Origin of the sequence: Colwellia sp. 1_MG-2023 (genome assembly GCF_030546755.1) — a bacterium.
GTDB lineage: Bacteria > Pseudomonadota > Gammaproteobacteria > Enterobacterales > Alteromonadaceae > Thalassotalea_H.
In genome coordinates this window covers 57,672-115,342 of sequence record NZ_JAUOPE010000003.1, presented here as the reverse complement: position 1 = coordinate 115,342, position 57,671 = coordinate 57,672, and the positions used below count along the sequence as shown (strand labels likewise).

Sequence of the window (57,671 nt, the reverse complement as noted above, 5' to 3'; positions counted from 1 at the left end):
CGGTGATTGGCCTTGGATATGTGGGATTACCGTTAGCGGTTGAGTTTGGCAAAAAATTTCAAACAATTGGTTTTGATATAAACCAATCAAGAGTGGCGGAACTTAATGATGGTTTTGATCGAACTTTAGAAGTTGACGCCGCTGAATTAAAAGAAGCCACTCAATTGAGCTGCTCAAGCGAACCTGCTGATATTACTGGTTGTGATTACTATATTGTTACCGTTCCAACGCCTATTGATGAACATAAACAACCTGATTTAACCCCATTAAGAAAAGCGTCAGAATTACTCGGCAAAGTCATCACTAAAGATTCTATCGTCATTTACGAATCAACGGTCTACCCAGGCGCAACAGAAGAAGCATGTGTCCCTATTTTAGAACAAGTTTCTGGCCTTAAATTTAACCAAGATTTTTTCGTTGGTTATTCTCCTGAGCGTATTAACCCTGGTGATAAAACCCACCGTTTACCAACCATTTTAAAAGTCACTTCTGGCTCAACACCTGAAATTGCTGAAAAAGTAGATGCGCTATATCGTTCCATTATTACTGCTGGTACTTACAAAGCGTCTTCCATTAAAGTAGCAGAAGCAGCTAAAGTTATTGAAAATACTCAACGCGATGTCAATATTGCACTGATTAACGAGCTTTCTATTATCTTTAATCGCCTTAACATTGATACGATTGAAGTATTAGAAGCTGCTGGAACAAAATGGAATTTCTTACCATTTCGCCCTGGTTTAGTTGGCGGTCACTGTATTGGCGTTGACCCGTATTATTTAACGCATAAAGCCCAGTCTGTTGGGTATCACCCTGAAATGATTTTAGCTGGCCGTCGCTTAAATGATGGTATGGGACAATATGTTGTCTCACAACTGGTTAAAGGTATGTTGCAAAAACGCATTCAAGTTGATCAAGCAAATGTATTAGTGATGGGACTCACCTTTAAGGAAAACTGCCCTGATTTACGAAATACCAAAGTTATCGATATCGTGCATGAATTAAAAGAATATAATATTAACGTCGATATTGTTGACCCATTATGTGCAAGTGAAGAAGCCATGCATGAATATGGCGTTTCACTTATTGATGAGCCGAAAAACGATCATTACGATGCAATAATTTTAGCCGTTGCTCACGATCAATTTAAAGCCTTAGGCATTGATGCCATCAAAGGTTATGGTAAAAATAGCCATGTTTTATATGACTTAAAATGTGTGCTCGACAAAAACGATGTCGACATGCGTTTATAATTCAGCTAAATGAATAACGAATATACAGGAACAATTTCGTGTCAAAATTTGTACAAATAAAAGAAGAGTTAATCCATAGCCCTAAAACTTGGTTAGTAACAGGTGTTGCCGGTTTTATTGGCTCTAACCTATTAGAAATGTTATTGAAACTTAATCAAACCGTGGTTGGTTTAGATAACTTTGCTACTGGCTATCAAAAGAATCTTGATGAAGTAAAAAGCTTAGTCACCGCAGAACAATGGCAGGGCTTTACTTTTATAGAAGGTGATATTCGTGACGTAGATACTTGCTTAAAAGCTAGCAAAGGTGTTGACTATGTTTTACATCAAGCAGCATTAGGTTCAGTACCGCGTTCAATTGCAGATCCTATCACGACAAACTCAGCAAATATTACAGGCTTTTTAAACATGCTTGAAGCTGCGAAACAAAATAATGTCTCGAGTTTTGTTTATGCCGCTAGCAGTTCCACTTATGGTGATCATCCTGCATTGCCAAAAGTAGAAGAAAATATTGGTAATCCGTTATCGCCATACGCCGTAACAAAATATGTTAATGAATTATATGCTGATGTTTATTCAAGAACTTATGGCTTTAAGTGTATTGGACTTCGTTATTTTAATGTTTTCGGACGTCGCCAAGATCCTGATGGTGCTTACGCAGCAGTAATACCAAAATGGACAGCATCAATGATTAAAGGCGAACAAGTATTCATTAATGGTGATGGTTTAACGAGTCGAGACTTTTGCTATATCGAAAATACCGTACAAATGAATATTTTAGCAGCCACCGCTCAAGATGATGCAAAATCGCATGTGTATAATGTCGCAGTGGGCGATAGAACGACATTAAATGATTTATTTAACTCTATAAAATCAGCCTTAATTGCTAGCAATGTTGAGGTAGAGAAAAACGCAGAATACCGTGATTTTCGTGCCGGAGATGTTCGTCATTCACAAGCCGATGTTTCAAAAGCGATCAATAATTTAGGCTACGCACCAAGCCACCGTATTCAAGCAGGGATATTAGAAGCTATGCCTTGGTATTTGAAAAATGTTCAATAGCCAAGAAAAAAATAAGTTTCATTATAAATAAAAAATAATCTAGCCTATACTTTAACTACACAATATATTCTAGATTAATATTTCTTGTTTAGAATCATAGTAATATAGAATGGATTCATTAAAACTTAAGTGATTAATTAAAGAGTTATTAATATGGGCTGGACAAAGAAGTTATTGAATACCCCGGTAGTTGGCGATGTCACCAAGAAACTAGTGTCGATGAAAGTTAATCACGACGCTAAGAGTATTGCTGAACATTTCACAAAATTTTTACAGCCCGAATTTGCTAATACTCAAGCATTAAGAGATCAAGTATTTAAAATTCGTCACAATGTATATTGTGAAGAACTAGCTTTTGAAGAAATAAAAGAAGAAGGTAAAGAAAAAGACGAATTTGACGATCAATCAATCTTTACCATGATTAAACATAAGCCTTCTAATGTATACACAAGTTGTGTCAGGGTTGTTCGAACAATAAACCCAAACGAGTTACTTCCCTTAGAAAAATATTGTGAATACTCGATTCAAAATGAAGAGCTCCATCCTAAAAACTTTAAGCGCAATGAAATTTGTGAAATATCACGACTAGCAGTCAAAGCCGACTTCCGTCGTCGTGCTTCTGATAAATTTAAAGGCTCTGCAGTTGGTGCTATTTCAGAAAGTACTTATTCTGAAACTGAATTACGATGTTTTCCATTTATTGCGATAGGGCTGTATATGGCCGCAGCTACAATGGCGATAGAAACCGGCATTAATCATGTATATGTCATGATGGAACCGAGATTAGCACGAAGCATGAAGTTTGTTGGTATTCAATTCATTCAAATTGGTGAGGCTATCGAATACCATGGTAAAAGAGCACCTTATTATATTAATCCGCACATTTTTTTAGAAAATTTATCCCCAGGATTTATCTCTCTTTATCAGTCGATTAGAGAAGACATTACATCCCAGTTACCCGATAACAATAATTCGCATAAAGAATAGTTGTAGCTCACGCCAACTATTGCGATAATTCACCCTCTCCCCCTATCATCAAACGTATTTAAGCTTTATATCAATCACTTAACGATATTCGCTATCACGATCCTCATTTTAAACAATGGGATTGTCCTCGAGTTAATACACTTGAAGAAATGAATAAATGGGCTGATTACCAAGTGTTAATTACCGCTCACAACGAATATAAGAACATCCAACCACGCAACAAACTCTTCGACGCTTGTGGCTTATTAAAGTAACCCGAACAAATACCAAAAAGGTCAATAATATTTATTGACCTTTTTTATTTTTACAGCTTTATTTTCAAATAATTGCATTATACTTAACGCACTTATACCTAAATAAAAAACAAATGGCTCTTTCTCATGTTTGATTACGATATGGCATTCTCTCGAAATATTGGCTGGGTAACAAATGAAGAACAACAGGTTTTACGCAAAAAGCGTGTTGCTATTGCCGGTGCCGGAGGTGTTGGTGGAATACATTTATTAACACTTGCTCGTTTAGGGATTGAAAATTTTAATATTTCCGACTTTGATGACTTTGAAGTACATAACTTTAATCGCCAATCAGGCGCATTTATTTCGACGTTAGGTGAGCAAAAAGTCGATGTAATGGAGAGAATGGCCAGAGATATTAACCCTGAAGCCGATATTAAATCGTTTCCTGAAGGTATTTTTGCTCATAACGTCGATGAATTTCTCGACAATGTCGACTTATATGTGGATGCACTTGATTTTTTTGCACTAGAAGCACGTAAAACTGTTTTTAAAAAATGTTACGAGAAAAACATTCCTGTAATTACTGCCGCCCCTTTAGGTATGGGCTGTGCTTTATTATGTTTTATGCCGAATAAAATGTCTTACGAAGAATATTTTCGCTTTGAAGACAAAGAAACAGAACACGAACAACTAATCCAGTTTCTTATTGGTTTATCTCCTGCAATGTTACAACGACCATATTTAGTAGATGAGACACGCGTTAATTTTAAAGAAAAGCGAGGGCCTTCAACACCAATGGCAGTAAACCTGTGCGCAGGTATAGCTGAAACTTATGCATTAAAAATATTACTAAATAGAGGCGAGATACTCTGTGCTCCTTATGGACTGCACTTCGATGCATATAGAAATAAATTCGTTAAAACCTGGCGCCCTTTTGGTAATAAAGGCTTAATGCCTAGAATCATGTTTACAATAGCTAAGAAGGTCGTTGAAAGTTAAACTGAAAAAATAGTAAATGTTTAGAAAAAAGTAATGTCAGATTTTTTTACACTTTCCGTAGCGCCTCTAAACCCAAACAAGGTAAAGCACTGAAAATAAAAAGAAAAAAATAATTGGCACACTTGATGCTTTATTACGAGCAGAGATAAATTACTTATTTTAATATCAAGGAAAGTAAAGGTGAATAAAATGAACTTAATGAAAAAACTTTCAATCGGCTTATTAGCAACAACAATGTCTGTAGCTGCTAATGCTGGTTTTATGACAATTGGTGGTGCTGGTGGTTTTACTGCTGCAGAAACTGCCGGTGGCGACAATATTACAGTTGTAGATGGTGGATCGACTTCTACAATTTCTTGGGGAACGGATATAGGTTACGGTGTAAGTAGCCTAGAATTAGTAGATGAGCCTATGCAAAGCATTGATGTTTTAGGTCAAAACTACTTATTATCAACATTAACACATTATAATAATGCCATTGATGGTGGTGCTTCCACATACTTAGCTGCCGCAACAATTACTGGTGTGTTAAATATGACCGGTGATTTCTTAGATTCAGGATTTGATGTGCCAGCACCTTCAATTCCAACATTATTTGATATTAAATTCGAAGAAACAAGAAATTTAGTGGAATTAGAGCATTGTAATACTGGCGATAATGATGAAGATGGTATTGCTGGTGGACCTGTACATGATCATGGTACGAAGTGTGATGACAGATTTGATTATACGGTAGACGGTGGAAGCTTTCCATTCTATATCCCAGTATCAATTGCAGGTCTTGATTACTACTTAACTATTTTTGCAGCAACTGATGTTGCAGGTAATGACGTTATTACTTCAAACCGTTTTTGGACTGAAGAAGATCAAAATACTAGCGTTTATACATTTGCACGTTTAGCAAGAGTACCAGAGCCAGCATCTATTGCGATTTTAGGTTTAGGTCTTTTAGGCTTAGCTGCTTCAAGAAAAAAGCGTCAAGCTTAATTAAAAGCTAGATACTTATGTTAATACAACTTTTATAAGTGTATTAAATATAAAAAGCCAATTGTTCATTCAATTGGCTTTTTTGTATTTGTCGTTAAACACTTTTACTGTATTATCTTTTTAGCGTTCTTCTTAAACTTCCAACCTCTTAAAGGATTACAATGAGACTTATTAATTACAGATTGAGCATACTGATTCCGATAATATTTACGATTGGATGTGGAAAATTATCTATAGAAGAACAGATGAAGAATGCCGAAGCAGAATTTAATAACAATAATTACAATACTGTCATTATTCAAATGAAAAACATTATAAAAGAGCAACCTGAAAATAAAAATGCTCGTTTGTTACTCGCTCATAGTAACTATTCTGTTGGCTTATTTGTTGATGCTGAAAAAGAATATTTAAAAGCACAAAGCCTGGGTGTAGATTTAAATGAATTTGCAACAAACTACATGAATTCACTGTATGGCATTGATGATTTTATTGGCATTATTGACTTTTGGACACAGCACTCAACTGAGCTTACATTGCAAAGCAAAGCGGAAATAAGTCCTGTACTTTCTATTGCCTATTTAAATCAAAAAGATTTTCAAAAAAGTTTCGATACCGCAAATCAAGGTAAGCTATTTGCGAAAGAAACTAATAATAATAAACTGATAGAAGTGAATATGGCATATGCCAGTACATTTGATAAATCAACCGATCTAACAGATAAAATCAATCAATTATCGACTGTTTGTGACGCTTACCCACAAGAGTGGATTATGTGTAATTTACTTGCTAATTCACTTTATACAGAAAAACGTTTTTCAGAAGCCGCCATCGTTTATGAAACAATATTACAAAACAAGCCTAATTTTAATCAGTTAGTATTCAAACTAGCAGATAGTCATGTGCGTGCTAAAAATTATGACGACGCTGAACCATTTATTTCCTCTTTATTAAAAACATATCCGAAACAACCTTATGTAAACTTATTATCAGCAACCATAGCTATGAATAAAGGGAACTATTCTCGTGCGTTAGAGCACATCAATACTACCCTAAATCAAAATTATAAAAGCCCTCAAGCAAGATTAATTGCCGGCGTAATTCATTATCAATTAGAAAATTTTGAACAGGCAAACAGTCAATTGAGAGGGTTAATAAGTAACTATCAAAACAACCCTGTAGTGACAAAGCTATACATAGCAACACAATTAAAACTTGGCAATAGTGAGGCGATGTACTCCCTTATTGATCAAGTAGATACTTCAGAAGATAATTCAGAGTTATTTGTAAACCTAAGTTTAGAGCTTTTAAATTTGGGCGAAGAAGAAAAGTCTAAAAGTGTATTAAAAACAATTGATACAAGCCTCATTGAAAATCAACAAATATTACGTAATATCAGTTTAATGAAATTAAAGTCTGGTGATGCAAGCGGCATCAATGATTTAGAACAAGCTTTACAAAACGCTATCAATGCCCAAGCTTCCCCTAAAGAAATTAATAACAATAAATTATTATTAATCTCGTCTTTAATCGCTCTCAAAGATAATTTAAAAGCAGAGAAATATGTTGATGCTTGGATTAAAGATAGTCCCAATAATGTCGAAAACTATCAATTATTAGCTGAAATAGAAAAACAAAAAGAGCCGGTAAGTATCTCCAAACTCGACGAAATATACACCTTGATTCTGTCGAAAGACAAAAACAATACAAACGCTAATATATATTTTGGTGCAACAGCATTGCAGAATCAAAAATATGATTTAGCAAAGCAACATTATCAAACTGCATTTACGACAAGCCCGACTAACATCAGTGCACTTAAAGGATTCTATATAGCTAATAGCAATATAAATACGCCAGATGATATTGAAAAAATAGTTGCTTCAGCGTTAAGCGATTTTCAAAGCAATCATCAACAACGATTAGTGCTAGCTCAATTTTATTTATTATCAAGCAAACCTGAACAAGCTATTACACTTTTAGAAAACGCTAAACTTGATAATAAAATCAATAAAGACGAAGTCAACTTGATCATTGGTGAGGCATTGTTGCAGTCAAAACAATTTACCAAAGCGATACAGCTTTATAAAGAAATGTTAAATAATGACGTGACAAATATTGTTGCAATGGAAAAAATTCTATCGGCTTATAAAAAATCGAACGATCTAAATGGTGCGGTCGAAACTTTTGAAGCGCTTAATCAAAAATATCCAAACGATTTACAAGTGGGACTTTCATTAGCTAGTGTTTATATTTACACAAGCAAGAAAAATCGCTCACTAACCTTTATCAATTCACTATCACCAGAGCAGCAAACAAGTCCAATTGTTCGAGGTATAAAAGGTAAAGCTTTATATGCCATCAATCAATTTCAAGATGCGCTTGATGAGCTGTTGATCAGTTATGAGCAATTACCCGATAGTGCTACCATTCGATATATTTTTGATAGTTATATCAAATTAAATAACAGTCAAGATGCGATAAAGCACATGGGTGCTCATATAGAGAAATATCCTAATGATTTAGTAAATAGAGTCTATTTTGCAAATGAATTAGTCAAACAAAATAAAGAAAAAGCCATTGAACAGTACGAGTATATTCTAAATAAAGATATGAAAAACATAATTGTTTTAAATAATATTGCATGGTTATTATTTGAAAAAGGTAAACTACAAGAAGCTAAAAAGTATATTGATAAGGCTCTTCAATACTCGCCAGAGAATCCAGATATAATCGATACTTTTAATCAAATTAGCGAAGCGTTGAAAAATTAATTCAACTTAAGTGTATTCTATATTTTACTTTAAGGAAGTAAATGAGTGCTGAATAATCAATTAAGAACAAACTCTTTGACGATCGATGTTGAAGAGTATTTTCAAGTGGAAGCTTTTGCCAATGACGTTAAAAAGCAAGATTGGGAAACATTTGAAAGCAGAATAGTATATCAAATGGACCTACTTCTTGATTTGTTATCAGAAAAAAATGTCCATGCTACTTTTTTTGTCTTAGGTATCATTGCAGAAAAGCACCCTAACATTATTAAAAAGATTGTCAGCTGCGGTCATGAATTAGCAAGTCACGGTTATAATCATCAACATATATCCAAACAAAGCCGACAAACTTTTTCAGATGATATTAATCAAGCTAAACAGCTATTAGAAGACATAGCTTCCGTGCAAGTGACGGGTTATAGAGCGCCTTGTTTTTCCATAGCCCCTGATAATGAATGGGCACATAATGAAATCAAAGAAGCTGGCTATTTATATAGTTCAAGCACTTATCCAATTGCCCATGATTTTTATGGTGTACCAAAAGCACCAAGAACACCATATTATCTACAAAATGGCTTGTTAGAAATTCCTGTATCTACATGTAAGTTTCGCAATAAAACCTTGCCTGCTGGCGGCGGTGGTTTTTTTAGATTATTGCCTTATTTTATTTATAATAAAATGCTAAAGGCCTCATCAAAGCAGCTTGGATTTATCAACTTCTACACTCACCCTTGGGAATACGATCCACAGCAACCGAAAATAAAGAGTAACTTCAAATCAAATTTCAGGCACAATATCAATCAACATAGTGCATTAACAAAGCTTGGAAAACTTTGTGAACAATACAATTTTGATACTTTAGCAAATGTACATTTAAACAATACTTATCCTTCACTAGGGAATTGGCAAAGCATTGCATCAGGGAATAGTGATTAAGCATGAATTCATTTTTTTTATTCCAAACAAAATATCTTTATCCATTAATTGTATTGCTTATTGCATGTTCTTTTTCAATTTTTTTTCCTGATACGGTTAATTCTTACTTAGATAAGTGGAGTAAATTTGATGAGTCATTAGGCCATGGTTTTTTAATTGTTGGAATTGTTATATTTGAAACATTTCGCTCATTTAAAACTTATCAGCCAACCAAAGAAAAACATAACCATTTATTATTAGTTGTAATTTTACTAACAACACTATTTCATGAAGTAGCCACCTTCTGGGGAATTTTAATATTCCAACAATTTAGCTTATACGCGATTTGGGGCTTAGCAATTATTTATATTTTGGGTTATAAAAGCTTTAAACAAATGCTTTTCCCATTTCTTTTCTTTTTGTTTGCAGTTCCTTTTTGGGAGTTCTCAAACACTTTCTTTGTTGATTTAACCACTTTAGCCGTCACTATTTTCTTGAACTTCACTGACTTAACTGTCTTTATCTATGATAACTTCATAGAAACTCCTTTTGGCATTATTGAAGTCGCCGAAGGTTGCTCAGGGATTCGTTATTTTGAAATAGGTTTTGCACTTGCTGTGTACGCAGTTCATGGTGAAAGGCTTTCTTGGAAATTAAAGCTCCTAGTAATTCTTACAGGTATTATTTTAGGCATTATCACCAATTGGATCAGAGTATTAGGGTTAATTTATATTGGCTATTGGTCTGAAATGAAAAGCCCTTTAATGAGTGAACATGACAATTATGGGTTTTTATTATTTTTTATAGTTATCAGTGCCGTGATATTTCAGGTTAATTGGTTAAGCAAACGGTACACCCTTCCTAATACGAATGTAGACACTAAAGCTACATCGGAGACGGGTAGTTTAACTTCTCATAATATCGGCATTAAGTCGCTTACAACATTGGTTATAATAGCATCAACATCTTATTTTACTTTTCAGAATATCGAATCTACATTAAAGGTAGGTATTGAAAATAACATTAGTAACCAGTCACAGTTTAATGTGCTTTCAACGTTTGGCTCATTTACTGAAAACGAAAAGGACTTTAAGGTAAAAGCGCAAGAGTGTACTTTAATTACAAGAGATTATAGATTTATTTCACCTGGGGATAATGTTCTACCTTATGACATGGTGTATAACCAAGAACTCTATTCTCAATTAGAGTCAAACTCAACAACAATTAATTTTAACAACTCGAATGTTGCTGTTATGCATTTATCATTGATAAACAAGCTTAAAAGAAAAAAAACCGAGTTATATTTCTGGTATGAATATAATAATTTTTATACCACCAATAAATACATCGCCAAAATATTTGAAATTAGTTATTTATTAAAAACTGAGGCAACCATGAAATTGCGTGCAGTTCAATGTTCAGAATAAATAGTACAAGTATTATAGTTTTCTACAGTTCCACGATAGGGTCAAAATGAAGCATTTAATCAGCTTTTTAATAATTTTTCTATTCAGCTATATGGTTTCTGCCTGTGGCGACTCCTCTAGTGTAAATTCAACAAATATTCACCAAGTAAATCCCCCACCATCAACTACTGAAAATCTAGAAGATCCGATGGCTACTTGGTATCGACAATCACACCCCAGAACATTATTAGATAAAGAAAGATTAGAACTTGTTATCAACAGGATGTATGGCCCAAATCAAAGAGAGCCTTACTCACGATGGTTTAAATTAATTAAGGATTCAGAAGACAATATTAAGCCTGTCAGCCTAGTAGATTTATCGTTAATTTATAAAGCCACGAAAGATCCCATTTATAAAGAAAAGTTTATTAAGCGTATTCCAAGCACAGGAGTCCCTTCCTTGGGAGAGCTTTATGCTATCGATATTATGTTTGATGAACTAAGTGATGATATTAAAGCAAATGTCATGCAGCGAGTTGCTGAAAGCGAAAATCCTTGGTATTGGGGTTCGCTTAAACAATCTCAAGGTACCTTAAAAGCGACCTGGGGTTATCATGATGCTTACGGTGTGGCGCCTGCCTATGCATACAGTGCTATTTTTTCTGATATAGATTCAGAGATATATCCCTTTGATACCAATAATTTCCTTAAAGTGGTTGATGAGCAACTATCTGCTTCTGGGTATTTTTTTAACATAGAAAATAGAATTGCAGGCGATAGCACATATAATGATGCATTACCGGGTGACTTCGGCGGTATGTATGATAATTTTGGCTATGATGCCGGTGAAGAGTCCTATAGCCTATACCTTTTTTTACAGCACTTTAACTTAACGGGTGAAACAAATTATACCCAAGCCTTACATGATAAATATCGAGCACATTTTTATCAAAATATGAGTGTTCCACACAAAGTAAATAAATATACTAATCAGCAATGGTGTAGAAAGGCGAATACTGAGTCACATTTAATGGTAAATATTTGGGACACGCAAACCTCTTACACAAAGCAGCCTGCACACAATACTGTTACAGCAAATACTTTTTTATATAAAGACCCAAAAATGCAATATTATGCTAATAATGGTGTTCAAAGAGAATTTTGTGGTGCTCCTTATAGTGGCATGTATTGGGATTTGATTTATTATGATGACACGCTAGTAGTGTCACCGCCAAGTGAAAATGATACTGCCACCTATTTTAATGGCCCAGGCTTAGTGTCAATGCGCTCTGATTGGAGCGATGAGGCTAGCTTTGCTGTTTTTATGGCGGGTGAAGGCATAAGTAGGCGCTATGAAGATGCAAATTCTTTTCTTTTAAGTAGAAAAGTGGATGTAATTGTTAATGCTGGTGCTCGAATCAGGTTTAATGCCGATAATAATAAACATTTTTGGTATGCTATTCGCTCAGCATCAAAAAATACCATGAAGATCATGGATCCAGACGAAAGTTTTGATATTAACGCTGACGGAACTACGGGTGAGTTACACTCAGGCGTGACACTTGTTGACTCAGATAATCTAGGCGGTCAAATACATGAACTCCCCCCTTCTAATATCGATCAATGCTACAATACCTACCAATCTTGTGATTCAAATAAACAAAGAACTGGAACCGCATTCCCTCTAGGTATTTACGAAACAGCAAATATCATCAAGTATGAACATGTTCCAGATCAATACACCTACTCGGTAGGAGATGCAACTGCAGCCTATACGAAAAAAATTGACTTTTTTGAACGAGAATTTCTGTATATTAGGCCAGATGTATTTGTCATTTTTGATCGAGTTAAATCGGTAAACCCAAATTTTAAGAAAATTTGGACTATTCATACGGTTGACCAACCTGTTGTTGAAGCGGAGCCGTCTTTTCAATCATTAGGAATGAATACGTATAATAATCAGTACGAAACCTCAATAGAAAATCCTAAGAATAATACGTATATCGATACACTTTTACCGAAAAAAAATAACATTATTATTCGTGGTGGCGATACTGTTTTAGCCAATACAAATAATGTAGAAAATACTCCATTAATTACATTAGATATACCACGCTGGTTGGAAGTTTTTGTTACCGGTAACAACACAAAAGGTACATTAATTATTTCAGGTGAAACAAAAGATCAGTCTAATGATTCAGAAGAAATAGTTTTCGATGGTAGGTCCCAAGAGTTTTACAATGGAACCGCAGAAAAGATTTCCAAAGGGACTTTAACGGACAAAGAAGCAACATGGCAAATAGATCAATGGGTTGGCTATCAAGTGACCATCATAGATGGCAGTACAAAAGTCAATTACCCTATCGAAGGGAATATTGAAAACACCTTATTTGGAAACTTTCCCGAGTTAACCAATCGTCGATATATTATTAACAAAGCTATTGCTAATAGTTATAAACACTGGAAACAAATTAAATCTATCAAAAATGTTGATTTAGATATTGATAATATGACTATATCTGTACCACATTACTTTGATACTGTTGATGCACAAGGCAGGCTACATTCTTTCTCTCCCCATACTGATTTTAAAGACGATAATTATCATAACAGAAAAGATCTTGGACGATGGACGTTAGAAATTGAAGCAACAGAACCAAAGCTTTTAGATAATTTCCTTAATATCATTTCTTTAAGAGATCCGGGAACAAGCAAGCCGAAATCAAAACTAATTGAAAGCGAACAAGCTTACGGTGCTATTATTGACAATACCTTAGTAGTATTTGCTAAAGATCGTATTAATTTAACTTCCTTAAAGTTAGAAGGAGAAGGCAAAATTGAGGACGTTATCATGACTAATTTAAGAGCAAATACTGAGTATTATATTACCTATAAAGAAATCGGCTTAAATTGGTCAATAGACTTAGCACTATCAGGACACGAAAAAAATAAAGTAATAAGTAGTGCTATGGGGATTATAAACTTTAATAGTGCTGGTGCTAGCTTAAGTCGTACTAATAAACCTTATTAACCAATTTTACTTTTTGCTAATTTCAAAAGGTAAAAGCTTTAGTTTTTACCTTTTATTGTCACTTTAAAATATGTATTAAAGTTAGTTTATAAACTTATATAAAATAAGATGCTCATCACGATAAATCAAATCAAGATAATCAAACGTTTGTCCTTTTTCTAGAGGTTTATAGTAAGCGTGCTTAGTATCATTATCTACTATAGCAATATATTCAACGCCATATCTAATAGCAGTATTTTTAATTGTTTCGGGAACTTCAGAGTATGGCAATATTACCGATGGAATTTTAGTGTGAAAAACAAATTGCCATGGACTTGAAGTAAATACTTTCGCACCTTCAGGAAGTATATCTATTGCTTTGGCATAAGCAGGAGTAGACTTTTTCAAACCTGCATGGTTTATCAAGTAATCTCCCCCCGAATAGAGGCTAAAAATAAGCAATGATATAGTAACTAATTTAGGTACTTTTGTTGTCCCAACAACTGCTAATACAATTGATAATGGCACCATATAATTCCAATACCTTACTTCGAAACTTACATAGCTTCCTAAAACAAACCCTGAAATCAACATTAAAACGCAAAAAACTAAAAAAAGGTCAAATGGACGATTTGTAATAGATTCTTTTGATTTAAGTTTCAGCACAGCCTCTACAATCCCTAAAAGGACAAAAGGCATTAACCATAAAGGAATCAACATTCCCCATATAAATGATTTTTGAATAAACGTTTTTAATCTAATAACATATTTACTCAATTTTGAAACTAAAGTATCACTTGAAGCAGAATGCACAGGAATTGCATCAGGGTCATATAAAGCTGTTCTATGTGCATGATCCCACTTATTTTCACCGATTCTTTCGACATTATTATCTTTTTCAGCCTTTCTTATTGAATCACGTATCGTTAATGCTTTACTAACTAAATGGAGGCCTGGGGATAAGAAGGTATCAAAATTAGCCTTGTTGTATGTGAAATATGGTGTAAGACCAACCATCATTCCAAACAAAAAGATCACTAAATTTCGTAAGATTGCAATCCGATCATTGATGAAAACTAAGTAGACTGGCCAAATGCCTAGCAATAAAAGACCTGATGGTTTAATAGCAACAGCAATACCTGCAAAAACGCCTGCGATAAAAAATAACAACCATTTATTCATGGATATTGCATAAACTAACGCTAGCCCTGTTAGCAACATAAATAACGTTAAATAAATATCAGAAAAACCATTGATAGCATTAAGCATAGGAATTGAAAAGATAGATATAACAAACCCTAATATTACCGGGATTCTATTGGTAGGAGCGCTCTTAGCAACTATCCATGCGACTAATCCGGCAATAGCTATATTGATCAATAGAGCCGGTAAAATAAATACAAACCGTGATACACCAAATACTTTAAAAAATGGAGCGATTATAGCAGCAACATAAACAGACCAATATGGTTCCGCATGAGTAACACTATTACCAGGTAAACCACCATCGGTCATAAGCCAAACATTATCAACAACGGCGCCATTTCCTTCTGCAATATTACGCGCTAAATTCGCCATATTGCCTTGATCCGCATTGCCAATAATTAAATTGTCTTCTAGGTTGAGTTGTGCGACTAAATAAAAACTAAGAATAGAAGATATAAGAAACACTAAACACTCTAAGGGGCGAGCTTTAAAATAACTTACCAAGGATGTATAAGTTTTGTTTTTTAGATCTTTATTCATATAATTAAACACATCAACGAGCAATAAGCTTAAAAGAAACCCTAAACAACAATATCTACAAACGATCACATAAGTGATTGATGAATGACACTACATATACGCTCTATTTCTATATCACTTAAACATGGGTGCATTGGCAACCTCAACAAACAATCTGACACGTTTTCTGTAACAGGCAATGAGCATTCATAAAAACCATTTTCTTTAGCAAAAGGAGAGCTATGCAATGGTATATAGTGAAAAACAGCCTGAATGTTTGCTACATTCAATGCGTCTAATAGTGCGTTACGAAGCTCTGGTGTTTGGCAATATAAAGAAAACATATGATTATTTGACGTGCAGTCTGAAGGAATCATCGGCATCTTAAAGAAGCCATTGTCTTCTAGTGGTTGTAAGTTATCTCTGTATTTGTCAGCAATACTTTGTCTTTTGTCATTAATAATATCCATAGACTCTAATTGAGCGAGCAAAACAGCTGCTAGCATATCTGAAGGTACATAAGATGATCCCGTATCAACCCATGTATATTTATCTACTTGGCCTTTAATGAATTGACTACGATTAGTACCTTTTTCACGAATAATTTCCGCACGTTCAATCCACTCAGGATTATTTATTATTAATGCGCCACCTTCACCAGCAACGAAGTTTTTTGTATCGTGGAAACTAAATGCACCTGCATCTCCAATCGTCCCCATATATTTATTTTTATATTGAGTATCTACTGCTTGAGCTGCATCCTCAATAACATACAAACCATGATTTTTTGCAATTTTGTTAATTTGGTCCATTTCACAAGCAATACTTGCGTAATGAACAGGAACTATCGCTTTCGTTTTACTGGTAATAGCTTGTTCGATCAAATTCTCATCAATGTTAAACGTATCATTTCTTATATCAACAAACTTTATTTTTGCCCCTCGAAGTAGAAAAGCATTAGCCGTAGAAACGAAAGTAAAGCTAGGCATAATGACTTCATCACCTGGTTTTATATCGCATAAAAGCGCAGCCATTTCTAAAGCTGAAGTGCATGACGTAGTTAACAGCACTTTTTGAGCACCAAACCTTGATTCCATGAAAGATTGACATTTTTTCGAAAATGTCTTGTCACCAGATAACTGCCCAGAAGCTAAGGATTGTTTGACATATTCTAATTCTTGCCCTGATAGCCAAGGTTGGTTAAATTTAATTACTTCAGAAGTCACAAGTTATCCTAAAATTTAATAATCTCTATTAACAATATTGAGCAAATACATACCATAAGGTGATTTTTTCAAACGTTCACCTGCTTGTAATAACTCATCTTTTGATAGCCACCCTTTACGAAATGCTATTTCCTCAGGGCACGCTATTTTAAAGCCCTGTCGTTTCTCAACGGTTTGAACAAAATGACTTGCCTCTAATAAACTATCTTGCGTGCCGGTATCGAGCCAAGCAAAACCCCGTCCTAACAACCCTACATTCAAATCGCCTCGCTCTAGATAAGCTTTATTAACATCGGTAATTTCCAATTCACCACGGGCTGAAGGCTTAATATTTTTAGCAATTTCAACAACATCATTATCGTAAAAATAAAGTCCAGTAACTGCCCAATTTGACTTAGGGATTTCTGGCTTTTCTTCGATTGAAATGGCCTTTTTATGTTCATCAAATTCAACAACACCAAACCTTTCAGGGTCGCTAACATTGTAGCCAAATACGGTTGCTCCAGTTTTTACCTCAACCGCTTCTTTAAGCTTCTCTGAGAAGCCCTGACCATAATAAATATTGTCACCTAAAATTAAGCTTACCGAATCATCACCAATAAATTCTTCCGCTAAAATAAAAGCTTGGGCAATTCCCTCTGGTTTTTCTTGGAGCTGGTAACTAAACCTTACCCCCATATTATTTCCGTTGCCTAACATTTCTTTAAATCGAGGCAAATCTTGAGGCGTTGAAATAATAAGAATATCACGAATACCAGCAAGCATAAGTACAGACAATGGATAATAAATCATTGGCTTGTCATACACGGGCAACAGTTGTTTAGAAACTCCAACCGTTATTGGATATAACCTTGATCCAGTTCCACCTGCGAGAATAATCCCTTTCATTTTTGACCTCAATTTAATTTCAATTATAAAAATGTTTACTTAACTAATTTCAAAACTATTAAATATTACTACTTATAAAAAATAAAAATCATTTTGAATAATAGTTTAATGACCTAGTCTTTCTCTTTGATAACTACCGTCTTGAACTCTAATACACCAATCTTTATTATCTATATACCATTGAACCGTTTTTCTAATCCCTGAATCAAAAGATTCAATAGGCCGCCAATTAAGTTCTTTTTCAATTTTTCGAGCATCGATAGCATAACGCACATCATGACCTGGACGGTCTTTAACGAAAGTAACTAAATCTCTGTACGACTCAATTTTCCTAGGTTTATCTGGAACAAGTTCTTCTAATAAGTCACAAATGGCGTAAACAACATCAATATTAGCTTTCTCATTAAAACCTCCAATATTATATGTTTCGCCAACCTTGCCTTCTGAGACCACTTTAAATAAAGCCCGGGCATGATCTTCAACATATAACCAATCGCGTATTTGTTGCCCATTTCCATAAACCGGTAAAGGCTTACCTTCTAAGGCATTTAATATCACCAAAGGGATCAATTTTTCTGGGAAATGATAAGGGCCATAATTATTAGAACAGTTCGTTAATATGACTGGAAGTCCGTATGTTCGATGCCACGCTCTAACTAAATGATCCGATGATGCCTTGCTTGCTGAATAAGGAGAACTTGGCGCATAAGGAGTTTCTTCAGTAAATAAATCCGTTTCATTTAGATCACCATAAACCTCATCTGTAGAAATATGGTGAAACCTAAATGCATCTTTTTTAGTAACGGGTAAACCTTCCCAGTATTGGCGAGCGGCACTTAATAAAGTAAATGTTCCAACAATATTAGTTTGTATAAATTCAGCTGGCCCATCTATTGAACGATCAACATGACTTTCTGCTGCTAAATGCATGATCAGGTCTGGTTGATATTCATTGAGTACTTTATCTAAGCCTTGTTGATCACAAATATCTAATTGAATGAAACTATAACGATCAGATGAAGAAACTGAAGCTAACGACTCTAAATTGCCTGCATAAGTTAGTTTATCTAGGTTTAGAACATGATGATTGGTTTCATTAATTAAATAACGAATAAGTGCTGAACCAATAAACCCAGCCCCACCAGTAATAATAATTTTTTGCATATACCCTTTCCTTAAGCTAATTACGCTTTATAACCTTGACTTAAAACAACGATGCCAACAACAATACAAGCAGTTCCAATAAGTTTATGAGTATTTAAAACCTCTCCGAACAATAAAGCAGATAAAAACATAACAATAATAAATGCAGAGCTCATAAAAGGGTAAGCAAAGCTTAGAGAAAATTTAGTCATTGCTGCCATCCAAAAAAGAGAAGCAATAAAGGCAGCAACAAATCCACTTAATATAAAAGGATCAAATATAACAAGTTTAATTAGATGAATTATTTTTTCCGTGGTAGTTTCAGGCAAAGTCTCCTGCAGATTCATGCGCCACTTTAAAATCAATTGGCCATATACAGTAAACAAAACACAACCTGCTATATATAAGTAACCTATCACATACCCTCCATATTTATTTCTTTTTCAATAATATATAATGGACGAGATTTAGTTTCATCAAAAGTCTTTGCAACGTATACGCCTACAACACCAAGAATAGCAATAATGATTCCACTTAAAAGCCAGACCGATATAATTAAACTAGTCCAACCCTCAACGGTTACTCCGCCAAATAACCAGTTAGTCAAGGTGTATAAAGCATAGAAAAATGATAACGCAGATATAGAAAAACCAAATTTTATGACTAACCATAAAGGTTTTTCGCTAAAAGATAAGGCTATATCAATTGCCAATGCTAGTCTTTTTCTAAAAGTATATGAGGATACGCCTTCATCATGTCTTTCTTTATGTATTATTTCAATATGAGCATCATTAAACCCAACCCAGCGAGCATGAACTGGAAATAAACGGGCGGTTTCAGTTAATTGAGAAATTTCTTTAGTCACTGAACGGCTGTATATACCAAAATTTCCAATGGAGGCATCTTGCTGAGTATCCGTCATATAACTTAAAAATTTATAAAAAATCTTGGATGTGAACCTTTCTAAAAGAGAATGTTTGCGATTAATACGTTTAACAAAGACTTTATCAAATCCTTGCTTAATTTTTTTATACAATGCGGGGATATCTTCCGGATGATCTTGTAAGTCACAATCCATTACTACAACATAATCTGCATCCGTTTTTCTTAAACCAGCTAAAATGGCATAGTGCTGACCAAAGTTCTTAGAAAACTTAATTCCTTTAACTTCTTTATAGGTTAAGCATAAATTTTCAACTGCTTCCCAAGAGTTTTTAGGACAATGATCCTCAACAAGTATAACTTCATAATTTTTTGTCAACTCTCCTAATGTAGCAATTAAGCGCTCCACTAGTTCATTAAGGGAATTTGGGCTTCCATAAATAGGAATCACCACTGCAATTTTATCCATAAACCATCCATAAGGGTAATTACAATTCATATTGTACTTTATTCTACTGTAATTTTAAGTAAGAATTACATTTTCGTCCCTAAAAAAACTTAATAAGTCGTATTAACTTTAACCAAGCTAAAATTATTAGTTATGATTACTATATTATTACAAAAAATTTTAACTTATTAATAATCTTAAGGAAGCAAGTGAATAATTATTTTAAAAAAATATTAATTATCGATTTAGTTATTTTTATTTTATCGCTATTAATTTTCAGTTGGATTTCATTTAATGTGTCTACAGATATAAATTTACATGCTGAAATGATCCGTAAAATATCTGATAAGACAATCTTGCCTCCAGCTAATTTCCTATACTATTTAACCGTATATTTTTTTTCTTTTTTTGAAACAAATATAGATAATTTACTTTTTTCTTCTATTTTTACATTAACTATAGCTTTAACAGCAAAATTTATTCTAACTCGTAAAATATTCCAATATTACAATCAAAACAATAAAGAAATAAGAAAAAATTCATACGTATTTATACTCCTACCAAGCATCTTGTTACTTTTCGTTTTCAGTTTGCCCGCAAGCAATTATTACCTTGGTCAAATTCCACCTAATGTATGGCACAATTCAACAACAATACTGGTAATGCCTTTCTCATTAGCATTATTTTTCTTATCCTATTTACAGTTAATAAAACCATCAAATAAACGTATATCTACATTAGTGATTTTATGTTTATTAAATATTTTAATAAAACCAAGCTACTTTTTTGTTTTCGCTATGGTATTTCCGTTATTACTCTTAAAAACATTTAAATTTAACAATGCCATGTGGCGTAACTTAATACCTGTGTTTATTGGTACTTTAACTACGTTAATTTTATATTACTTAATTTACTCTCTATCATATGGTAATCAATACGCTGATAAAGCAAGTATTATTATTAAACCATTTTCAGTTTGGTCATATTTCACACCAAATATATTATATTCATTAGTAGCTTCATTAGTATTTCCGATTATTTATATTGGTTTTTACTGGCGTGATGTTTTTAAAAACTTACTACTACAATATGCAACAATTTCATATTTAGTCGCCATTTCTTTAACCGCGCTATTATCTGAAACAGGTGCCCGAGAATATCATGGCAACTTTTTTTGGCAGAGTACCATTTGTAGCTATATTTTATTTTTGGTTACAACTTTATTATTTGTTGAAAAAGTAGCATTTTCAGGGCTAAAACCATTGAAGAATAAAGTCATTTTAGGTGCATTTTTATTACACTTTCTAGCAGGTATTGCATATTTAATTAAGATATTTAACACGCATAATTATATTTGAGTATAAAATTTACAATACTTTATTATCGATTCCAACAATGATAAATATGAGATGAATGTATTTCTGAATACCCTTGCTTTAAATAAAATTTGCAAGCATTCTGATTTATTCGCTGTGTAGGAATTGAAATTATTTTAATACCCCTTGATATACAGTCATTCTCTAACGCTGTTAGTAGTTTTCCTGCAATGCCTTGGCCTCTATATACTTCGTCAACTGATAATAACCCAACAACAGCTTTATCAACATCGAACTTGACCGTGAGTAGCCCTGCAATTTTTTCCTTATCATATATGTAAATATTATCTGCTAATTCAAAGCTTAACGATTTGTGTAACCATTTGTAATATAATTTTTCATTTTCATCATTAGACAAATTCTGATCAAGCTTAAATCGAGAGTATTCGCCACTTGCAATTGCTAATGACTCTAGTTTTGTTAAATCACTTTTATTCCATTGATTTAAGCTAATTTTATCACTAGATGTTACTTTAGTTCGCCCTTCAAGACATTTTTCGAAAATGACCTTTTCATCGGCATACGTTACAGAGAGCTCTATATTACTTTCAATCTCTTTAATATCTTGTTGCTTTTCGGAGAATAGATATAACAATTCAATTTTAGAGTTTCTGATTTCATTCGATATTAAATCATAATTCGTTTCTTTTGTTATTTGATGACTAGCAATTGGTAATTTAAATAACTCACTATCAAATTTTAAAAACTCTATTTGTTGATTCACATCCATATAAGTCCCCGTCTAATTACTTCTAAATAAATTTTATTTTTATGAACTAAAAACTGCTTAGTGAAATATAGAAAGTCTAAAGGCTAAATATTTCTATATTGGAATGAAAAGATAAAGACCTCAAGTATATTTTATAGTTCATCTAATGATAAAACAGTATATTTCTCATTCTTAAAAACTTCAGTTAACTTTATGTTAAGTTTATTTTTATTGTTATAAATTACTGCATAATGAACGTTATATTGCTTCTTTAGAAAAAGTAATCGTTCCATGTTCATATTCAAATAAGCCTCTTTAGCTTCAGTAAATGAACTAATATCATCTAGGCCTGTGATGGCTTGCATGCGCTCATACCATTCCATCAAACCATCTGGATCTACAGGGGTAGACTTCCAATCAACAATGATTGCCCTTTCACCGTGTAATCTAAAATTATTCATATCAGGCGGAATCAAGAACTTATCTGTTTTATCAGTTGTCTTCACCCATAGGTATAGTTCTGATTCTGACTCTTCTGGAAAACTGTTAAATAAGGTAGAGGATTGATAGAAAGAGTGACTAAATTGATAAACAAATATTAAAGAAAACGTTAAAATACAATAAATAAGTATGGTATTTTTTCTAAAAATTAAAGAATCGACTTTTGAAAAGAGTCTGTACCTTAGTATTAGAAAGCTAGGAATTAAAAAAACAATCATAATAAGGAACATTTCAGTCGAAAACATTCCGTGAGTATATGAATACCACCTTAAAATAAATAAGAAACCGACTAGAAGTAAAAAACACTTGCCTAAAAAGCGAGTGGTTATCTCAGCTTTACTATGAACTCCCAAATTGATAACCGCTATCGAAAATATAATTTGTGATAAAAGAACGCTAAATGGAGCCATTCTCCAAAAAAATAATTTCGAGATGAAGGGAACAAATACAACAGTAGTTAATATCGTTGATATTACAATAATAGCTAAAAGTGAAGCATATAATCCAAAAAGCCTTTTCTTGAGTTCAGTTTCAAAATCAATAAACAATATACTAGCTACACCAACTATTGACCAACCTATGAATAGCACAAAATCAAAGAGGTAATTACTTGGAACATAATGATGTGGAGAACGAATAAACTGAAAAATATAGGTAGCCATTTTACCATTTTCAGCAGAAAGCATACTTAATAAAAATGGAAGCTCCATTGCTAAAATAACGAACATAGGTAAAAACTGAATTACACAACGCTTTATTATTCTTTCGGTACCAATAAAGAGATGTGCAATACCTAAATATACAAAACCCAATAATAAAAAATTGGTATGCATATAACCGGCTAGGGCTATAAATACGCCTGAAATAAAAAACTTACCACGTAAGAAAAACAGTATTCCAACGATCGAAAAAGCACTACCAAATGATGATGGCTGCAACATAGAAGTAAAAATGTAAGTACCTGCGACACTATTAGTTTTTTCTAAAACAATAAGAGTCAAAACGATTATAAATGAACTTAAGGTATGGTTTTTAGTAAGCAGTATGATAATTTGATAAACACCAATTAACGCTATAACCCTTAAAATAACGTCTATAATGGCCAAACTTAAATCTATAGGTAAATTCAGATAATTTACAAACACAATGATATTTGAAAACTTTTCGTGATAATGCTTTGTATTATGAGCAAACCAATCAACAGATAAAAAGTCAGGGTAAATCTGAGTTAAACCATGAATTAAATACGTATTCTGATTGTCGCTCCCATAGCTCAAACCAAAAACTAACGATGTAATAAATATGAGTATATACAGTGCGAATTGATTGATATTATTACTCATCTTTTGAATACCAAATGTTTGGTTAAGAAAAAATTCAGAATGGTAATAACAACCATTACACCCAGCCAAATTAAATTTATACTCAAATTTAATTGCGCCTTAGCAATATCTAATAGAAAAGCACTAATCAAAAGTAGGAATAATTGTAAAATTAAAAATGGATAAAATGCAGACCAACTTTTGTTAGCCTTAGAAAAAGTCCATTTATTATTCCAAAAAAAGCTCCAGATAATTCCTGCGCTATAACTTAAGCATTGAGAGTAAAAAGCATCTTTAGATAAGAAATAATTATAACTGATAAAAAATACAATATAGCTAAGGGCTGTATTAGATGCTCCGACAATCAAAAATTTTGTTAGCTGTTTGACAAAATCTTTATCAAACATCTTTTTTCTCTGTAATTTCTTCTACTATAAACCTAGGTCTATTTTGAAGAGCAACATGTATCCGAGCTAAATAACTACCTATGATCCCTAACATAATAAATAGTACGCCGAATAGGAATGAAATAATACCGACTGTAGATGCCCAACCAGCAACAGTTTCACCAATCAATACCTGATATATTATATAAATTATTTCCAAAAATGCTAAAGCACTTGTGAATACGCCTAGCCAAACCCCTATCGCAAGAGGTTTAGTAGAAAATGAGATTATTGAGCCCTTTGCGAAGTTTAGCATTTTTGATAACGGGTATTTAGATACCCCCGAGAACCTTTCACCTGCAACATAAGGTATGGTGACAGATTCAAACCCTAACCACTCAACAGCGCCGCGTAAAAATAAGTCTTGAGCTTTTAGTTTAAGAAGTTCTTTTAATACTATTTTGTCTAGTAAACGAAAATCAGATGTTCCTGGAGCCATTGATACATCAGTTAAGAAAGAAAAACACTTGTAAAACATTGAAGACGTCTTTCTTTTGAAATATGAAGCTACGTGAGCATCATTTCTATAAGTATTAACAACTAAATACCCCTCTTTATGTTTTTCAACCAGCTTCTCAATCAGGGATGGTGGATGTTGCATATCACCATCCATAGAAATAATAGCATCTCCCTTACTTTCACTTAGTCCTGCGAGCAATGCATGTTGGTGACCAAAATTTCTCGCCAACTTAACGCCCTTAACCGGTGCCGAATATTGGCGGATTTTATTCCAAGTATTATCACTACTTCCATCATCAACTAAAATAATTTCATAGCTTACCTTTAAAGGGAGTACATTTTGTATGATTGTATCAATCAATACATCTACATTATCTTCCTCGTTATATAAAGGTATTACTATTGATAAATAAATATTTTCTTGTGTTTGATGATCCATTTCACTTTTCCAATTAAAAACTTGCAAAATGATGCCGCCACGTATTTCAAATTCTTTGATCTGTTAATAACCATTTAATGTCATTAAAGATTACTTAATCTTTACGTGAAGGTTTATATCGCCCAAATATATAATCCAAAATCCACTTTTGCTTTGTAGGTGTTGATTTTATCTCAGCCCATTATAATAAGTTCCCAATCCTATTTACATCTAAAAATTGCACAGCTTTTGCTGCTAAATCCCATTAAGTCATTAGCAGGTACTTAATAAAGCAACCTATAAAAACAAACTTTCTGACAAAAACTTTAGGCGTAGAAGAGCTCAGCTAACACAGCATAAATGCAAGCAAAAATTCTATAATTGGCTTATACTCCCCAATGAATATTTTTGACAAATTTTATAGGGTAGAACGAGATTATTTAGTGTTAATATTACAAATATATTAACATTTGAATTTTTTAAAAAAATTAATTAATGCTTTATTCAAAAATGATGCAAAGTAATATTTGACTGCTATAAAATTAAAACGATAACGAATAGACTGAATAAAATATTTTCTAGCGCTATCCATTTGATAATTTCGAAACTCAACCATTCCGGCTTCATTGAAGTTTTTCGCTAAACGTTTATTTATTTGCAATACATTACTTTTACTTTGTACTAACGCTAACTGTTTTTTCAATACTACAATTCTATTTAAGGAGTTTTTGACTCCTCCCCTAAATGAAATACTATTTGGTTGAATTCTATATTGATGTAACGGATGCGAAATAAATAAAATATCTAATTTATGAGTGATCTGATACCACATATCTAAATCATCTCCATTAGTCAAAGTTTCGTCAAAACCATTCAGACCATCTAGAACTGTTTTAGGAATAGTAACACTAGAAGTTCCAATAAAGTTTGCTTTCAATAAAGAAGAATAAGCAAAGTTACTCTTTAATGAAAATAAGTTACCTTTCAACGGCACCAACCCACCTCTAAATGATTGATACTCTGATAAAAAATCAGAAGATATTATATTAGAGTCTTTATCAATCGACTGAAAGTTTGTACATAATAAACCCGCATATTTATTTTCTTCTAATGCATTAAATGTTTCTACCAATTTATTAGGCAACATTAGGTCATCAGAATCAAAGAACATAATATATTTACCTTGAGACTTTTTAATCCCAGTGTTTCTAGGTTTTGATGGGCCACCCGTATTTTGTTCTTCGCAAAAATAGTGAATATTATCAGTAAGGTATGGTGCTATTTTAGCTTTACTGCCATCAGTGGAACAATCATCGATGAAAATAATTTCATAATCATTAAAACTTTGATTAATAATTGAATTAATTGTTTCTACTATAAAATTTTCGGCATTATATACAGGAATAATAATGGATATTCCATATTTGAAGTTAGTAGGCGATTTATTGTTATCAACTTCTATCATTTCACATATCCGTATGTATTATTGAATAGGTTTTCCCCATACAAAGGAAATAAATCAATTTGACTCATCAATTGCCCCAACTTGTTTTTTAAATTTACTAATGACCCATTGTTTTATTTCGTATTTCTCATTTTTTGAAAACAATAATATAGTTCCAGGCAAAATACTAAATCCCACGATAAAAGCATACAAGATCAATTTAAGCCAATCATCAATACCCCCAATGAAACTCATAAAGAGATAGGTAACACCTGACGAATAAACAATAAAAAATAAACTATTAAAAATTAAAGGAATTAATTTGATGCCCGTTAACTGTGAAACAATAAAAGGTAAATAAGTCACTCTTAACACCCCTACAACTAAAGAAAACGCAATTGCAGCTCCAATTAAGCCATAATTTGGAATTAAATAAATTGCGGATAAAGTTACTGCTATGGTATCAACAAGCGAAAGATAAGTTACGTATTTATGCTTTTTAATTGTCATTAATACACTTACGAACGGATTGGTAATCAATACTAACAACCTACCTACGGCAAGAATTATTAAGCATTGATAAGCAACCTCTATATTTATTTCATCACCAATCCATAATCGTATAAATTGCTCACCAAGTACGATAAAGCCCGCAACAAATAAAACCAATAAAAGCACATATAATTTAACAAAAAACACTAATGCCTCAGCCATTTTATCTAACTGGTCTTGTGCATAGTATTTTGTAAAAACCGGTACTGTAAAGCCTAAAGCTTGACCAACAATTTGGGTGGCATATTCAATTAACCTGGCAGCAATAAAATATGTAGTAATACCAACACTTGAAAGAAAAGATGCGATCATCCAAATATCCATTTTATTTTTTAGAAGGTTGGTTACATCAACAATAAACGTCCATTTGCTAAAATGAAAAATCTCAATCATATCTTTCTTCGAAACATGTTTTTTAGCAATATCAAGCGAAGAAAAAAGATTATAAGAATAATATATAAAAAAGATTGTAATAGTGATATTTGATACAAATGAAATTATCGCTAAAGTAACAACACCTGAACCATTTGATATAAACAGAAAAATAGCCAAAGCAGATAAAACTGAACCTAAAGTTCTCACTAGAGCTATGGTATCAAACCGTAAATATGCACTGATAACACCAGGAAATGCTTTAGATGGAAATTCTAAACTCAAAGACAAACCTGATATTAATAAGATGGCTTGTGCAGTTCTGAGATCTTCAGGATCATTAACAATTTCAGGCGCGATAAAAAATACCGCTAAAACAGTAAGAGTAAATAAAACAACACCTAATACACTATAAATTAACAGCGCTGTATTGATTATCTGATTCGCTCGATCGTATTCCTCGGTATAAATATAACGAGCGACATAACGAGTTACTGTATGGTTTAATCCTAAATCCATTAAATAATAGGAAGAAATGATACTGCCAATTAACACCCACAAGGCATAATCTTCGCTTCCTAAATGAGAAATAAGAAAAGGCAGCATCCAAAAACCAATACCGATACTTATAACTGTTTGAATAACTCTAAATGAAGAGCCTTTTAATAATGCTGACGAGGTCTTTCTTTCTTTTTTATTTTTCATTCACAATTTCACAAAATAAAATTAACAAACTCATACATTCCTTGAGGTTTAATATGAAAATGTAAAGTTAAGTATTGGATATCAAAAGCTATTCTAAAATCCATAAATATAATTCAATGTTCTTTTTAATTAAGACTTACTTATCAATAATGCCTTAAGTGTTCTATATGTTGCTTTTAGTTGATGTAAACACTTTATTTTATAAGTAACCGGGATTGATAATGTCATAAACAGGTGAGTTTCCCCTTGAAAATGCTTTTTATAAAAAGTGTTTTTTCCGCTACCGGCTAACAAATCATACTTTTCAACTACCGGGTCTTCATGTGCTTTCTCTATTGAATATCCTAACATTAAGGTGCCAAGCGAAACCTTATTGTTAGGATACTCAGTAAAACCAAGTTGAATATTATAACGTGTATTCTCTATGCTTATATCATAACAAACAGCCAATAAGTTATTGTCATCGTATAAAACTGATAACGCTAAACAATCTTGCTTCAAAAAGTATTTTGAAATAATTTGATGAAATTTTTCACTATGGGAAGAAAAACACACTTTTCCCCACCGAGTTATATGCATTTTATTCAAGCTTTCAAAAAAATAATTTATTTCATCAGTTTGTGTGATGGTGATAAGTTTTGGCTTATTCAGCAACTTTCTTCTATTAAACAATTTTAATCGCGTATTTTTCCCTAAGCTTGATAGATAAGTCGTAAATTGCTTATTTGTGTTAATACAAACACCTTCTTCTTGTTTTTTTTCGCAAGAAGGATAATTTCTTATTAGAAAATCAACAGTACTCGAATTAGCATTTATATCAGTTAAAACGATTTCATCAATCTGTTGTGCCTGTATATACGTTAATATTACGGGTAGTAATTCGTCATACCTTCCTTTAGGTAGAATGAAATTTAAATATTCTGACCGAATTGAATCATCATTGTGAGAGAAATTCCCGATAAATTCACATCTTTGGGTGTTAATAAAGCCTAACCGCTTTACAGAATAAGTATAACAAGGAGCAATACCTATTAGGGTGTTCTCTTGGTAAATACCTAACAATAAAAGATCTAAACTGAGTCTTGCTTGCCAAATATCCCACCATGATTTTTGCCAAATCCAACTTGAAAATAATGGATTAGCCTCAGAATCGAGTAAACACTTTGTCCATTCGTCTTCCATGCCAATAAATTCAGTTAAGGATAATTTTACAACCTTGACTTGTTTCATGCTAAATCAACCGCATTTAATCAATTGGCAACTTTAATTTGCTTCCCCACAACTTATCCACTTCTATATTTTCGAACATTTGACTCCCACCTCCTGGCGTAAACGTTAGCTCACCAAAATATAAATGGCCATCCACTTCATAGAAGTCGACTCGAACATAAAGAAACTTTTTAGATAATAAACTAGCCTTCTCAACCATTTTATCTAATGTAAGTGGTCTTTCTAATTCGTCGCCTTTATTTTCTTTCCATTTAATATCTACATAGTTCCATTCTATATCGTATATAACTCGTTTTTGATCGACATACCGCCCCGTATCCACTTGAATATATGTTGGTTGGCCATTAAAACAATGTATTTTAAAATCTTTAGGAATATCTCCATTTTCGTCTTGCATAAATTTTTCCACAATAATGCAAGGTTTAATATTTTTATATTGTTTCTCTCTGAACGAATGATAAAAATTTTTCCGAAGCTGGTATTTTAAGCTTTCTTGTATCTCACTAAAATTTTGAACTGACTTATCTTTAATTATGTAAACTTTTCCACTTGCATGGTTCGTTTTTATAATTACTGGAAAATCAGGTAAGCTTTCTGCATTAATATCTTTAAATGAATATGTTTGATATACCAGAGGGATCAAATGTTCTTCACCTATTTCACTTTTTATAAACTCTCTCACTAAATATTTATCAGAACACATGGCTTTAAAGTCATCCATGTCATTGAGTTTTAACCATTGAATTTTTTCATTTAAGGTTTGAGGAGATTTCAAATTTAATTCAAAACCAAACTTTTTTTCAAAGTGTTTTTTAGTGAACAATGTATCTGTAAATTTATTATATTTAAAAATATTTATTAATGTTTTAAATACACCGAAAAAGTAGTTCCCAACCGTGCCCTTCGTATATAAATATTCGCCTATATTTGTTTTATTCATAATTTCACAAATCCCATTTGAAAGATTAATTAAGCACTTTAATTAACCTTTGTTTTAGTAAACCGAGCCATTAAAAATAACTTTAATGGAGTGGCAACTTTTCTCTCAAAAAAAACATGTATTAACCAAGAGGCAAATAACATAAACACGATTGTCGAACAAACAATAAATATATCAGAGTATGAATACCTAAAGTAATCAATAATAGTTTTCCCCGCAAAACCATGTATTAAATACAGCGGATAAGTCATTCCACCCATAACTAAATAAATTTTACGTGGTTTTAAATTAATTTTGCCATGTACCAAACGATAGAAAAGTAAAAAGAATAACCAAACTAAAGCGACAGCAACGAATTTATCTTGATCAGCGGGTGCTCTTAAAAATGATGTGGTTTGTTGGAACGATACAATTGAAGAAAGTAATAAAGCCCCGAATAAAATAGATAAATTAAAGGAATTACCTCCTTCTCGATGGATAAAATAAAAAGCCACACCAGCAATAAAATAAGGAGAATAGTCAGGTGAAATAAACCAACTCAAAAAGAAAGGTTGTTCAGTAAACAAAAACAGTGCTGTTAAAGCCAACCAAATACTTAACCATATTTTGTGTTTATCAAAAACTCCTGTAAGCAATAATAAAAATAAGCAACCATAAAATTTTAATTCCGCTTGTAATGTCCAATAGACACCATCAATATTTTCTATATCAAAATAGTCGTTTAACATGGTTGCATTGGCTAAAATAATTTCAATTGAAGGTGAGTAACTACCAAAAATAGCGCCAATACTGAGAGTAAATAATATACCACACCAAAACGCCGGGTATAACCTGACAAATCTTGATATGGCAAACTCGGTAGGCGTTCTGTTTTTTGCTGATAGTGCAATAACATAACCACTAATCATGAAAAATAATGGTACACCTAAATAACCAAACTTTGTTACTTCAGCCAAAAGTTCAAAGCTGGTAAAACCTTCTCTTGCAGTGTAGTGGTATAGCACAACTGCCATTGCCGCAATAAAGCGAACTAAGTCTAAAGCAACAATTCTCAAGATGTTTCCTTCGAAATACACGTTGGTATTAATTTATTCACGGCTAAAACCAAACCTAATAATAACCACCAATGAGGTTCATATAAGTCCATAGCAAACAACCCAAAAATCAATCTCATTATCAGATAAGCTAATATGCCTTTACTTAGCATATTCAAAAAGAGCATTTTATTATAGTTTGGTTGGCTAGTGTCTAATAACGCTGTTTTCTCGATATTCAGCCGATTTAGCCGCATTAGCCGCAAAATAAAAACACAAAAGACTATAAACCCTATTGGGCCAATATTGGTTAATACTTCAAGATATAACATATGTATATTTTGAAACCGACCAAACATATCCATCCTAACAGTTGAAAACGCTTGAACACCTATCCCTAATGGGTATTTAGTATAAATCTTTAAGGCATCCGTCATAATTATCATTCGTGTATTACTAGAGTTACCTTCAGCTTCTTTACCGGTATAAATCGATTCAAACCGTTCATAATACTGTTCGGGTATTAATGGCGCTAAAGCAATCAACAGAACAAGCGTAGAAAAAAATACTTTCAATTTTCCTCTTTTCATTTGAAAAAACAAATAAATTGCGGCTAATAAAACCGCAACATAACCAGAGCGAGAGCCGGTGAAAACAATGATTATGAAAGAAAAAACAATAATACCTAGCATCATTAATTTCAGCCATTTACTTTCAAAGCCTTTATATAAATATAAAGCAAAAGCTAAACAACCAACCCCAAAGGCACTAAACGAATTGGGATGACCAACAAAAGCACTCGCACCGTGTAATCTTTGTACTCCCTGATTTTCCCACATTAAACTCCCTGTTGCCCAACCAATAAAACCTTCAGAACCAATTTTAAACCAAGCTAATAACAAACCAATTAATATAATTTCTAAATCTTTAACTTTATCAACAGAAACAACGATAAAAAAAGAAATGAGTGCAAATTTTATAACCCTTCTATTGTATACATCCAATGAAATCGCTTGAGCATAAGAAACAACCGAATAGATCCCTAAGATGAAAAGAAACAAAAATACACAATTGATTAACGGTTTTGATGGATTAATTTCGACATTGAATCTTTTGAATTTTCTAGTCGGTATTTCTTTTTTTGCAGATAGCAGCTTAAAACCGCAAAGAATCGTTAAGATTAAACCAAAAACAAAATGAAAACGTATAGCTTCAAAGGCAGGCCACCGTAAAGATGCTTGCATATAAAAAAAGAATAAATAAATACCTGTTAAATAGCTTAAAACGGACGCTTTTTCACTTTTATTCTTTGTCACAATATTACTCAAACTTCATTACTTTCAAGATAAAACCCTTAACTTCTTTTATTAAACCAACACTTCTCCCGGAAATATAAAATATTGATATAATAATTGATAATAAGCAGTTTTTTAGTTTTATATATTTATGGTATTTAAGTCGATTAACTGCTATCAAAGTTGGGAAAATTAAGATGCCAATTAGGCTCAATACAAAAACATTTGGAAAACTAAATACTATGGAGTTAAGTAAAAACAACCAGCTTAGAATCCATGACTGTGTGACAAGAACAACCTTGTCACCAAATGCACCATGTGCTTTCATTTGCGTAAAACCATGCCACACCTGCTTTAGATAAACATCCTTTAAAGTTTTAGGATAACCTAAATGAACAACTGCACAATGATTATCTAACACACAATCGTAGCCTTTTGCTATAACATCAAGCGATAATTTATCATCTTCGGCGCTTATCAAATTTTCATCAAAACCACCAATTAACTTGAATACACTAGACCTAATACTTAGGTTTCCCCCAGGTAATTTTGCTTTTTTTTCATATGCTTCTTTCAATTCGGTAGGATTCCAAACAGTAACGACCCAGTTATCTTCTATGGGTGCAATATGCTCTCCACCATACGCTCCCACAATAGGATCATCATAAGCTTCATCTATTTTATTCAACCAATTATCTGGCACTACACAGTCACCGTCCAAAAATGCGAGAATTTCAAATTTAGCTTCCTTGGAGCCATCATTTCTTACCTCACCTGGTGATCTACCATTAGAAAGCATATATTTAATATCAAAAGAATTGGCTATATCTCCGGTATTATCAGTTGAGTTATTATCTACTACTATAATTTCAGTTTTTGCTGCGTAGTTTTCACAGACCTTAATTAATTTTTTTAAGCATCTAGCGATATACACACCTTCATTGTATGCAGGTACAATAATACTAATGTTTTTCATCAAAACATTCCTCGTACCATAATTGAAACATGATCAATGAAAAGATAATTTTATTATGATCATCTATACCTTGCTCTTGCTCTTGAATAAGTTTACTTATTTTTTCTGCATTAAATATGTTGTGCTTTTTAATTTTATCTTTTGACAGTAAGTCACGTTTTAATGCTTTAAGCTCTCTATTTAACATTGAACTTAAAGGACTTTCAAATCCCTGTTTCTTAGCTTTAAATAACTTTTGAGGTAAGAAATTTCTTGCAATTTTTCTTAACATAGCTTTTTTAGTCCACAACGAATATTTAACTTTTCCTGGCAAACCATAAACTTGTGAAAATAATTTAATATCCATTAAAGGAACTCTCAATTCGAGAGAATGCCACATACTTAATCTATCAGACAAAGTAAGTATTTGTTCCGGCACATAATTTTTAAGGTCAGTATAAGCTGCTTTATCAATAACATGAGAAGATTTACATTGCTTAAAAGCGCTAACAATAGGCTCTTTAGAAGCGTTTAAATTTATTTTATTTTTCGTTTCGTCACTATATAACGCCTTTCGTTTATCTTCAGAAATAGAGGTAACATATGACATATACCTTTCTGATAAAGGCATTTCACTTGCTTTTAAGAACCTTTTCGCATGTTCAATCTTTCTAGAAAAACGCCCTTTGGTTGGAATTCTATTTATAACATTCGCAATTGATTTTCTTAAAATTTTTGGCACTTTGTCGAATAGAGTACTTATATAAAGTCCTGAATATCTAACATAACCACCAAATAATTCATCCCCCCCCAATCCTGACAAAGCTACTTTATAATTTTTAGATACTTCCTCACAAATAGTATAAGTAGGGATAATTGAATCATCTGAAAATGGCTCATCAAATGCTTTAATAGAATCCCGCAGTAGTGCTTCAAGTTCAGTATGTGGAGTAACAGTTTTAAATTCAATGCCATACCGTTCAGCAACACTTTTAGCTAAAGGAGTTTCATCATATAAATTTCCTTTATTATTAAACTTTATCGTAAAACTACTTTTAAATTTAGAATCTTTGGCTGCCATTGCTGTTACCAAAGAACTATCAATCCCCCCAGAAAGAAACGAGGCGACATCGACGTCTGATTCCATATGTGCACAAACAGACGCTTCAATTTCGTCCTTAATATTTTCTTCAACTTTATTACATTTATTTGCTTTTACATCATTAGCATCCCAATATTGATGCACTTCCGTATTCCGCCCTTCTCCAAACTTAATATAATGAGCGGGTTTAAGTTTATTTACGCCTTGATAAATGGTGTGTGGTGCAGGAATGTAATTTAAAGCCAAATACATATCGAGCGCCTGATAATTAATTTCTTTCTTAGTGACCTGCGAAGTAATTATTGTTTTTAGTTCTGAACCAAATGCTATTTGTTCATTCTCTAATGAGTAATATAACGGTTTAATGCCAAAATGATCTCGTGCGATAATGCCAACTTTCTGGTTTTTATCCCAAATACAAAAAGCAAACATTCCTCTAAGATGAGAGAACATCTTTTCGCCATATTCTTCGTAAAGGTGAACTAAAACCTCGGTATCTGAATGTGTTTTAAATTGATGTCCTAAAGCTTCTAATTGGCTTTTCAATATTTTATGATTATAAATCTCTCCATTAAATACGACTACAATACTCCCATCTTCATTAAAAATGGGCTGAGTGCCACCAGACAGATCAATAATACTTAAACGCCTCATCCCAATAGATAAAAATTCGTCTTTATAAAAACCTGATTCATCAGGACCTCGGCGTGTAATTGAATCAGCCATAATTTCAATTTTATTTCTTAGCCCTTCAGAGTTTGGGGCAAAAACACCAACAATCCCACACATTTACCAATTTACTCCTAAATTCAAAATAGTAAGCTTAATATTTTTCATTAATTTAACATTCAACTAATTATCTTCTAATGCATGATGATAATACTGCATATGTTCATCTACACAGGTTTGCCAGTTATATTGACTTTCAATTTTTTTACGGGCGTTCAATGCTAATTCTGTATATTTTTCAGGATTTTCGATAAGGTAAATCACTTTTTTAGCAATCATTGCCGCATTATCCGCAGGCACAATACAACCGCTAATCTCATCATGGATGAGCTCAGGATTACCCCCCACATTTGTCGCAATACAGACAGAACCTTTTAGCATGTATTCTAAAATTGCGTTGCTTAGCCCTTCCGAGTCAGAGCTAATCACACCAATTTGCATTTTTTCGATATATTGATCGACATTAGCAACCCGGCCAGCAAAAATAACTTTATCGGCGATATCTAATTGTTCTGCTTGCTTTTTTAACCCTGCTTTTAAATGTCCATCACCAACAATATGCCAGTTAATATCAGGATATTTTTCAGCAACAATTGCCGCAGCAGCAATAAATAAGTCGGTTCTTTTTACATGCCGCGTCATATTGCCAACAATACCTATGTCGGTAATAGTCGGTTGATGTTCAATAAAAGTAAGTTTTTCTACATCAATACCATTTGGCAAAACAGTCATTTTATTGGGTTGTAACTTAAAGTGCTCAACAAAGTGTTTACTTACCGCATTTGCATTAGAAATATACCCCGTCATCATTTGGTATACTTTGCCTATCACCATTTCAAGTTTATTGTTCTTCCAAAAAGCCATATCACGAAAACAAGCGATACGTACTGGCACTCTAGCAAGCCAAGCAGCTACACCCGCCAGTAAAGTTGAATCTTGAAAATAACATTGCACTATAGAAACGTTTTCTTTTCTTAACCAACGCGTTAATTTAACTAGTTGAATAATACCGGAGAACGACAATAATTTAGGCACCGACCATTGCAAATGGTGACAATCTTCAGGAACTAAAGAATTATCGGTATCTTTGATCGTTAAAAGGTAGGGTTGATATTTCTCGCGGTCTAAGCGTTCAATTAACCCGATTAATTGTAATTCAGTACCACCTCGTACTAAACAATCAATACAAAATAATATTTTACGTGGCTTCATAATGAAATATACCTAATAGCAGTAAACATATTACTGTTTCGCCAGTAAAATTGAGCGATAAATATCACTATAACTATTTGCCATAGCTTCACTCGAATATAACTTAATCATTTTTTCTTTTGCTGATTTAGCTAAAGTTGTTGAAAGTGTTTTATCGTTCATCAGTTGAATTGTTTTTTCACTAAGCGCTTTTGGATTATCTAACGGAATAACAAAGCCGCTTTCATGATCTGTAATTAACTTGTATATATCGCCAACATGAGTACAAATAACTGGCAATTCAGACGAAACCGCTTCTAATAAACTCATCGGCATGCCTTCATCGATAGAAGGCAAAGCAAAGCAATCTGCGGCAGCCAGTAATTGTTCCATTTCAGCATAAAAGCCTAACATTTTGACATGCTTTTCTAATTTATTGGCAGTAATTTTTTCTGCTAGTTCTGCTTGTAGTTCACCTTCGCCGACAATAATAATAACGAATTTTTCCGTCGACTTTTTAAGCTCTATCGCAGCTTCAATCAATACCCATTGTGCTTTTTGCTTTGTTAACCGACCAGAATTGACTATGACAAAAGTGTCATCTTCAACAGCTAATTCATCTCTAATTTTTTGACGAATTGCTAATTTATCCGTTAAAGGTTCAACTTCAACGCCGTTGGCAACCACGTCAATATTGCTTTCCTTCAGGCCATTATCCATCAATATCTGCTTTATTGGTTCAGATACTCCTACTAAACGTGCAAACCATCGATAAAAAAATAACTCTAATGTGATAAGAAACTTAGTTTTAATAGGATAATTATTGAGTTCAAACCACAAATGGCATGTCGCCATAATAGGAATAGATTTTAATTTAGAAATGATAAAGCCATAAACCGAAGGTTTATATCCATGCGAATGAATGATATCGATATTTAAATCAGCAATTTGGCGAGCTGCTTTAGGAATTTCAAACAACACTCCTTTGTTTGAAATCACTATTTTAACCGCTTCAATACCTAAACTAATGGCTCTTTCATATAATGCATTTTCTTCATGCAAATTTGAAACAATACAACCAATCACAGAGGTTTGTTCATAACCATTTTTCATTTGTTCAGATAAGTTTAAAATGACGCGTTCGGCACCATACAAGCCATCACTGGCAATAAAATGCAGTACTCTGTTTTTTTGCTTACTATTCAAAGTTATCTACCTTCTGATAAATAGTGTAGGTTAAGCCGGAGCCACCACCACCTGGGCCTATTACAGAAGCCACTTTGCTATATTTATGTTTTACCAAATAATCAATATTAATCGTCTCGCTAATAAAACCATCTAATACAGCGATATAATCCATATTTTCAAAATCAATTCGTTCAGCAAAACTTTTTAAAGGTGCTTTATGGTAACTGTAATAGGTAAATCCTTTATTTTTCAGATTATACATATCAATGAGCTTCAACTTAGTGCGCTCTTCCCAAAACCTGACGTGTCTTTCGGTATAACTTTCACCGGCTTGTTTTGCTTCGACCATCATTGATTGATAACCACTCGCGATAACATTGGCAGCCTCTAGTGATAAAGGCAGAAAAAGCGCGTCATAACCAAAAATAAAAAGCTTTTCATCTTGTTTGACGTTTGTTTCTACCCAAGTTCTAAATTCATCAAACGGCGTTTTTTTAAAGTCATATGATTGCTGAAAACTTTGAAAAGACATAACACCTAACATTAATAGTGTTGTGGCTATTGCCAACCACTTACTTTTTAATTCGCACAATACATACGTAGCAAGTATATAGAAAAGCGGTAGAGCAGGTAGCATCCAATATGCTCTAAGTTGCCTGATAGAAGCAAACAGCATTAACCAACAAACACTCAGTAAAAGTACACTAACGAATCGATTATTTTGTCTTACTTTTTCATTTTTTAATAACAGTACAATGGCAAAAATAATTAATGGCACAGTAAAAATGCCCGTACCTTGAAAAATTTCAAGAAACTGCTCACCCCAAACAATCCATGGCGAGGCATCATCTTTAGCATTTAAAACACGAAGTTTAATATAAGTTAATGGGTCAAATAACACTGAGCCAGTGGCCACAGCAAATGCCATAACAGAAAGAAAACCGAACGGTAAAATATGAGAAATTATGGTTTTAAACCTATGCACTCTATATAAATCAATGATGATGAATATTACAAAAAAAGCTCCGTGAAGCTTCATGCCTGTTGCAATCCCTAAAAATAGCGCTGACAACAAGAAACTATTAAAATGCTTTCCAAAATCTGAACGATAATAAAAATATAATCCTATAGTTGAAAGTAAAACCATAGGGGTATCAGGGCGAGCAACAACATAACACCAAATGGTGTTGTAGCTTAAGAGATAAAGAGCCGTAACCAATAATGCAGGAATATGATGACGATTAGGTAATAAAATTTTAGCCGTTAAAAAAACAAAATAAGCAGTGAGCAAATCAATAAAAAGTGAAACGATTCTGTATGATTTAACATAAAGGTCAGGTGCAGTTAAATAATGATTATAGGCATCAGCAACTAAATTAACCCCTAAAGAGCCTCCATTGGTTATTTGATATATTACATAAGTAACAATTGAGCTAAGACCATTTATCCAACTCTCTAAATACATTCTTTGCGGCGGTGCTTGCCCAAACCAAACCAAAAAACCACCTTCGTAAGTGGTATTATCATCAATGGTAACAAAAGGAGCGCCTACTTCTAAAACGTTTAGTTTTAAAACCAGAGAAATGACCAGGCAGACAAAGAAAAGGCCATAAGCTATATTCTTATTGATATTTAACTGATCTAGCTGCACAAGTAATCCTTCTTTATCTTATTATTTTTATTTAAATTTATGCTAACAAACTAAAAGCAAATGCGGCGGTATTCTCAGCGGCAGGGATACGATTAGTTTTAAGTTTATTGTTTTTATCGACATTGTCTGTATAAGCAATGAGTCCGTACTGATAACCGCATTCTTTAGCAACTTTAGTGACTGCATCAGAAACATCATTCGGCATACCATTTGGATAACAAATACCATGAATTTCAGTAGCTATATGACTTTCAATAACACGTTTCGATTCCAATAATTCATTTTTTAATTGTTTATCGTCAATACGCGTTAAAATAGGATGTGTAACGGTATGACTGCCAATGTCTAAACCTTCTTTTTCCATCTCATGCAATTGTTGCCACGTTAACGCTGAAAAATCGGAGATAGGAAAATCCGAGATCGTAACGTCAAGTAAAACAATTAAGTCTTGTAAAAAGCTATCTCTTTCAGATTCTTGCAAAGTTAAACAATGATCAGAAATACAATGCCAATTTTTCTCAAAATTTTCTTCACTTAAGTGAAGCGTGCCTACATGAGGTATATTAACTTTAGTGAGAGACGTTGCATTTAACATCACTCGTACTTTATCAGGCCACATCCATTGTTTTTGTTCAACGAACTCAGTTGTAATATAAACCGTTGCGGGGACATTGTACTTTCTTAACAATGGCCATGCTTTTTCATAAAAATCAACGTAACCATCGTCAAAAGTTAACGCTACTTTGTTAGCGTATTCACCTTTACTGTTAGCTCCTGCAATAATTTCCTCAACTGGCACCACTTGATAATATTTAATTAAATGTTGCAGATGAGCTTCAAAGTTCGCAGAAGATATTCCAGGAATAATTTTACTGTCTGCTAAGCGATGATACATCAAGATTTTGGGAGGCTTTACTTTTCGAGTAAAAAATTTCCACATGCCACATCTTGTAGCAACGTTGAATAATATCCCTTTAATCCAGCCTTTTGCGGAAACCTTTAAAGTACGCATAGTTAGAATCTTCGTAATACCAGTCTAGCTAACGCAAGCCAACCTTTTATTTCAAAGATATCCATCGAAATTCCTTTTATTATATCTTTAAGTGGACTCAAAAAGGTGCCTTCTGCCCTTGCATAGACTATTCCTCGGCTAACATACATATCTGCCCAGGCTTTACGAACCGCTTTGGAAGAAATTTTAGCGCCATGCTTGTTTAGAAAGTGATTCAGAATCTTAAAAGCAAAATCATAACGTCCTTGATAATTGTTTGACATTTGTCCGGACCATTCACGATAAATATAAGTTTTATCTGGGCAATAATTAAACTCCCAATTTAACGAATACCTAAGCCATAAATCCCAATCAATTCCCATACGAAATTGTTCATCAAATGCACCATCTTGCTCTACGCATTCTCTACGGATAATTGATGTGCCAAAAGGTACAAAGTTCTTCAATAACAATTGCTCTGTCACCTTGCCACTATAGCGTTCATAAGGAGCTTTTTTATCGTAAGGTTTATCATTTTCATCGACATACGAAACTTCACTATAAACAATGCCAACTTTGTCATGAGTAAAATAGGGCATTTGTTTTTCGAGTTTATCTATCGTCCAAAAGTCATCTGCATCACAAAAGCCAATGAAGTCACCTTTAGCTTCTTTCACACCTCTATTTTTTGCTTTGGGCTGACCACGGTTTTCAGTCTTTATATAATTAACTTTTTCGTTGTCTGAATATACCGCCATCATTTCTTCGGTATTATCCGTAGAGCCATCATCAACAACAATAATTTCAATATTCGACCAAGTCTGCTTAAGCAAAGAGTCTATTGCTGTGCCTAAATATTGCCCCATGTTATAAGAAGCAATTACAATACTTACTAAAGGATTACTCAATTTTTAAGCCTCACAAATTGAAAAGCGATATTTACCAGATGCCTCTTGTGGCATTTTCTCAATATCGTTGATTTGAATAGTTACCGTTTCTCCGAACACAACCTGTAATTCTTTTAGTAATAGCGCATCGGTATCTTTATTAAATTCATGACCTTTAACTCGGTTCACTATTAATTGGTCGATACTTTTTTGCACAAGTTGCATTTGTTCTATGCCTGGGATCAAGGTTAAAGTGCGCTCAACCAAAGACACTCCTCCGACTAAACCGCCATCGGCTTTCTTTAAAAAGTCAGCAACTCTACCTTCAAGTTTTTCAAGTATTGGTAATGTTCTCCCACAAGAACATGGCTGATCAGACAAAACACCGACATCTTCAATTTGATAACGAATTAACGGCATGGCGTAGTTATTTAGATCAGTGACGACTAATTTACCTGATTGTCCTGGTAAAACAGTTTTTCCTTCATCATCCACACATTCTAAAATGATATGAGGGGTATTAATATGCATGCCTTGATGCACTTCGCATTCACAAGCGATTAAGCCGACCTCTTCACAACCGTATCTATTAGTCACCTTTACGCCCATTGCTTTTTCAATCACAACACGCTCATGGTCAAGTAACATCATCGAAGTAGCAACAACGCCTTTAGGGCTTGATAAAGAAATATTGTTCTCGGTAACATATTTAGCAAAGATATAAATAGAGTGAGCATGACCGAAAATAACGTCTGGCGCGAATGTTTTCCACGTTTCGACAAATACCCCCATACTAGATGGATTGAGATCCATGGTATCTAAGTATTTAGTTCTTTCTAACAGAGAAGAACGAAGTTTTTGCTTAAACGTTTTCGCAACAGGAGGGTTACCCCAAAGTGCGCCAATTTTATCCCCTGGTACCCAACCGGCTAAATTATCTGCATAACCTTGGGCGCCATTACGTAACTTTTGACAATGTTCATCAAAGTACAGATTCAATGAAACGCCTGTAGAGCCGCCAGTTTTGGCAATAACAAGTTCATCTTTATTATGAATAGTACTGATAAAATCATCAGCATTATTACGAATGTCTGCTTTTTTAGTAATAGGTAAACGCGAAAGGTCTGCAACAGAGTTTATGTCGGAATACTTAATGCCTGAATCAGTAAAGACTTTTTTATACCATGGGCTATGTTTTTCTGCATGTTCAAGTAGTTTGACTAATCTGCCAAGTTGATATTCTTTTAATTTTTCTGGCGTTTCATATTGTAATCGTTTCAGACTTTTCATTTCGTTAAGCCTGACAGATCCTTCTTTCGTATCCCATAAGGTATAAATAGCTTTACCAATTACATTATTCATTTATTATTCTCAAATCACTCTACTTTCTGTCATTAAACTATGGTGGTTTATTGCCAAAGTTTAATCATGCCTTACTTTTTTGGAAAAAGTTTATGACGAATTTTTCTGACAAACGATTGGTTGTACCAGGCCCAAAAAGCCATACCTAATTTTTCTTTAAAATAAAGTAATTTCCAATGCAAAGGTAAAGCGACTCTCATAAACATATGCTCAACTTTTTCAAAAGCACTTAACTTTGGAAAGTAATTCATCAGCCAATCATTAACATCAAGATCAAGCACTAGATGTATTCTATCTTCTGTACCATCATTTCTAACATAATGTTTTTTTGAAAAGTTCACATAATATAAGTTGCCGGGTAGCATTTTAATTTTTTCGCCACCAACAAAAAAAGTAACATCATCATTGGTATAAATTGGAATATGTAATCTGACTTTTCTTAGTGCCAAATTGGCTGCTTCATGTCGAATATCTCTATGAAGATTTATTCCTGCACCTGGGGATAATTTTAAAATTCTGATTCTGCCATGGGGGCATTTAAAGTTGTTTAAAATTTCTTCAAAATATGGAAGCTTTTTAACAATATCCGTTCGTTGCATACGCTCCATTTCATATGAACCTCTTTGAGATTCTTCATCAACCGATTTTCCATCTAACGAAACCAAAAGAATAGCCTTCCATTCTCTTGATAAAGTAGGGTCATAATGACCTAACCAATTTTCATCTTTTATTTGGTCGTATTCTTTACGCATTTTTTCAACGTCAAACTTCATTGGGAAGCTTTCCGCTAAATTACACCATGTCATCATAATAAATATCCTTCCATAAATTCATGACTAATATATTGGTTACCCTTGTCTAGGCTTCCAAATGACAATTTTTTCACCTTTGATAAATTTAATACTGGCGATTGCTGCAGCTAAATTTATTAGACAAAAATAATGAGCTAACCCGACAAATTTATTAGTGTTTTCAGGTTGAGTATGACCAATATAGGCTAAACCATAAAAAATCACTTGGCCAAACATCATTAAATTAAATAATGGCGAGTGCCCAATTAAGGCTACGTTAGCTAATAACGCCAACATCATAGGGACAAAAGCTAAATAGCGAATTAATTTATGGCTGAATAATTGAAATGAAAATAAGCCAAATTTTGCAGGGTTAAATAAAACTCGCATATCGTAAAGTGCCCATAAAGCCCTAAGTGAAACTCTGACACGCATTTTGAATTCAGACGCGTTATCTGAAAGTGACTCTTCCTTTAAAATGGCCGAAGGCTGATAAACAACGCGTTTATTTTGTTCCACTACTTTTAAAGGTTGTACAAAATCAGGTAATTGGTCGGCATTTAATATCGAATAAAGCTCTGTGCGAATGGCATCAACACCGCCATCTACGCCAACGACTGAACCAATTGCACTTTCCAGCGACCTCATGTTGTTTTCATATTTCATGTATGCACTACAGCCGTCACCTACCATAGAACCATCTTCGTTAACATAGACCATTTTTCCGGTGACATAGCCAACACTTTCATCAGTAAACGTTTTTGCGATTTCGTGAAATACATTTTCATCATAAATGCTGTTTGCATCAGAAAAAATGATCAGATCTGAAGTGATTTTTTCAAAAGCTAAATTAAGTCCTGAGGTTTTACCGTTACGGGGAATTTGACGAATTAATTCAATATTTTTATGTTCACTTGCCAGTCTGGTGACAATAGCATCGGTTTCATCTTCTGACTCATCAGAAATAACAATGATGTTCACTTTATCTTTTGGGTAATCTTGAGATAACTTATTCAGAATCGTTTCTTCAATAACACTTTCTTCGTTAAAAGCCGGTATACACACAGTAATAGAAGGAAACTCTTCTAACTCGTGAGTCTTGATGTGGTTTTTTGGTAAAAGTTTTAATATCAGAGGGTAACCAATATAAATATAAAACAATGTTAAGATTGAAAGCCAAAAAATTAATATCATTGTTTATCGCCCTTTACCAAATAATACGATTTCAACGGTTCGAATTAAAATAAGCAAATCAAGCATAAAGCTTCGATGCTTAATGTAATAAAGATCATATTTTAATTTTTCTAACGAGTCTTCTTCCGTTGATCCATAAGGGTATTTAAGCTGCGCCCATCCTGTTAAGCCCGGTTTAACGTTATGTCGCTCGTTATAATAAGGAATGGTTTTTATTAATTGCTGCACAAATTGCGGACGTTCAGGACGTGGACCAACAAATCCCATATCGCCGCGCATCACATTATAAATTTGGGGTAATTCATCAACACGATATTTACGAATGAACTTACCTATTTTTGTTGTTCGGTCATCATTTTCCGAAGCCATCTGCGCGCCATTTTTTTCAGCATCAATGCGCATACTTCTAAATTTATAAATATTAAATGCTTGACCATCAAGCCCCACCCTTTCTTGTAAATAAAAAATAGGCGCTTTTAATCCTTCATCTAATTTTATAAGAATGGCGGTAATTAACATCACCGGCCAGGTAATTAAAAATAAGAAGAAAGCAATACAGGCATTAAACACCCAATCTAACGTGTTTCGCAGATGATTAGATGAAGCGAAGCCATTTGAATAAATCACCCAACTTGGGTAAATCAAATTAACGGCAATTTGCCCTGTTTCTCTTTCAATAAAATCTAAAATTTCAGTGATTTCAACGCCACGAATTTTACAGGCAAATAATTCATCAACAGGTAAATTGTTACGGCGTTCATCACTGGCAACCACAATTTCATCAATATCATGCTCTAACGCATAATTTACCAAAGAGCCGTCTATCTCAATTTTATTTTCATTAACAATGCCATTATCTGCATCACCTTCCATCACAATAAAACCATGCATAATGAAACCTTGTCTATCAACGCCACGTCTCATGCGTTTTTCAATAATAGAGGCTCGATCACCAGCACCTAATACCAACACCTTTCTTTTGTTTAAGCCAAAAACATCTAACTTCAAGGTAAAATATCGGAAAATACTTAAGAGGAAGAAACTCGTCAGTCCCGCAGAGGCAAGCAATTCAATGGGTAAGGAATTAATAGTATAAAAAGGATTGATCAATGAAACGATGAAGAAACCGATAGCAACCGCCATCAATATTCGTCTAATTAAACCTCGGTAACTTTCTCGAAGCTTAGAATTATATAAGCCGAGAGCCAATGATGATAATTGAATTATCAAAGCAAACACAAATGAATATACAAAGAGAATATTGGAAGGTATTACCGTATGTTCAATGAGGCCTAAAAAGCTATTACCGTAAAAGACAATAAAAAAAGCACTGACTAAAAGTAACAATTCGATAATAACTAATGACTTACTTCCTGAAGACAAGTCACGAAATTTTGGGCTAGACATAAAAAGTGTAGATTCCCTTACAAACGATCACAAATAAACAAAAATAATAATTACTGAGAGATGTTAATTATTAAAGCTGAGCAAACCGCAAAAATGCGCCGATAAATAGTAACAAACATAATATTTTTTTAACAGTAATTAAATTAAGTGCATCAATTAGAAAAATCTAATAGAATCTATTCGTTTATTAAATATTTAAGTCAATAACAACTGAAGGTTGAAGCCATGGAAAACCACTTAATTAATAAAGTCAGAATCACTATTTCTTTAGTTTTAATGTACATTTTAGCTGGTTGTAGTACTCCAACACTTCCACCGGCAACAATACACCAATCAAACACAGTAGATATAAATAGCTATAAATATCTTATAGGTGCGGGAGATACATTAAATATTTTTGTTTGGCGTAACCCTGAAGTATCAGGCACTTTTGTCGTAAGACCAGACGGCATGATTACTACCTCATTAGTTGAAGATATCCAAGTATCTGGTAAAACGCCCACAGAATTAGCAAGAGCCATCGAAGAAATATTATCAACCTATTTAAGAGATCCAGTGGTTACTGTTACGGTTAATAGTTTCGTTGGACCTTTTAGTGAGCAAATACGAGTGGTTGGTGAAGCAGCACAGCCAAGATCAATTAATTATACTCAAAACATGACCTTGCTTGATGTCATGATTCAAGTAGGCGGCTTAACAGAATTTGCCAATGGTAATGGTGCTATTTTAGTTAGAATTGAAAACGGCGAACAAAAACAGTATGAAGTTTACATCGACGATTTAATTCGCAACGGTGAAATAAATGCAAATGTTGATATGTTACCTGGCGATATTATCGTTATTCCTGAAACGTGGTTTTAAGGCTAAAAATGTATAATTGTTTAACCTGTTATAGAGGTCAGGAATGCAAGATTTAATTGAACAAGTAATCGATTACTTAAAAGCTATATGGATAAAGCGCCGCTATATCATCATAATGAGTTGGTTAATATGTCCAATAGGTTGGTACGCTATATCACAAATGGATGACGTATATGAAGCAAATGCTCGAGTATTTGCTGATACGCAATCTATTTTAGGACCTTTATTAAAGGGGCTTACGGTTGAACAAAATTCAGAAAGTCAAATAACGACTATGGTCAATACGCTACTCAATAGAACCAATTTAGAGCGTATTACTCGTATGACAGATTTAGATGTTCATGCAACTACACCTGCGCAATATGAAGCGCTAATTTCTCGATTACGAAATAATATAATTATTAACAGAACCTCTCGTAAAGATAATATCTTTATTATTTCGTTTGAAGATCACGACCCAGAAGTCGCAAGAGCCGTTGTTAATTCAGTGCTGACTGTTTTTATCGAAAATACGCTCGGCGATAATAGAACAGATGCCGACAGTGCTCAAAAATTTCTACTTTCACAAATCAGAGAATATGAAAACCGTTTAACAACCGATGAAGCTCGCTTAACTGAATTCAAACAAAAATATCGTGATGTTCTGCCTAATGAATCTGGTGGTTACTATAATCAATTGCAAAAAGAAAAGGCAAATCTGAGCCAAGCACAGTTAGAATTAGAGGAAGTCGAAAATAGTATTGCTCAATCCCAAAAACAGCTAAATTTAAGTGCACAAAATGCACAGAACGGCAGTGATATTATTAGTGAAAACTCCACTGTTTCTTCTTCTTTTGATGAACGTATTAAAGTACTTGAAGCAAACTTAGATAGTTTATTATTACGATTTACAGAAAAACATCCTGATGTTACGGAAGCTCAACGTTTGTTAGCGAGTTTATATGATTCAAGAAAAGCGGAATTAGACGCTTACTATGAATCGCTAAGTAAGAATAACGATGGTAGTGGTAATAATTTAAGTGCTTTAAATTCTAACCCTGTTTATCAAGAAATGAGAATAAGAGTTAACGAACTGAATGCTCAAGCTGCCTCTTTAAGAGTTAGAGTGAGTAATTACAGTAAACGAGTAGAGTTATTAGAAAATAAAATTCATATCATCCCAGAAATTGAAGCTGAACTAACGGCACTTAATAGAGGGTACAATATTACTAAAGCAAAATATGAAGCACTCTTAAGTAGAAATGAAACCGCTCAAATTGCTCAACAAGCTGATAAAAACACATCAAATATAAACTTTCGGGTGATTGACCCTCCTAGAACACCGACAGCACCAATAGGGCCGAAAAGATTGCTACTTACTTTAGGAGTTACTTTCTTAGGTTTTGGTGCGGGCATAGGTTTATCTTTATTGATTAGCCAAATAAACCCGGTTGTCACGTCTAGAAACCAAGTAACTAAAGAAACGGGCATTCCTGTTTTTGGGGTAATTTCTGCCACTGAAAATCTTGGTTTGCAGCAATGGCATAAAAGAAAAAGACTAATTTTTATTATTTCAAATACACTTCTAATTACTTTACTTGTTTGTTTTATCGTATATTCAAATAATCCTGAAAAGTTTTTAGCGCCATTTAAAGGAATGCTTTAATTATGAGTACTATTGAAAAAGCATTAGCTAAACAGAAAGTAAGCCAAGACAAATCTAATCAAGTAGAAAATGAAATAGCGGCAACTCAGTCTAACAACGCTGAAACTAGCAGTGTAGAAGCTACGAAAGTTGTAACCTCTGGTTTAGATCGTACCCTCATTATAGATAAGGAAAGCTTAGCTGAACGTGGTTATTTAATTAACAATGGTGAACGAAAAAATATCAAAGATGAGTTTCGCCAAATTAAACGAAAATTACTCAATAATGCCTTTGGCGCTGCAGCAAAAACGCTGTCTAATCCAAATTTAATCATGGTAAGTAGTGCCAAGCCAAATGAAGGTAAAACGTTCGTTTCTATTAATTTGGCGTTAAGTATTGCTTTAGAGCAAGATAAAACCGTACTACTTATCGATTCAGATGTATTAAGACCTAGCTTAAATAGAGAGTTAGGAATTGATGAGCCTGATGGTTTAATTGAATATTTATTAGATTCAGAAAAACAAGTTAGCGATATTATGTACGATACAAATATCGAAAAGCTAAAGTTAATTCCAGCTGGGAAGCCTCACCATTTATCGAATGAATTATTGGCCAGTGAAAAAATGGCGAAGTTAGCCTTTGAATTAGCGAATCGCTATCCAGATCGTGTTGTTATTTTTGATAGCCCTCCGCTGATTGGTGTGACTGAAACCTTAGTATTAGCAAATTTAGTAGGCCAAGCACTAGTGGTGGTTGAAGAGTCTAAAACGACTATTGATAGCATCAAGACGGCAACCGAACCATTGAGTGAAGATTTAGCCATTGGTATTGTGTTAAATAAAGCAATAAAATCTCATGAGGACTTGTATGGCTATTATGGCTATGGATACGGCGAAAAAGACTAAAATAGCAACTTTTTGCATTGCCTCAGTTTTTTCACATGTTGTGAGTGCTGGCGAATGGCAGTTCAACCCAAGTTTATTATTGGACGAGACTTTTTCTGACAACATCGAACTAACAGATACTGATAAAGTCTCCAGTCTGGTAAGCCAAACAGGTATAAATTTAAGTACATCATATGAGTCACAACTTTTAACGTTTGATTTTCATTCTAATAGTGTTTACGCCACTTATTCTCATGACCATGATTTAGATGATGATTACCATACACTAGGTAGCAATTTCGCACTGAAAATGGGCGAGCAAGGTTTAGCTTTAGTTGGTAGTGCAAAAGTTGAGAACCAAGTTCAAAATGAAGCACAAAACTCATTAGCAAATATTATATTTTCTGACACTATACGCAAAGAGTCCTACTCGAGTGGATTTACTTATAATGTAAATAATAGTGATTTCCTAATAAATTCTTCTTTAATGTATAGCTTAATAGAAGTAGAAGATGGTATTGGTAATCAAAAAGGTTTTTATTCTTCTGTACTAATGAAGAATGGCAGACAAGCTAAAATCGTATTTTGGGATATTGACGGAAATTATTATGACCTTAAAAATGGTGATAGTACGAGCAGACTCTATCGAGGAGAGGTCAAGTTAGGGTTGATTACCGACTGGAAAATTAATCCTTTTTTAAGGTATTACGATGAAGACAATAAAGGCTCACTCAATCGAGGTCAATCGACAGAGTCCAACTCATACGGTATAGGGGTAAGATGGAATATTTCTCCACGCTTACAATTCGATATCTCTTATAACAACCCTATTGGCAATACTTTAGATCTTGATGGAAAAGAACAAGAGAAATATATTGCTGCAAATATTGATTGGCAACCGACGACTAGAACCACGGTAAAAGCAAATCTTTCACAACGTTTTTACGGTGATAGTTATGGATTAAGTCTCTCTCACGCCAATAAACGTCTTTCAAATAGCATTAGTTACCAAGAAACTGTTGAAAGCTTTTCGCGAAATAATTACAACGTTATTCCTTTAGGGAGCTTTTTTTGTCCTAGAGGTGATACCATAGATTTAAATAATTGTTTCAGCTCTGATAATACTGAAATCAATTTTGACAATTTTGACCTGATTAATTTAGTTGATTACGAATTGGTTGAAGGTAGTTCCTACACTTTAAATAAATCGTTATCTTGGAGTACTGTCTTAACGTTACCTAGGACAACGTTTAACTTTAGCGTAACTTCATTAAACATAGAAAACTTAGATACGAATATAGCCGATCAAAGAGACACTTTAGGATTTGATATCACGAGAAAAGTCAGTGGTCGTTCTAATCTGAATTTGAATGTTACCTATAATTACAACCAATTTAGCATTGAAACTGAAACTTATAGACAAGATAGATATAGAGCTATTTCAATTGGTTATCAAAAATCATTAAGCAGTAAACTTCACTTAAATTTTGGCTTAGCGCATTTAAATCGAAGCTCGCAAGCACGAGAATTTAATTACGAAGAAGGTCGAGTGACCTTCAAAATTACAAAAGATTTTTAATTATGTATGAAAATTATTATGGTTTTACGGAAAAGCCATTTCAACTAAGCCCAGATCCGCGCTTCTTTTTCGCTTCTGATCATCATCAGCGCGCGCTTTCTTATCTTCAATATGGCTTAGATCAAGGTGAAGGATTTATCGTTATAACTGGCCCAATTGGTACTGGTAAAACTACGATCGCCCGTAATTTGTTAAGTCAATTAGGTGATGAAAGTATTGTTGCAGCCCAGTTGGTAACAACCAAACTTGACCCTCAAGAATTGTTAGCGCTGGTTGTTTCTGAATTTAATATTGAATCTAAAGGCGACAGCAAAGCTGACTTATTACAAGCTATTGAAAAATTCCTTATTCAGCTGAATCAACAAGGTAAACGTGCTTTATTAATTGTCGATGAAGCACAAAACTTACCGTCTGAAACCGTTGAAGAATTACGCATGTTGTCTAATTTTCAATTAGAAAACAAACCGTTGATTCAAAGTTTTTTACTTGGCCAAGAAGAATTAAAGCCGATTATTCAAGCACCGAATATGGAGCAATTTAGGCAACGTATAATCGCTTCTGCTCATTTAAAACCACTGAGTGTCGCGGAAGTAAAAGAATATATTATTCACCGTATACACCAAGCAGGTTGTGACAAAGATGAACTGTTTTCAGAAAATGCCTTTGAGCTTATTCACGAAAAAACCTTAGGTGTACCACGTAAAATCAATATCTTTGTTGACCGCTTATTATTATTTGGTTTTTTAGAAGAATTAGATGTTATCAATTCAGAAACTATTATGACAGTTGCTGAAGAAATGGAAATTGAATTAACAGGCTCTTTAAATTCTTCAGAATTAGCCAGTCAAGAGCCTAGTAAAACGAATCAACAAGTGGTGGTTAATTCAACCGAGAATGTTGAACACATCAAAGAAGTCTTAAGAGACGTCGAAGAAATTCTTGAATCTTCCATTAAGCAAAAAGTAAAAATGGCTCGTTATGTTGATAAATTATTGAAACATAAAAGTAAGCTATACGCTGAAGAACAGATCGAAAAATAACATTGCGCTGTTAATGTTGATTTGAAAATATTTAGGGTTATATAAAAGATAGGTTTGATAGCAAGTCATAAATCCTATTTTTCAATATGGTGTGTAAAATTTCATTTAAGCGAATCAAATTCTAACATACAGCACTAACATTGCTTTTCATAAAATAATAATAATACTGAAATCACCGCCAACTGGAGCTATATATGACCATAAGTTTGACACCAAAAAAAATCTTAACAATCTTTCTCAGTATTATTGCTATATTGCTATGCGCTAATATTCTAGGCTTAGTTTCTAGGTTTGTTTTTGATCACGATTATGTTTTTGGCATCATTGGTTTATTCGATTTTAATACTGAAAAAAACATTCCAACATTTTACTCTTCTATTGCTTTAATTATCGCTAGTTTATTATTGCTCTTTATTACTAGTATTCAAAAAAATGAAAACTTACCTTTTATCTTATGGGGAATTTTATCGTTTATCTTTTTATTTTTATCTATTGATGAAATATCTTCTATTCACGAAAAGTTAAATACTCCGATTAAAAACACAGTAGATGCCACAGGGTTGTTTTATTTTGCCTGGGTTATTCCTTATGGTTTAGCTTTAATTGCCTTTGCAGTTTCATACCTTAAGTTTTTATTAGTACTACCAAAAAGGATTATGTGGTTATTTATTTTATCGGGTAGTACGTTTGTGTTAGGTGCAATAGGGTTTGAAATGCTCGGTGGTTGGCAAGCGGAGCAAAATGGAAATAGAGGACTTTTATACGCAATATTTTATACTTTCGAAGAACTTTTAGAGATGCTTGGAGTAGCTTTATTTATTTATACACTGTTAGAATATATTTTAATTAAGAAAAAATCATTAAACATATCATTAACTTCTGCCACTAAAGAAGTTTAATAATTCCACAAACTCCTTAGTATATTTAGTTATTATTTAACAGAACAAAGAATTTTTACTTCCTTGTTCTGTTAATGGTTTTTAATACTCTTGTTTAATCTTTTTCTGAATTAATCGCCAAGCCATATTTTTCAATCAAGGTGTAAAGTGTCGGTCTGGTGATGCCGAGTAAATTTGAACATTTGGACATATTACCTTCTGACAAGGCATAGGCTTTTTGAATAGCAATAGATTCCGCTTGTTCTCGTACTTGACGCAGGTTTAAATTAAGCTCTAAGTTATTATCTTCATGATCAAAAAAACCTAAATCCATCGCAGTTACTTGCGTGCCCGTAGACATGATTACAGAGCTTTTCACTTTGTTTTGTAACTCACGTATATTACCAGGCCATTTATGCGCCTTAATTGCACATAAGCCATCTTCAGAGAAGCTTTTAACATTGCTTTTATATTCAAGCGCATAGCGCTGTAAAAAGAATTGCGCCAAAATAAGCACATCTTCTTCTCGTTCTCTTAACGGCGGTATATTTAAGGTAATTTCACTAACTCGATAAAATAAGTCTTCACGAAATTCTTTATTGGCGACCATTTCTTCAAGATTTTGATTAGTCGCACAAACCACTCGAACATCCACTTCAATTTCTTGTCTACCCCCTAAACGCTCAATTTTTTTCTCTTGAAGAAAACGCAATAATTTAGCTTGTAGGTTAAATGGCATATCTCCAATTTCATCAAGAAATAACGTTCCACCTTCGGCGCATTCAATTTTACCTTTTGTCGTGCGAACCGCACCAGTAAAAGCGCCTTTTTCAAAGCCGAATAACTCACTTTCTAACAATGTTTCCGGAATTGACGCACAATTAATGGCGATAAAAGGTTTTTTACTACGATCACTGGCAATATGTATCGCATTGGCGGTCACTTCTTTACCGGTACCACTTTCTCCTAATAACAAGGCGGTTATTTGAGTAGGCGCAATGCGTTTTACCATCATACGACAACGCTCTATCGTTTCACTGTTACCGATAATGCCAATATCATTTCCACCAACTGTACGCATTTGACGGTTTTCTTGTTCGATAGCCGCAACACTAAACGCTCGAGCAACAATAACGTTAATCACTTCTGAATCAATTGGCTTTTGGTAAAAGTCGTAAGCGCCTAAAGAAATAGCTTTTAAGGCATTGGTTCGATCATCATTACCGGTGATAACAATGACTTTAGTATGAGGAGATATTTTCAGAATTTCTTCAAGTGCGGCTAAGCCTTCAGAGGCATTGGCTGAGTCAGGTGGTAAACCTAAATCTAAAGTCACCACTTTAGGCTCATGGCGACGAACGGCAGCAATTGCACTTTCTCTGTCTGCTGCTAAAACGGCCTCATAATCAGATAAACTCCATTTTAATTGTTTTTGGATACCTTTATCGTCATCTACAATGAGTAACTTTTCCATTAATTTAAAATCCTTTCATACATTATTATTGATACTGAGGTTTTATCGGTAAACGGATATCAAATATAGAGCCATGCTCTTCTCTACTTGTCACTTTAATAGTTCCGGCAATACTTTCAATAAATTGTTTTGCTTCGTAAACGCCAATGCCCATACCAGCATTACCTTTTGTCGTGTCAAAAGGTTTAAATAAGCGGGTTTTAATAAATTCAGCAGACATACCACTGCCGTTATCTTCTATGGTAACTTGAATGATATCAGCATTGGCAAGCACATTTACTTTAACCCATCCGTCTTCATTTGTCGCTTCTTGTGCATTTTGAATAAGATGGTTTAGCACAGAATACAAAGTATCTTTATCAACTTCGATTAAACAAGGTTGTAGTTTTTCAATTTGCACTTTAGGTTTAATTACATTTCGCTGCTCAACAACTTTATTTACTAACTCAGCAATGTCTGTTTCTTTTTTCTTTGATTGCGCGACTTGTTTATTTCGCAATTGTGTTAATACTTTAGCTAATCTGTCTGTCGCGGATTCTACGGTTTCAAAAACATCATCAATAAACTCTGGGTTATCGCGATGTTTTTCAGCATTAGTGGTAATTAAAGCAAGTTGCGCTTGCACATTTTTTAAATCGTGAACTAGAAACGCCGACATCCGATTAAACGCATCAAACTGTTTTGATTCAGCCAGTTCGTCGTTCGCTTCATGTAATGAGATAAAATTACCTAACTGTTTTGATACGGCAAAAAGCAAATCTCTATCTTCCCAGTTAAGCTGTTTTTTTTCTGTAATATCACCAACAACAAATAAGCCGTAAAACGCTTTACCGATAAAAATAGGCACTATAGTTTCAATATTAAAGCTACGACATAAATCAATATCTAAATTAAGTTCTGGATACATTGAAGGTGTTAATTCATATTCATCAACATCAATAATCCAACCCTTATTTTGACAAAATTGACTAATCAAGGTTAGTTGCAAATCAAACGCTTCAGATAAAGCTAAGCTTTTAGAGTATTTTACGTCAAACTGCATTTCACTGCGTTTTTTAATGATGGCTCCACCCGTTGCACCGAGTTTTGACATCATAATTTGTGTCGCCATTTGATAATAACTTTCAGCACTAGTGGTTTCTATTTTTTCGATTAAATCTAACCATTCATCGCGGTATTCATATCGATTTGCAAAAAAGTTTTTTGCTATAAACACTTTCAATTTTTTACGTAAAGTGTCTGTAATTAATAAGGTAACTAATACAATACCGCTAAAAATTAAAAAGCCTATACTGACAAAACTGCCCCACTCACCACCAATATAATTAATGACATAACCTGCAAGTGCCATCACCAATAAGTAAATGCCTGCAATCATTAAGATGGAGCTATAAAAAACCACTTGGCGTGATACAAAAATTCGCACAGAGCCGTTTTTCACACGACGTGTGCTAATTAACAATAATGGCACAATGGCGAGTGCGATAAAGCCCCTGCTGTACCAAAAGTTGAAGTCTATACCGCCCACCATTGTCGCTTGAGCGTAAAGTACAAAGTCAAAAATTGACACACTAGCTAGCGCAATAATTAAAGGCCAAATAGCCCAACGAATTTGATCATCGGCACTTCGATAAAGCTGCTCAATTAACACCAAAATCCAAAGATTTAAAACGATGAACAGTAAAAATAAATATTCATAAGAGAAATTTAAAAAGTAAGTAGCTACCCAGCAAGAAACCATCAACAGTGTACTGATCACAACATATTGACGAATATGATAATTTGAAAACAGCTTCCGCACGGATGTTAGTTCTGTATTACAGATAAGCACCATGACCGACCAGCAAGCTATTTTAAAGCCGTCGGCTAGCATTACCCATTGTAAACTAAAGCCCATTTTGATTTGTAGAAATGATAAACCGCTAGCAAATGTGGTACTTAATGCTGAAACTATGGTCCATTTTGCTAAAACTGATTTATTTCTTGCCGCTACTATCAATAAGGTAAAAACAAGGTAAGCAATAAAACTTAAAGAAAAGCCAATTTGTCCTACAAATTCCATAAGTGCTTACTTCCCTTTTACCAATTACTGCGTTTTTGAACGAGAAAATAGCTCTGTTAACACAGGCACTAAAACAAAACTTGCGATAGCAGAAACGCAAAGCCCTGAAATGATAACCACTCCTAACGGCTGCCATAAACCACCACCGAGTAATGTTAATGGCAACAAACCACCTATCGTGGTTAATGTGGTTAATAAGATAGGAGTAAAACGCGTTTTACTGGCATTTAAGATTGATAACCGCATATCTTTACATTCTGAAAAATTGTGATTGGCAGTATCAATTAAAATAATCGCGTTATTAACAACAATGCCAAACAAGCTAATCAGGCCAATAAACGCCATCATCGAAAAAGATAAGTTAAAGAGATATAAACCAATTACCGAGCCGGCAATAGCAAATGGAATAGAAGTAAAAATAACTAAAGGCTGCATAAACGATCTAAACTGCAACACCAATACCGCAAAAATACCTACGGCTGTGATGATCATAATTTGCGATAAACCAGCAAAATTCTCTTGTCGCGATTCTTCTTCGCCGCCAAGCGTGTAATACATACCTTGTGGAAATTGATAATTATCTAAATAAGTAACAATTTGTTCCGTTAAAGCCGTAACAGAATAGCCTTTATCAGCATCAGCAGACACTTTCGCCATTCGTTGTTTTTGGTAATGGAAAAACTCGGTATGCCCTTTAGCAAGCTTAAGTGAAACCACTTGATTCAACGGCACCAACTTACCGGCATTATTGGCAATATAAATATCATCAAAAATATCTAAATCAGCCTTTTTCCCTCGCACGACAATCGGATAACTTTCACCATTTTTATCACTAAAATTACCGACATAACTACCGGTTAAAACAGTCTGCAACGTCAAGTCTAATTGATTAATGTCAATGCCGTTCATACCTGCTTTTTCATAATCAATTTCAAGTGCCACTTCACTGTTTGCTTGACCAATAGGGTTTTCAATATTAATCACCCCGTTGATTTTCATCATCTGCTGCTCAAGATCATTTGAAACTTGTTCTAAATCACTGAGTGATTCGCTCATCAAGCGTACTGTTATAGGCTTATCAGTAACA

46 protein-coding genes (2 of these 46 cut by a window edge) are annotated in these 57,671 nt (G+C 33.6%); 16 read left to right on the top strand and 30 right to left on the bottom strand.

Translation table 11 applies throughout. The features are described 5' to 3' along the window. The 9 genes from tviB to Q4493_RS04305 all read left to right on the top strand — a co-directional run. A protein-coding gene (gene tviB / locus Q4493_RS04345) for a Vi polysaccharide biosynthesis UDP-N-acetylglucosamine C-6 dehydrogenase TviB (RefSeq protein WP_303449669.1) crosses the window boundary here: on the top strand, positions 1-1,250 show its 3' portion. Its footprint begins 28 nt before the window's first position; 1,250 of the gene's 1,278 nt are visible here — the last part of the coding sequence; the start codon falls outside the window, past its left edge; the stop codon is at positions 1,248-1,250. Positions 1,251-1,288: 38 nt separating this feature from the next. After that, positions 1,289-2,311 (top strand): NAD-dependent epimerase/dehydratase family protein, encoded by a 1,023-nt coding sequence (locus tag Q4493_RS04340; RefSeq protein ID WP_303449668.1) that lies wholly within the window; start codon positions 1,289-1,291, stop codon positions 2,309-2,311. A gap of 153 nt (positions 2,312-2,464) precedes the next feature. Further along, a complete protein-coding gene (locus tag Q4493_RS04335; protein WP_303449667.1) occupies positions 2,465-3,298 on the top strand; it encodes a PEP-CTERM/exosortase system-associated acyltransferase in 834 nt (277 codons plus the stop codon). Positions 3,299-3,678: 380 nt separating this feature from the next. Beyond that, entirely contained in the window at positions 3,679-4,533 is an 855-nt protein-coding gene (locus tag Q4493_RS04330) for a ThiF family adenylyltransferase (RefSeq protein WP_303449666.1), read from the top strand. A 189-nt stretch (positions 4,534-4,722) separates the two neighbouring features. Then, complete coding sequence (locus Q4493_RS04325) at positions 4,723-5,520, top strand: THxN family PEP-CTERM protein (RefSeq protein ID WP_303449665.1); 798 nt, start codon at positions 4,723-4,725, stop codon at positions 5,518-5,520. Between the two features lie 161 nt (positions 5,521-5,681). Next, positions 5,682-8,291 carry an XrtA/PEP-CTERM system TPR-repeat protein PrsT gene (prsT, locus tag Q4493_RS04320; RefSeq protein ID WP_303449664.1) on the top strand — a complete coding sequence of 870 codons (2,610 nt, stop codon included), beginning with the start codon at positions 5,682-5,684 and terminating at the stop codon, positions 8,289-8,291. Between the two features lie 45 nt (positions 8,292-8,336). Continuing rightward, on the top strand, positions 8,337-9,224 hold the full coding sequence (locus tag Q4493_RS04315) for an XrtA system polysaccharide deacetylase (RefSeq protein WP_303449662.1): 888 nt from the start codon (positions 8,337-8,339) through the stop codon (positions 9,222-9,224). 2 nt (positions 9,225-9,226) lie between these two features. Next, a complete protein-coding gene (locus Q4493_RS04310; protein WP_303449661.1) occupies positions 9,227-10,630 on the top strand; it encodes an exosortase/archaeosortase family protein in 1,404 nt (467 codons plus the stop codon). Positions 10,631-10,676: 46 nt separating this feature from the next. Continuing rightward, entirely contained in the window at positions 10,677-13,640 is a 2,964-nt protein-coding gene (locus Q4493_RS04305) for a hypothetical protein (protein WP_303449660.1), read from the top strand. Positions 13,641-13,721: 81 nt separating this feature from the next. Here the strand turns inward: Q4493_RS04305 and Q4493_RS04300 are convergent, their stop codons facing one another. The 6 genes from Q4493_RS04300 to Q4493_RS04275 form a co-directional block, all read right to left on the bottom strand. Next, positions 13,722-15,365 (bottom strand): glycosyltransferase family 39 protein, encoded by a 1,644-nt coding sequence (locus tag Q4493_RS04300; RefSeq protein WP_303449659.1) that lies wholly within the window; start codon positions 15,363-15,365, stop codon positions 13,722-13,724. 65 nt (positions 15,366-15,430) lie between these two features. Continuing rightward, on the bottom strand, positions 15,431-16,570 hold the full coding sequence (gene rffA / locus Q4493_RS04295) for a dTDP-4-amino-4,6-dideoxygalactose transaminase (protein WP_303449658.1): 1,140 nt from the start codon (positions 16,568-16,570) through the stop codon (positions 15,431-15,433). Between the two features lie 15 nt (positions 16,571-16,585). After that, positions 16,586-17,458 (bottom strand): glucose-1-phosphate thymidylyltransferase RfbA, encoded by an 873-nt coding sequence (rfbA, locus tag Q4493_RS04290; protein WP_303449657.1) that lies wholly within the window; start codon positions 17,456-17,458, stop codon positions 16,586-16,588. Positions 17,459-17,563: 105 nt separating this feature from the next. After that, a complete protein-coding gene (gene rfbB, locus Q4493_RS04285) occupies positions 17,564-18,622 on the bottom strand; it encodes a dTDP-glucose 4,6-dehydratase (RefSeq protein WP_303449656.1) in 1,059 nt (352 codons plus the stop codon). A gap of 20 nt (positions 18,623-18,642) precedes the next feature. Beyond that, entirely contained in the window at positions 18,643-19,020 is a 378-nt protein-coding gene (locus Q4493_RS04280) for an EamA family transporter (protein WP_303449655.1), read from the bottom strand. Then, positions 19,017-19,952, bottom strand: coding sequence for a glycosyltransferase family 2 protein (locus tag Q4493_RS04275; RefSeq protein WP_303449654.1), 936 nt, complete (start codon positions 19,950-19,952; stop codon positions 19,017-19,019). Before Q4493_RS04275 ends, Q4493_RS04280 begins: the two co-directional genes overlap by 4 nt. 188 nt (positions 19,953-20,140) lie before the next feature. Between Q4493_RS04275 and Q4493_RS04270 the strand changes: the two genes are divergently transcribed. Continuing rightward, the gene (locus Q4493_RS04270; protein WP_303449653.1) at positions 20,141-21,289 is read left to right on the top strand and encodes a hypothetical protein; all 1,149 of its coding nucleotides are present in this window, start codon (positions 20,141-20,143) and stop codon (positions 21,287-21,289) included. 22 nt (positions 21,290-21,311) lie between these two features. Here Q4493_RS04270 and Q4493_RS04265 read toward each other — a convergent pair whose 3' ends face one another. The 21 genes from Q4493_RS04265 to Q4493_RS04165 form a co-directional block, all read right to left on the bottom strand. Then, positions 21,312-22,037 carry a GNAT family N-acetyltransferase gene (locus Q4493_RS04265; RefSeq protein WP_303449652.1) on the bottom strand — a complete coding sequence of 242 codons (726 nt, stop codon included), beginning with the start codon at positions 22,035-22,037 and terminating at the stop codon, positions 21,312-21,314. Between the two features lie 131 nt (positions 22,038-22,168). Further along, positions 22,169-23,860 (bottom strand): DUF6798 domain-containing protein, encoded by a 1,692-nt coding sequence (locus Q4493_RS04260; RefSeq protein ID WP_303449651.1) that lies wholly within the window; start codon positions 23,858-23,860, stop codon positions 22,169-22,171. After that, positions 23,857-24,246 carry a GtrA family protein gene (locus tag Q4493_RS04255; protein WP_303449650.1) on the bottom strand — a complete coding sequence of 130 codons (390 nt, stop codon included), beginning with the start codon at positions 24,244-24,246 and terminating at the stop codon, positions 23,857-23,859. The genes Q4493_RS04260 and Q4493_RS04255 overlap by 4 nt, the downstream gene beginning before the upstream one ends. Beyond that, positions 24,239-25,183 carry a glycosyltransferase family 2 protein gene (locus Q4493_RS04250; RefSeq protein WP_303449649.1) on the bottom strand — a complete coding sequence of 315 codons (945 nt, stop codon included), beginning with the start codon at positions 25,181-25,183 and terminating at the stop codon, positions 24,239-24,241. Before Q4493_RS04250 ends, Q4493_RS04255 begins: the two co-directional genes overlap by 8 nt. A 442-nt stretch (positions 25,184-25,625) precedes the next feature. Beyond that, positions 25,626-26,627, bottom strand: coding sequence for a glycosyltransferase family 2 protein (locus tag Q4493_RS04245; RefSeq protein WP_303449648.1), 1,002 nt, complete (start codon positions 26,625-26,627; stop codon positions 25,626-25,628). Positions 26,628-26,681: 54 nt separating this feature from the next. Continuing rightward, entirely contained in the window at positions 26,682-28,235 is a 1,554-nt protein-coding gene (locus Q4493_RS04240; RefSeq protein WP_303449647.1) for an oligosaccharide flippase family protein, read from the bottom strand. Between the two features lie 129 nt (positions 28,236-28,364). Then, positions 28,365-29,465 carry a GNAT family N-acetyltransferase gene (locus tag Q4493_RS04235; RefSeq protein ID WP_303449646.1) on the bottom strand — a complete coding sequence of 367 codons (1,101 nt, stop codon included), beginning with the start codon at positions 29,463-29,465 and terminating at the stop codon, positions 28,365-28,367. Positions 29,466-29,481: 16 nt separating this feature from the next. Further along, a complete protein-coding gene (locus tag Q4493_RS04230) occupies positions 29,482-30,405 on the bottom strand; it encodes an ATP-grasp fold amidoligase family protein (RefSeq protein ID WP_303449645.1) in 924 nt (307 codons plus the stop codon). A 38-nt stretch (positions 30,406-30,443) separates the two neighbouring features. Then, positions 30,444-31,460, bottom strand: a complete 1,017-nt coding sequence (locus Q4493_RS04225; protein WP_303449644.1) for an acyltransferase — start codon at positions 31,458-31,460, stop codon at positions 30,444-30,446. Continuing rightward, positions 31,457-32,755, bottom strand: coding sequence for an O-antigen ligase (locus tag Q4493_RS04220; protein ID WP_303449643.1), 1,299 nt, complete (start codon positions 32,753-32,755; stop codon positions 31,457-31,459). Before Q4493_RS04220 ends, Q4493_RS04225 begins: the two co-directional genes overlap by 4 nt. 4 nt (positions 32,756-32,759) lie before the next feature. Further along, positions 32,760-33,710 carry a glycosyltransferase family 2 protein gene (locus Q4493_RS04215; RefSeq protein ID WP_303449642.1) on the bottom strand — a complete coding sequence of 317 codons (951 nt, stop codon included), beginning with the start codon at positions 33,708-33,710 and terminating at the stop codon, positions 32,760-32,762. Then, positions 33,697-35,580, bottom strand: a complete 1,884-nt coding sequence (gene asnB, locus Q4493_RS04210) for an asparagine synthase (glutamine-hydrolyzing) (protein ID WP_303449641.1) — start codon at positions 35,578-35,580, stop codon at positions 33,697-33,699. The genes Q4493_RS04215 and asnB overlap by 14 nt, the downstream gene beginning before the upstream one ends. 63 nt (positions 35,581-35,643) lie before the next feature. Further along, positions 35,644-36,732, bottom strand: coding sequence for a glycosyltransferase (locus Q4493_RS04205; RefSeq protein ID WP_303449640.1), 1,089 nt, complete (start codon positions 36,730-36,732; stop codon positions 35,644-35,646). Positions 36,733-36,762: 30 nt separating this feature from the next. Beyond that, on the bottom strand, positions 36,763-37,917 hold the full coding sequence (locus Q4493_RS04200; protein WP_303449639.1) for a glycosyltransferase family 4 protein: 1,155 nt from the start codon (positions 37,915-37,917) through the stop codon (positions 36,763-36,765). Next, positions 37,910-39,550, bottom strand: a complete 1,641-nt coding sequence (locus tag Q4493_RS04195) for a glycosyltransferase family 39 protein (protein WP_303449638.1) — start codon at positions 39,548-39,550, stop codon at positions 37,910-37,912. The genes Q4493_RS04200 and Q4493_RS04195 overlap by 8 nt, the downstream gene beginning before the upstream one ends. Positions 39,551-39,587: 37 nt before the next feature. After that, entirely contained in the window at positions 39,588-40,562 is a 975-nt protein-coding gene (locus Q4493_RS04190) for a polysaccharide deacetylase family protein (RefSeq protein ID WP_303449637.1), read from the bottom strand. Positions 40,563-40,564: 2 nt separating this feature from the next. Next, positions 40,565-41,449 (bottom strand): glycosyltransferase family 2 protein, encoded by an 885-nt coding sequence (locus Q4493_RS04185; protein WP_303449636.1) that lies wholly within the window; start codon positions 41,447-41,449, stop codon positions 40,565-40,567. A 3-nt stretch (positions 41,450-41,452) separates the two neighbouring features. Beyond that, entirely contained in the window at positions 41,453-42,790 is a 1,338-nt protein-coding gene (locus tag Q4493_RS04180; protein WP_303449635.1) for a phenylacetate--CoA ligase family protein, read from the bottom strand. A 71-nt stretch (positions 42,791-42,861) separates the two neighbouring features. Beyond that, the gene (locus Q4493_RS04175; RefSeq protein ID WP_303449634.1) at positions 42,862-43,599 is read right to left on the bottom strand and encodes an aspartyl/asparaginyl beta-hydroxylase domain-containing protein; all 738 of its coding nucleotides are present in this window, start codon (positions 43,597-43,599) and stop codon (positions 42,862-42,864) included. Between the two features lie 39 nt (positions 43,600-43,638). Continuing rightward, complete coding sequence (locus Q4493_RS04170; protein ID WP_303449633.1) at positions 43,639-44,775, bottom strand: glycosyltransferase; 1,137 nt, start codon at positions 44,773-44,775, stop codon at positions 43,639-43,641. A 3-nt stretch (positions 44,776-44,778) separates the two neighbouring features. Then, a complete protein-coding gene (locus Q4493_RS04165; RefSeq protein ID WP_303449632.1) occupies positions 44,779-46,182 on the bottom strand; it encodes a TIGR03013 family XrtA/PEP-CTERM system glycosyltransferase in 1,404 nt (467 codons plus the stop codon). Positions 46,183-46,407: 225 nt separating this feature from the next. Here Q4493_RS04165 and Q4493_RS04160 point away from each other — a divergent pair, with 225 nt between their 5' ends. The 6 genes from Q4493_RS04160 to Q4493_RS04135 all read left to right on the top strand — a co-directional run bounded on the left by Q4493_RS04160 (position 46,408) and on the right by Q4493_RS04135 (position 53,069). Continuing rightward, positions 46,408-47,043: an XrtA/PEP-CTERM system exopolysaccharide export protein gene (locus tag Q4493_RS04160; RefSeq protein WP_303449631.1), complete on the top strand. Its 636-nt coding sequence runs from the start codon at positions 46,408-46,410 to the stop codon at positions 47,041-47,043. A gap of 43 nt (positions 47,044-47,086) precedes the next feature. Beyond that, positions 47,087-48,688, top strand: a complete 1,602-nt coding sequence (locus Q4493_RS04155) for an XrtA system polysaccharide chain length determinant (protein ID WP_303449630.1) — start codon at positions 47,087-47,089, stop codon at positions 48,686-48,688. A 2-nt stretch (positions 48,689-48,690) separates the two neighbouring features. Continuing rightward, a complete protein-coding gene (locus Q4493_RS04150; protein ID WP_303449629.1) occupies positions 48,691-49,572 on the top strand; it encodes an XrtA-associated tyrosine autokinase in 882 nt (293 codons plus the stop codon). After that, positions 49,535-51,130, top strand: coding sequence for a TIGR03016 family PEP-CTERM system-associated outer membrane protein (locus tag Q4493_RS04145; protein WP_303449628.1), 1,596 nt, complete (start codon positions 49,535-49,537; stop codon positions 51,128-51,130). The genes Q4493_RS04150 and Q4493_RS04145 overlap by 38 nt, the downstream gene beginning before the upstream one ends. A gap of 2 nt (positions 51,131-51,132) precedes the next feature. After that, positions 51,133-52,170, top strand: coding sequence for an XrtA/PEP-CTERM system-associated ATPase (locus tag Q4493_RS04140; RefSeq protein WP_303449627.1), 1,038 nt, complete (start codon positions 51,133-51,135; stop codon positions 52,168-52,170). A 206-nt stretch (positions 52,171-52,376) separates the two neighbouring features. Then, the gene (locus tag Q4493_RS04135; RefSeq protein ID WP_303449626.1) at positions 52,377-53,069 is read left to right on the top strand and encodes a hypothetical protein; all 693 of its coding nucleotides are present in this window, start codon (positions 52,377-52,379) and stop codon (positions 53,067-53,069) included. Between the two features lie 94 nt (positions 53,070-53,163). On the opposite strand, the gene prsR is transcribed toward Q4493_RS04135, so the two are convergent. The 3 genes in view from prsR to Q4493_RS04120 are tightly spaced (at most 25 nt apart) and all read right to left on the bottom strand, a layout consistent with a single transcriptional unit that may run on beyond the window. Continuing rightward, positions 53,164-54,522, bottom strand: a complete 1,359-nt coding sequence (gene prsR, locus Q4493_RS04130) for a PEP-CTERM-box response regulator transcription factor (RefSeq protein ID WP_303449625.1) — start codon at positions 54,520-54,522, stop codon at positions 53,164-53,166. 25 nt (positions 54,523-54,547) lie between these two features. Next, complete coding sequence (gene prsK, locus Q4493_RS04125; protein ID WP_303449624.1) at positions 54,548-56,584, bottom strand: XrtA/PEP-CTERM system histidine kinase PrsK; 2,037 nt, start codon at positions 56,582-56,584, stop codon at positions 54,548-54,550. Between the two features lie 24 nt (positions 56,585-56,608). Beyond that, positions 56,609-57,671 carry the 3' end of an efflux RND transporter permease subunit gene (locus tag Q4493_RS04120; protein WP_303449623.1) on the bottom strand. 1,967 nt of this gene lie beyond the right edge of the window, so 1,063 of the gene's 3,030 nt are visible here — the last part of the coding sequence; its start codon lies beyond the right edge, outside the window; the stop codon is at positions 56,609-56,611.

Excerpts from the sequence above, each read along its gene's own strand:
- Q4493_RS04305 (WP_303449660.1), top strand. The coding sequence starts at position 10,677 with ATGAAGCATTTAATCAGCTTTTTAATAATTTTTCTATTCAGCTATATG.
- Q4493_RS04325 (WP_303449665.1), top strand. The coding sequence starts at position 4,723 with ATGAACTTAATGAAAAAACTTTCAATCGGCTTATTAGCAACAACAATG.
- Q4493_RS04260 (WP_303449651.1), bottom strand. The coding sequence starts at position 23,860 with ATGAGTAATAATATCAATCAATTCGCACTGTATATACTCATATTTATT.
- Q4493_RS04300 (WP_303449659.1), bottom strand. The coding sequence starts at position 15,365 with ATGAATAAAGATCTAAAAAACAAAACTTATACATCCTTGGTAAGTTAT.
- Q4493_RS04255 (WP_303449650.1), bottom strand. The coding sequence starts at position 24,246 with ATGTTTGATAAAGATTTTGTCAAACAGCTAACAAAATTTTTGATTGTC.
- Q4493_RS04265 (WP_303449652.1), bottom strand. The coding sequence starts at position 22,037 with ATGGATGTGAATCAACAAATAGAGTTTTTAAAATTTGATAGTGAGTTA.
- Q4493_RS04180 (WP_303449635.1), bottom strand. The coding sequence starts at position 42,790 with ATGAATAATGTAATTGGTAAAGCTATTTATACCTTATGGGATACGAAA.
- Q4493_RS04250 (WP_303449649.1), bottom strand. The coding sequence starts at position 25,183 with ATGGATCATCAAACACAAGAAAATATTTATTTATCAATAGTAATACCT.
- Q4493_RS04335 (WP_303449667.1), top strand. The coding sequence starts at position 2,465 with ATGGGCTGGACAAAGAAGTTATTGAATACCCCGGTAGTTGGCGATGTC.
- asnB (WP_303449641.1), bottom strand. The coding sequence starts at position 35,580 with ATGTGTGGGATTGTTGGTGTTTTTGCCCCAAACTCTGAAGGGCTAAGA.
- Q4493_RS04275 (WP_303449654.1), bottom strand. The coding sequence starts at position 19,952 with ATGGATAAAATTGCAGTGGTGATTCCTATTTATGGAAGCCCAAATTCC.
- Q4493_RS04170 (WP_303449633.1), bottom strand. The coding sequence starts at position 44,775 with ATGATATTAATTTTTTGGCTTTCAATCTTAACATTGTTTTATATTTAT.
- Q4493_RS04215 (WP_303449642.1), bottom strand. The coding sequence starts at position 33,710 with ATGAAAAACATTAGTATTATTGTACCTGCATACAATGAAGGTGTGTAT.
- Q4493_RS04190 (WP_303449637.1), bottom strand. The coding sequence starts at position 40,562 with ATGCGTACTTTAAAGGTTTCCGCAAAAGGCTGGATTAAAGGGATATTA.
- Q4493_RS04205 (WP_303449640.1), bottom strand. The coding sequence starts at position 36,732 with ATGAAGCCACGTAAAATATTATTTTGTATTGATTGTTTAGTACGAGGT.
- prsR (WP_303449625.1), bottom strand. The coding sequence starts at position 54,522 with ATGGAAAAGTTACTCATTGTAGATGACGATAAAGGTATCCAAAAACAA.
- Q4493_RS04140 (WP_303449627.1), top strand. The coding sequence starts at position 51,133 with ATGTATGAAAATTATTATGGTTTTACGGAAAAGCCATTTCAACTAAGC.
- Q4493_RS04240 (WP_303449647.1), bottom strand. The coding sequence starts at position 28,235 with ATGAAAAATAAAAAAGAAAGAAAGACCTCGTCAGCATTATTAAAAGGC.
- Q4493_RS04165 (WP_303449632.1), bottom strand. The coding sequence starts at position 46,182 with ATGTCTAGCCCAAAATTTCGTGACTTGTCTTCAGGAAGTAAGTCATTA.
- rfbA (WP_303449657.1), bottom strand. The coding sequence starts at position 17,458 with ATGAAAGGGATTATTCTCGCAGGTGGAACTGGATCAAGGTTATATCCA.
- Q4493_RS04145 (WP_303449628.1), top strand. The coding sequence starts at position 49,535 with ATGGCTATTATGGCTATGGATACGGCGAAAAAGACTAAAATAGCAACT.
- prsK (WP_303449624.1), bottom strand. The coding sequence starts at position 56,584 with ATGGAATTTGTAGGACAAATTGGCTTTTCTTTAAGTTTTATTGCTTAC.
- Q4493_RS04235 (WP_303449646.1), bottom strand. The coding sequence starts at position 29,465 with ATGAAACAAGTCAAGGTTGTAAAATTATCCTTAACTGAATTTATTGGC.
- Q4493_RS04160 (WP_303449631.1), top strand. The coding sequence starts at position 46,408 with ATGGAAAACCACTTAATTAATAAAGTCAGAATCACTATTTCTTTAGTT.
- Q4493_RS04150 (WP_303449629.1), top strand. The coding sequence starts at position 48,691 with ATGAGTACTATTGAAAAAGCATTAGCTAAACAGAAAGTAAGCCAAGAC.
- prsT (WP_303449664.1), top strand. The coding sequence starts at position 5,682 with ATGAGACTTATTAATTACAGATTGAGCATACTGATTCCGATAATATTT.
- Q4493_RS04330 (WP_303449666.1), top strand. The coding sequence starts at position 3,679 with ATGTTTGATTACGATATGGCATTCTCTCGAAATATTGGCTGGGTAACA.
- Q4493_RS04175 (WP_303449634.1), bottom strand. The coding sequence starts at position 43,599 with ATGATGACATGGTGTAATTTAGCGGAAAGCTTCCCAATGAAGTTTGAC.
- Q4493_RS04245 (WP_303449648.1), bottom strand. The coding sequence starts at position 26,627 with ATGATAGAAGTTGATAACAATAAATCGCCTACTAACTTCAAATATGGA.
- Q4493_RS04230 (WP_303449645.1), bottom strand. The coding sequence starts at position 30,405 with ATGAATAAAACAAATATAGGCGAATATTTATATACGAAGGGCACGGTT.
- rfbB (WP_303449656.1), bottom strand. The coding sequence starts at position 18,622 with ATGCAAAAAATTATTATTACTGGTGGGGCTGGGTTTATTGGTTCAGCA.
- Q4493_RS04310 (WP_303449661.1), top strand. The coding sequence starts at position 9,227 with ATGAATTCATTTTTTTTATTCCAAACAAAATATCTTTATCCATTAATT.
- Q4493_RS04155 (WP_303449630.1), top strand. The coding sequence starts at position 47,087 with ATGCAAGATTTAATTGAACAAGTAATCGATTACTTAAAAGCTATATGG.